We start from the raw sequence: 57,671 nt of genomic DNA on the forward strand, positions 1-57,671 counted from the left end.
ACGCCTCGTTGATCTCGATGAAGTCGAGGTCCGAGGTCGCCCATCCCTGCTTCTTCAAGGCCGCGGTGATCGAATTCGATGGCTGGGAATGCAACGAGTTGTCGGGACCGGCGACCTGGCCAGCGGCGCCGATGGTAGCCAGGATCTCCAGGTTGCGGGACCGGGCGTACTCCCGCGAGGTGACGATGACGGCAGCGGCTCCGTCGGACAGGGGAGAGGAGTTTCCGGCGGTGATAGTGCCGTCCTTGGCGAAGGCCGGGCGCAACCCGGCCAGCGTCTCGATCGTCGCGTTCGGGCGGACGCCCTCGTCGGTGTCGACCACCAAGGTACCTCCCTTGCGTTGCGGGATGCTGACCGTCACGATTTCTTCCGCAAAGACACCTGAGTTGATGGCAGCAGCGGCCCGCTGGTGCGAAGCCGCAGCCACCTCGTCCTGCTGGGTGCGGGTCAGGCCCAGGACGGAGTTCTTGGCTTCGGTGCTCATGCCCATCGAGTTGCCGTCAAAGGCGTCGGTCAGCCCGTCGTGGGCGACGGAGTCGATGGCCGAGATGTTTCCGTAGGTCCAGCCCTGGCGCGAACCCGGCAGCAGGTGCGGCGTCTGCGACATGGATTCCTGGCCTCCGGCAACCACGACGTCGGCGTCGCCCACGCGGATCAACCGGGCGGCGTCGGTGATGGCGGCAAGCCCGGAGAGGCAGACCTTGTTCAAAGTCGTCGCATTGACGTCCCAGCCGATCCCGGCGGTAATGGCGCTTTGGCGCGCAGGGTTCTGCCCGCAGCCGGCCTGGACCACGTGGCCCATGATCACCGCCTGCACCTCGGCTGCGGGGATTCCGGACCGCTCCAGTGCACCACGGATGGCGGCCGCCCCCAGTTCGACGGCACTGAGGCTGGAAAGTTGGCCGTTGAGCCGGCCAAAGGGCGTGCGGGCACCTGCGACCAGCACGGCGTCTCGTGGTGAGGACATGATCGGAATCTCGCTTTCGGGTAGTACCGGGAATAAGTACTTACCTCTAGGCTAGCGCGATGTGGTTTGCGCCACAGAACTTCCATCCAATGGTGACGGAACTCTCATCCCGTTCCCGGCCTGGGGTGCCGGGTTGCACGCGGGCCGCTGGACATGGTAAGTCCCATGGTGTAACGTGGAACTTTGCGTCTTCTCTTTTCATCTCCGGCCTTCATATAGCGGTGGGCCTGCTCAGCGGTGCTGTGATCAGTGAAACTCTTCACAGAGAGACGACGCCGGAAACCTGACGGTCTGTGGAAGGATCCATCTTGGTCGCCTCGAGCACCTCTAACAACCAAACCGCTAGTTCGGCCCGCAGCGCGGAATATGCTGGCCGACTTTCTTTTGCAAAGATTCACGAACCACTTGACGTCCCCAACCTGCTGGCACTGCAGACCGAGAGCTTTGACTGGCTCATCGGCAACGAGCGCTGGAAGAACCGTCTGGCGTACGCCCAGACCATTGGTGACACCAGTGTAGCCAGCATCTCTGGCCTGGCCGAGATCTTCGAAGAGATCTCCCCGATTGAAGACTTCCAGGAGACCATGTCCCTGAGCTTCTCGGAGCCGGAGTTCGCTGATCCGAAGTACACCATGGCCGAGTGCAAGGACCGCGACGCCACGTACGCCGCTCCGCTGTACGTCAAGGCCGAGTTCATGAACAACAACACGGGCGAAATCAAGCAGCAGACCGTGTTCATGGGCGACTTCCCGCTGATGACCGACAAGGGTACCTTCATCATCAACGGCACCGAGCGTGTCGTGGTGTCCCAGCTGGTTCGTTCCCCGGGCGCCTACTTTGAGCGCACCCCGGACAAGACCAGTGACAAGGACATCTTCACCGCGAAGATCATCCCGTCGCGTGGTGCCTGGTTCGAACTCGAAATCGACAAGCGCGACCAGGTCGGCGTCCGCCTCGACCGCAAGCGCAAGCAGTCGGTCACCGTCCTGCTCAAGGCCCTCGGCTGGACCGAAGGCCGCATCCTGGAAGAGTTCGGACAGTACGACTCGATCCGCGCGACCCTGGAGAAGGACACCACCGATACCCAGGAAGAAGCCCTCCTGGATATCTACCGCAAGCTTCGCCCGGGCGAGCCGCCGACGGTCGATGCAGCACAGGCGTTGCTCAAGAACCTCTACTTCGAGGCGAAGCGCTACGACCTGGCCAAGGTTGGTCGTTACAAGATCAACCGCAAGCTCGGTGTCGACACCCCGCTGAACAGCCCCGACGCCTCGGTCCTGAACATCGACGACATCGTCGCGATGATCAAGTTCCTGGTGGCGCTGCACGCCGGCGAGAAGACCACCCCGGGCATTCGCGACGGCAAGCCCGTCGACCTGACCGTGAGCATCGATGACATCGACCACTTCGGCAACCGTCGCATCCGCGCCGTGGGCGAATTGATCGAGAACCAGGTCCGCACGGGCCTGTCCCGCATGGAGCGCGTCGTTCGCGAACGCATGACCACGCAGGACGTCGAGGCGATCACCCCGCAGACGCTGATCAACATCCGTCCGGTTGTTGCGGCGATCAAGGAGTTCTTCGGAACCTCCCAGCTCTCGCAGTTCATGGACCAGAACAACCCGCTGGCCGGTTTGACGCACAAGCGTCGTCTCTCCGCGCTGGGCCCGGGCGGTCTGTCCCGTGACCGTGCAGGCATGGAAGTCCGAGACGTCCACCCGTCCCACTACGGACGCATGTGCCCGATTGAAACCCCTGAAGGCCCGAACATTGGCCTGATCGGTTCGTTGGCGACCTATGGCCGCATCAACGCCTTCGGCTTCATCGAAACCCCGTACCGCCAGGTCGTCGATGGCCGGGTCACCGGCCAGATCGACTACTTGACGGCCGACGACGAGCTCGATTCCTTCATCGCACAGGCCAACGCGCCGCTGGGCGAAGACGGAAGCTTCCTCGAAGAAGGCGTCCTGGTCCGTGAAAAGGGCGGTGGAGGCGAGCCTGTCATCGTCGAGCCGTCCGAGATCGAGTACATGGACGTTTCCCCGCGCCAGATGGTGTCGGTGGCAACCGCCCTGATTCCGTTCCTCGAGCACGACGATGCCAACCGCGCACTGATGGGCGCCAACATGCAGCGCCAGGCCGTGCCGCTGCTGGCCTCCGAATCCCCGCTCGTGGGTACCGGCATGGAGAAGTTCGCAGCCGTGGATGCCGGCGATTCCGTCGTTGCCACCACCGGCGGTGTCGTCTCCGAGGTCTCGGCCGACCTGGTCACCGTCATGAACGATGACGGCACCGAGGCCGCATACCCGATCATGAAGTTTGCACGCTCCAACCAGGGCAACGCATACAACCAGCGCGTGATGGTGTCCGAGGGCGACCGGGTTGACTACAACTCGATCATCGCCGACGGCCCGTCCACCGACAAGGGCGAGCTCGCCCTGGGCAAGAACCTCCTCGTGGCGTTCATGTCCTGGGAAGGCCACAACTTCGAGGATGCAATCATCCTCTCGCAGCGCATGGTCTCCGACGATGTGCTGACCTCGATCCACATCGAGGAGCACGAAGTCGACGCCCGCGACACCAAGCTTGGTGCCGAGGAGATCACCCGGGACATCCCGAACGTCTCCGAGGAAATCCTGGCGCAGCTCGACGAGCGCGGCATCATCCACATCGGTGCCGAGGTCGAAGCCGGCGACATCCTCGTCGGCCGTGTCACGCCCAAGGGCGAGACCGAGCTGACCCCGGAAGAGCGCCTGCTGCGCGCCATCTTCGGTGAGAAGTCCCGCGAAGTTCGCGACACCTCGCTGAAGGTTCCGCACGGCGAGTCCGGCGTGGTCATCGGCGTACGCATCTTCGATCGCGACAACGACGACGACCTGCCCCCGGGCGTCAACCAGCTGGTCCGCGTTTACGTGGCCCAGAAGCGCAAGATCACCAACGGTGACAAGCTCGCTGGCCGCCACGGCAACAAGGGCGTCATCTCCAAGATCCTGCCGATCGAGGACATGCCGTTCCTGGAAGACGGAACCGCCGTCGACATCGTCCTGAACCCGCTGGGTGTTCCGGGTCGAATGAACGTCGGACAGGTCCTGGAAATCCACCTGGCCTGGGCTGCGAAGCAGGGCTGGAAGATCGAGGGCGAGCCCGAGTGGGTCAAGAACCTGCCGGCCCTCCCGCGTGAAATGGGATCCACCAAGGTTGCCAGCCCCGTCTTCGACGGTGCGTCGGAGGACGAAATCCGCGGGCTGCTCGACCACACGGCAGTGACCCGCGACGGCGTCCGCCTGATCGGCAACTCCGGAAAGGCCCGTCTGTTCGACGGCCGCTCCGGCGAGCCGTTCCCGGATCCGGTGTCCGTGGGCTACATGTACATCTTGAAGCTCCACCACCTGGTGGACGACAAGATCCACGCCCGTTCCACCGGTCCGTACTCCATGATCACCCAGCAGCCGCTGGGTGGTAAGGCACAGTTCGGTGGTCAGCGCTTTGGTGAAATGGAAGTGTGGGCCCTGGAGGCCTACGGTGCCGCATACACCTTGCAGGAACTGCTCACGATCAAGTCCGATGACATCCACGGTCGCGTGAAGGTCTACGAGGCAATCGTCAAGGGCGAGAACATCCCGGAACCAGGTGTCCCGGAATCGTTCAAGGTCCTGATCAAGGAAATGCAGTCGTTGTGCTTGAACGTCGAGGTCCTCGGAACCGACGGCCAAACCATCGAAATGCGAGACTCGGACGAAGAAGTCTTCCGGGCCGCGGAAGAACTCGGCATCGACCTTTCCCGGTCGGAGCCGAACTCCGTCGAAGAGGTCTAGTTCCCACCCCGTGTTCGCGGGTCGGGGGAGTGCGGGGGGCCAAGCGCCCCCGGCACTCCCCGGCCCGGAACACGCCACGGAACTGGATTTCTTCCAGACCCAACGGTGAGCGCGGATCCGCACCGGATCCGCGAACACCTCACCACATTAGACTTCAGAGAACTTAGAAGAGAGATAAGGACCATATGTCCAGCGAATCCTCATTCGGCCTCATGCGCATCGGCCTGGCAACTGCGGAAGAGATCCGCGGGTGGAGCTACGGCGAGGTAAAGAAGCCCGAAACCATCAACTACCGCACCCTCAAGCCGGAGAAGGACGGTCTTTTCTGCGAAAAGATCTTCGGTCCGACCCGTGACTGGGAGTGCAACTGCGGCAAGTACAAGCGCGTGCGTTTCAAGGGCATCATTTGCGAGCGCTGTGGCGTCGAAGTCACCCGCGCCAAGGTCCGTCGCGAGCGCATGGGCCACATCGAGCTCGCCGCTCCGGTGACCCACATCTGGTACTTCAAGGGCGTTCCCTCGCGCTTGGGCTACCTGCTTGACCTGGCCCCGAAGGATCTTGAGAAGATCATTTACTTCGCGGCCTACATGGTCACCGCCGTTGATGAAGAGCGCCGCCACGCCGAACTGCCGAACCTCCAGGCCCAGCATGACCTGGAACGCAAGCAGCTGGTTGACACCCGCGACTCCGACATCGCCGCCATTGCCCGCGACCTCGAGGACCAGCTTGCTGCCCTCGAAGCCGACGGTGCCAAGGCAGCGGAGAAGAAGAAGGCCCGCGACCTGGCCGACAAGACCATGGCACAGGTGCGTAAGCGCGCCGATGCCGACATCGAGCGTCTTGACCAGGTCTGGGACCGCTTCAAGAACCTCAAGGTCGCCGACCTCGAGGGAGACGAAGGCCTGTTCCGCTCGCTGCGCGAGCGCTACGGACTGTACTTCGAAGGCTCCATGGGCGCCGAAGCCATCAAGAAGCGCCTCGAGGGCTTCGACATGGAAGCGGAAGCCGAGATCCTTCGCGAGATCATCGAGAACGGCAAGGGCCAGCGCAAGACGCGTGCCCTGAAGCGTCTCAAGGTCGTCAACGCGTTCCTGACCACCACCAACTCCCCGTTGGGCATGGTCCTGGACGCCGTTCCGGTGATCCCGCCGGAACTTCGCCCGATGGTGCAGCTGGACGGTGGCCGCTTTGCGACCTCCGACCTCAACGACCTGTACCGCCGCGTGATCAACCGCAACAACCGCCTCAAGCGCTTGTTGGACCTCGGCGCGCCGGAAATCATCGTGAACAACGAAAAGCGCATGCTGCAGGAAGCTGTGGACTCGCTCTTCGACAACGGTCGTCGCGGCCGTCCGGTGACCGGTCCGGGTAACCGCCCGCTGAAGTCCCTGAGCGACATGCTCAAGGGCAAGCAGGGTCGTTTCCGCCAGAACCTCCTCGGCAAGCGCGTCGACTACTCGGGTCGTTCGGTCATCGTGGTCGGCCCGCAGCTGAAGCTGCACCAGTGTGGTCTGCCCAAGCAGATGGCCCTGGAGCTCTTCAAGCCGTTCGTGATGAAGCGCCTGGTTGACCTCAACCACGCACAGAACATCAAGAGCGCCAAGCGCATGGTCGAGCGCTACCGTCCGCAGGTCTGGGACGTTCTCGAAGAGATCATCACCGAGCACCCGGTGCTGCTGAACCGTGCACCTACCCTGCACCGCTTGGGCATCCAGGCGTTCGAACCGCAGCTGGTTGAAGGCAAGGCCCTTCAGCTTCACCCGCTGGTTTGTGCCGCGTTCAACGCCGACTTCGACGGTGACCAGATGGCAGTTCACCTGCCGCTGAGCCCCGAAGCCCAGGCCGAGGCCCGGATCTTGATGCTCTCGAGCAACAACATCCTCAAGCCTTCGGATGGCCGCCCGGTTGCCCTGCCTTCGCAGGATATGATCATCGGCCTGCACCACCTGACCACCAAGCGCCTGGACGAGAAGGGCGCCGGTCGTGCGTTCTCCTCGACCTCCGAGGCGATCATGGCCATGGACCGCGGCGAACTGCACCTGAACTCGCCGGTCAAGATCCGCGTCTCGGGCTTCGTTCCGTCTGCGGAGCAGTCGGCTCCGGAAGGCTGGGTCGAGGGCACCGATGCGCTCATCGAAACCTCGCTGGGCCAGGTGCTCTTCAACGAGACGCTGCCCGTGGACTACCCATGGGTTGAGCGTGTCGCAGGCAAGGACGCTCTCTCCGAGATCGTCAATGACCTGGCCGAGCGCTACCCGAAGGTCGTCACCGCGGCAACGCTGGACAACCTCAAGGATGCAGGCTTCAAGTGGGCCACCCGCTCGGGTGTCACCGTGGCCATCTCGGACATCACCTCGAACATGGACAAGGCAGCCATCCTTGCTCCGTACGAAGTGAAGGCAACCCGCGTGCAGTCGCAGTACGACAAGGGCCTGATCGCGGACTCCGAGCGCCGCCAGGACCTGATCGACATCTGGACCAAGGCGACCGACGAAGTTGCCGAGGCCATGCGCGCCGGCATGGAAGAGCTGAACACCATTAACCGAATGGTGACCTCAAAGGCTCGTGGTAACTGGCTGCAGCTTCGCCAGATTGCCGGTATCCGTGGCCTGGTGTCCAACCCTAAGGGCGAGATCATCCCGCGTCCGATCAAGTCTTCCTACCGCGAAGGCCTGTCGGTTCTCGAGTACTTCATCGCCACCCACGGTGCCCGTAAGGGTCTGGCCGATACCGCGCTGAAGACCGCCAACTCGGGTTACCTGACCCGTCGTCTGGTGGACGTCTCGCAGGATGTCATCGTGCGCGAACTCGACTGCGGCACCAGCCGCGGCCTGAACGTGCCGATTGCATACACCGATGAGATCGGCACCGTGCGCATGCACGAAACCGTCGAGAACTCCGCCTACACCCGTACGTTGGCCACCGATGTGACCAACGCAGAGGGCAAGGTGCTCGCCGAGGGCGGCTCGGACGTGGGCGACGTGCTCATCGACGAACTGTTCGCAGCCGGTGTCACCGACATCAAGGTCCGCTCCGTGCTGACCTGTGAGTCGGCCGTCGGAACCTGTGCACTGTGCTACGGCCGTTCGCTGGCCAGCGGCAAGACCGTGGACATCGGTGAGGCAGTGGGCATTATTGCCGCACAGTCCATTGGTGAGCCCGGTACCCAGCTGACCATGCGTACCTTCCACACCGGTGGTGCTGCTTCCGCGGAAGATATCACCCAGGGTCTGCCGCGTATCCAGGAGCTCTTCGAGGCACGTACCCCCAAGGGTGTTGCCCCGATCTCCGAGGTTGCCGGCCGCGTCACGATCGAGGACAGCGAGAAGCAGCTTCGCGTTGTCATCACCCCGGACAACGGCGACGAAGAAATCGCCTACCCGGTGCTGCGTCGTGCACGTCTGTTGGTTGTCGAGGGCGAGTCCGTCGCCGTTGGCCAGCAGCTGGTTGCAGGTGCGATCGACCCGAAGCAGGTTCTGCGAGTTCTAGGCCCGCGTGAGGCACAGAAGTTCCTCGTCCGCGAAGTCCAGGAGGTCTACCAGTCCCAGGGTGTTGGCATCCACGACAAGCACGTGGAAGTCATCGTTCGCCAGATGCTTCGCCGCATCACCGTCATCGAGTCGGGCGACACCGACTTGCTGCCGGGCGAGCTTGCTGACAAGGCACGCTTCCAGTCGGAGAACCGCAAGGCCGTCTCCGAGGGCAAGCGTCCGGCATCGGGCCGTGACGAGCTGATGGGTATCACCAAGGCTTCCTTGGCTACCGATTCCTGGCTCTCGGCCGCGTCCTTCCAGGAGACCACTCGTGTCCTGACCCAGGCCGCGATGGAAGGCAAGTCCGATCCATTGCTCGGCCTGAAGGAAAACGTGATCATCGGTAAGCTGATCCCGGCCGGCACCGGCCTGGACCGCTACACCCAGGTGAACGTGGAACCGACCGAGGCAGCGAAGGCTTCGCTGTTCACCGGACAGTCCGCCTTCTCCACCGGCATGGACTACGACGGTCTGGAGCCGGGCCTCAGCCCGGAGTTCCACGCCATCGCAATGGATGACTACGATCTCGGCAACGATTTCCGCTAAGGCGTAATTCTTCTCCCGCGCAGCGCGGGGGAGAAGAACACGTAACGAGGCCGGCCCGTGCCGCGCTTCCCGTTCCTTGAAAGAGGATGGGGGAGCGCGGTGCGGGCCGGCCTTTTTGTGCTTGGAAGACCGGCTTGCGGCAACTGGCGGAGGTGTGCGCCCTGGGCGGTCACGGAACAGGGCCGGTGCAGGATGTTGGCCAGCGTTGAGGCATAGGAGCTTCGGAAGGCGCAATCTCCACTAGATGCAACTGCATCTGAATTGAGCGCCGTTCGCAGATCCAAATTGGGCAGCGCGTGGTCGCGGCAGGCTGTTCTGCCGGGGAGAAAGTGCCGAAGCGTGCGGCACCGGGCGCTGTCATTGGCAACGTCAGTCAGGGGATAAGTATCCTAGGACGGGGATGCGGACAGTTGGCCGCAGACCGGTGGTCCGCGCGGGCGACTGGACCACCAAGACTATGCCGCTGATGGAGCGGTCGCCCTATGCGAGGCTTTCGGCCTCGGGGTGAAAGACCCAGTTTCGTCGGAGTCGTTGTTCTGGATCGCGCGCGACCGATTGGAGCACATAGGGGATCGCGTCGACCACCTCGATCCGGAAGTGGCCGGCATGGAACGAAGCGTGACACACGGGACATAGCAGTCCGCCGTTGGACAGGTTGGTCTCACCGCCCAAATACCAGGGCTTGATGTGGTTCGCTTCGCAGCGGTGGGCGGCCATGGTGCAGCCGGGATTGATGCACCCCTTGTCCCGCAGAAGCATGGCCCTGCGTTGCGCCCTGCTGAAGAAGCGTTGCTTCCGTCCCAGATCGAGCGGCTCCGATTTACTGCCCAAAACCGCCGGAATGATGTTCGCTGTGCAGGCCAACCGGCGGACATATCCAGCGGAAACCAAGTTGTTGCGGGCCGTGATGCCCGGATCGTTGAGCTTTCCGACGAGTGAATCCCACGATATCGTGACGATCAAGTCGACATTGGGCTTCAGCGGCATCGCCGGTGCGTCTTTCCCGTCCCCGTCGGCACCGTATCTCATGGAGTCGAACAGGAACTGTAGCAATGCCCTGGCCTTGGCCCGTTGCCTCGCCTCCGCGGTGCTTTCGCCCGGCAACGCCACGAGCTCCGGGGCAGGCTCCGGCATGGAAAATTCCCGGCCCACGTCGGTGAACCCTGCTCGCGGGCGCTGGTCCTCCGGAACGTCGGGATCGATGGCCCATGCGGGGATGGTGGGTGCTGCGGGGGCGGGTCCGTCGTCGGGAAAACCTGGAAGCGGCGGCTGGCCGCCGTCGTTTGTCTCGGTGTCCGGTGTTGACGGGGCATTCTTGGCTTTTCCGAAGCCGGAACGGGGATTGGCCAGTTGATCGGCGAGTTTTGAAAGCCTCTCGTGGCCAGCCAGGTCAGTGCACATTTCCCAGATGTAGCCGCGGGCCTGCCGGCTCTTGAAGGAGAGCCCCAAGTGGGGCTGCATCCGGGACTCGCCGCGTTCCAGGGCCTGGGCATCGAGCCGGGCGGAGATGCTCTTGAGCAGGTTGCCGGTACCGATCGCATTCCGGGTGAGCAACGACTCGGCCACCTGGCCCTCGATGAGCTCGGCGGCTTCCTCGGGACACGTTTGCGCGTCGATGCCCGGTTGCAACGCCAGCAGACGCTGGGCGGCCTGCGCCACCTGGGCGGGATCGGCGCTGCCGTTGTTGAACACCGTCGACAGCCGGGGGAACCGGGGTGCCACGGGGACCCCGTTGAATCCGGCGCGGGGCAGCAGCAGGTCGCGGGTGGCCAAACGCTGCTTGGACTGGGAGAAGGAGAGGTGCAGCTGGTCCTTGACCATCTCGGTTGCGTCGCGGAAGAGCATCTTGGTTCCCTGGCCATTGCATTGATCGGCCGGAAGCGAAGCGGTCCCCTCGATGAACCCGGTGAGATTGGCGTGGATGCGGTGCAACTCGGCCAGGGGCGCTTCCTTCAAGGTGTGTGCATCGGAATCCTCGATCTTGCCGGCAGCGACGATCTGGGCCCGGCCGATGAGACGGGCAACGTCCTCGGTCAACAGCGCCAACAAGGTGGCGCGCACCGGGGACGTGGTGACGGAACCGGCGATGGTGTCCAGCAGCGTGCGCAATATGGGAGTCAGCACGGCAAGCAGGCGCAACTGGTCGTCCACGGGTGCCTCGGATACCGGAGTATCCGTGCCTTCCGCGGACGGTGCCAGGAGTTGCTGGAGTCCAGCCAACCCGGCTCCTGCCAGTGATGCCATTTGAGTCATGGATCCACCATGAGTCCATTCCTGCTCCGGAGGGCGGGACGGTTGCGGGGATGTGGAGAACTCCGCCCCAGCTTGTCGACGCCGAGGCATTGATCGGGTGAATGGTCGGGAATGGCACTGCCCCGGCGGCGCCTTGGACACAATGGAGCGAGCGAAGACTCGGACAACTTTGCGGGAACGGGAAGCGAGGCCGCGGCGGAGGGCGGGTAACAGCCATGGGCGCAACGGTTCTCGGGAATTCGCCGGGTCCCGCACGGGATTAAGTGATCTGCACCCCCCATCGGCCCATGGGAGAGGCCCCGTGTCATGAAGCGCATGATCTGCGTGCTAAGCTAGGGGTAATTGTTTTTCATGTGTGGCAAATGGACACGGTCCGGGTTGCGGGTAGGTTGCGCAACAGATGCCACACTTTCGCACGCCTAGGGTCAAATCCGAAGTCGCTGTGATGAAACGACTATAAACGCAGCGTCTCCAAGCAGTTTGATTGTGGGCGGCGCCGCAGAACAAGAAACCGGAGGACACGAAAGTGCCTACTATTCAGCAGCTGGTCCGCAAGGGCCGCTCGCCGAAGGTCAAAAAGACCAAGGCCCCAGCCCTCAAGGGCAACCCGATGCGTCGTGGCGTTTGCACCCGTGTGTACACCACGACCCCGAAGAAGCCGAACTCCGCACTTCGTAAGGTCGCACGTGTGCGCCTTGCCGGTGGCGTTGAAGTGACCGCTTACATTCCTGGTGTTGGTCACAACCTTCAGGAACACTCCATCGTGCTCGTTCGCGGTGGTCGTGTGAAGGACCTTCCGGGTGTGCGCTACAAGATCGTACGTGGTGCCCTCGATACCCAGGGTGTGAAGAACCGTAAGCAAGCTCGTTCTCGCTACGGTGCCAAGAAGGAAGGTAAGTAATGCCTCGTAAGGGCCCGGCGCCAGCGCGCCCCCTCGTCTCGGATCCGGTTTACGGTTCCCCCCTTGTTACCCAGCTGATCAATAAGGTTTTGGTCGACGGTAAGAAGTCCACCGCAGAGCGTATCGTTTACGGTGCACTCGAAGGTGCCTTGGCCAAGAACGGTTCCGACCCGGTTGTGACCCTCAAGAAGGCCATGGATAACATCCGCCCGGCCCTCGAGGTTCGTTCCCGCCGTGTCGGTGGCGCGACCTACCAGGTTCCTGTTGAGGTCAAGCCCGGACGCTCCACCGCGTTGGCTCTCCGCTGGCTCGTTGGCTACTCCAAGGCTCGCCGCGAGAAGACGATGATCGAACGTCTCATGAACGAGATCCTCGACGCATCGAATGGTCTTGGTGCCGCTGTCAAGCGTCGCGAAGACACTCACAAGATGGCAGAGTCCAACAAGGCATTCGCCCACTACCGCTGGTAAAAAGCGTTTAGTCCGGTTGGCGGGATTGATCGATGATCAGTTCCGCCAACATTTCGGACTTAACCTACAAAGGGAGACATCGTGGCACAGGACGTGCTTACCGACCTTAACAAGGTCCGCAATATCGGTATCATGGCTCACATTGATGCCGGTAAGACCACTACTACGGAACGCATCCTGTTCTACACGGGTGTGAACCACAAGCTCGGCGAAACGCACGATGGTGCCTCGACGACTGACTGGATGGAGCAGGAAAAGGAGCGCGGCATTACTATCACGTCTGCCGCCGTGACCTGCTTCTGGAACAAGAACCAGATCAACATCATTGACACCCCGGGTCACGTTGACTTCACCGTTGAGGTTGAGCGCTCCCTGCGCGTCCTCGATGGCGCCGTTGCCGTGTTCGATGGCAAGGAAGGCGTGGAGCCGCAGTCCGAGACTGTTTGGCGCCAGGCTGACAAGTACAACGTTCCGCGTATCTGCTTCGTCAACAAGATGGACAAGCTGGGTGCTGACTTCTACTTCACCGTAGACACCATCATCAAGCGTCTTGGTGCCAAGCCGCTGGTCATGCAGCTGCCGATCGGCTCCGAGTCGGAGTTCACCGGTGTTGTCGACCTGATGACCATGAAGGCATTCGTCTGGGAGGGCGACTCCAAGGGTGACGTCACCATGGGTGCCGCCTACGAAGTCAAGGAAATCCCGGCCGACCTTCAGGAAAAGGCCGAGGAATACCGCGCACAGCTGGTTGAGAGTGTCGCTGAGGCTTCCGACGAGCTCATGGAGAAGTTCCTCGAGGGCGAAGAGATCAGCATTGATGAACTCAAGGCCGGCATCCGCAAGATGGTTGTCAACTCGGAGATCTACCCGGTCTTCTGTGGTTCTGCCTTCAAGAACCGTGGCGTTCAGCCGATGCTCGATGCCGTTATCGACTTCCTGCCGAATCCCATGGATGTTGGCGCGACGATCGGTCACGATCCGAAGAACGAGGAAATCGAGCTCAAGCGCGAGCCGAACGAAACCGATCCTTTCTCGGCCCTCGCGTTCAAGATTGCAACCCACCCGTTCTTCGGCCAGTTGAACTTCATCCGCGTGTACTCCGGCAAGGCAACTCCGGGTACCCAGCTGCTGAACTCGACCAAGCAGAAGAAAGAACGTATTGGCAAGCTCTTCCAGATGCACGCCAATAAGGAAATGCCGGTAGACGAGGTCCACGCGGGCCACATCTACGCAGTGATTGGCCTCAAGGACACCACCACCGGTGATACCTTGTGCGATCCGGCACACCCGATCGTTCTTGAGTCGATGTCCTTCCCCGATCCCGTGATCTTCGTTGCCATTGAGCCGAAGACCAAGGGTGACCAGGAGAAGCTCTCGACTGCTATCCAGAAGCTTTCGGCCGAGGACCCGACGTTCACCGTCTCCCTCAACGAAGACACCGGCCAGACCGAAATCGGCGGCATGGGCGAGCTCCACCTGGATATCCTGGTGGACCGCATGCGCCGCGAATTCCGCGTTGAAGCCAACGTCGGCAAGCCGCAGGTTGCTTACCGCGAAACCATCAAGAAGGCTGTGGAGAAGGTTGACTTCACCCACAAGAAGCAGACCGGTGGTTCCGGCCAGTTCGCAAAGGTCCAGGTCTCGTTCGAGCCCCTGGAAGTTGTTGAAGGCGTCATTTACGAGTTCAAGAACGGCGTAACCGGCGGTCGTATTCCTCGCGAATACATCCCTTCGGTCGACGCAGGTATCCAGGACGCCATGCAGTTCGGCATCCTGGCCGGCTACCCGATGGTGGGCGTCAAGGCTACCCTCCTCGACGGTGCCTACCACGACGTTGACTCCTCGGAAATGGCATTCAAGATCGCCGGCTCCCAGGTGTTCAAGGAAGGCGCACGCCGCGCCCAGCCGATCATCCTCGAGCCGGTCATGGATGTCGAAGTCCGTACTCCCGAGGAGTACATGGGCGACGTCATCGGTGACTTGAACTCCCGCCGTGGTTCCATCGCTTCGATGGAAGACGCAGCAGGCGTAAAGGTCATCCGCGCGACGGTTCCGCTGTCTGAAATGTTCGGTTACATCGGTGACCTGCGTTCCAAGACCCAGGGCCGTGCCGTGTACTCGATGACCTTCTCCAGCTACTCCGAGGTCCCGAAGGCTGTTGCCGACGAGATCATCCAGAAGAACCGCGGCGAGTAATCGTCTAGGACCAACATTGGCCGTGAACCCGAGTCTCGGGTGAGTGGCCGCACGATGGGGCCGGATCAGAGAAATCCAATCCGGCCCCGTCAGGCCAACTAACGGATCCACAGTCGGATCCCGCAGCTAACCACAATTTAAACATTTCACTAAGCCCCCAGTAGACTTGCATAAGTTCGCCCGCGATCCGAGTGGGCGAGGTACGTCTTCTGTAAACGTTTCTAGGAGGAACCTGTGGCAAAGGCAAAGTTCGAGCGGACCAAGCCGCACGTCAACATCGGCACCATTGGTCACGTTGACCACGGTAAGACCACGTTGACGGCCGCCATTTCGAAGGTGCTTGCTGACAAGTACCCGGATTTGAACGAGCAGCGCGACTTCTCGCAGATTGACTCTGCACCGGAAGAGCGCCAGCGCGGCATCACCATCAACATCTCTCACGTCGAGTACCAGACCGAGAAGCGCCACTACGCGCACGTTGATGCCCCGGGTCACGCTGACTACATCAAGAACATGATCACCGGCGCTGCTCAGATGGACGGTGCAATCCTCGTGGTTGCCGCCACTGACGGCCCGATGGCTCAGACCCGCGAGCACGTTCTGCTTGCCCGCCAGGTTGGCGTTCCCTACCTGCTGGTCGCACTGAACAAGTCCGACATGGTTGATGACGAAGAGCTCCTTGACCTCGTGGAAATGGAAGTTCGCGAACTTCTCTCCTCGCAGGGCTTCGACGGCGACGAGGCACCTGTTGTGCGCGTTTCCGGTCTGAAGGCACTCGAAGGCGACCCGGTTTGGGTCAAGGCCGTTGAGGACCTCATGGAAGCTGTCGACAACCACGTGCCGGACCCGGTTCGTGACCGCGACAAGCCGTTCCTGATGCCGGTTGAAGACGTCTTCACCATCACCGGTCGTGGCACCGTTGTTACGGGCCGCGCCGAGCGTGGAACCCTCGCCATCAACTCCGAGGTCGAGATCGTCGGCATCCGTCCGGTCCAGAAGACCACGGTTACCGGTATCGAGATGTTCCACAAGCAGCTCGACGAGGCATGGGCCGGCGAGAACTGTGGTCTGCTGCTTCGCGGTATCAAGCGCGAAGACGTAGAGCGTGGCCAGGTCATCGTGAAGCCGGGTTCCATCACCCCGCACACCGAGTTCGAGGCCAACGTCTACATCCTGTCCAAGGATGAGGGTGGGCGTCACAACCCGTTCTACTCGAACTACCGCCCGCAGTTCTACTTCCGCACCACGGACGTCACCGGCGTTATCACCCTGCCGGAAGGCACGGAAATGGTTATGCCCGGCGACAACACCGAAATGTCTGTCGTGCTGATCCAGCCGATCGCCATGGAAGAGGGCCTCGGCTTCGCAATTCGCGAAGGCGGCCGCACCGTTGGTTCGGGACGCGTTACCAAGATCACCGCGTAAGTTTACTTCGCAGATCTTGACCTAACGGTCTAGGGAAGACCCCCGCAACACTGTTTCGACAGTGCGGCGGGGGTCTTTTCATGTGCCCGGTCACTACCCCGACAATTGCCTGACATATTTATCAAACGAATGGTCTGAATGCGATACGCTGGAGCCCGCAAGTGTCGCCGAATTTCAGGCGGCGCAACCACGTAGGTGAAAGCGGGAAACCCAGATGGAAACGTTCGTCCTGGTTGTGTTGGCCGTGCTGGTGTTCCTTGCAGGGTTTTTCCTCGGCAAGAGGCTGCCGACCAGGGACGCGATCGCCCGCAACCTGACAGCCGACGCGTCGACCGAGCGCAAGAGGCTGGCGGAGGCTTGGCAGCTCGGTTTCGAGGCAGCGACGCTGGCGGCCGAACCCGTGGTCCCCTCCTCCGTGCCGCATCGCGAGGCCGGTTCCCCGGTGGGGCCCGAGGCCGAGGCCGTGCCGGATCCCGCAGGTGCGCAGCCGCTCGCGCCGGGTGCCGCGTCGGGGCCGGACCCCGTGAACGCCACGGCACCGATGCGCACCGCCGCACCTGATTGCGTCCCCCCGGTGCCGGTGGACCCGCGGGTGAGGGCGCTGCGCAACATCAACATCACCCTCTATGTCGCGGCGCTGCTGATGGTGGCCTCGGCCTCGCTGTTCATTGCGCTGGCCCTGCCGGCGCCGGCCAAGGTCGTGGGCCTGGGCATCGTCGCCCTCGGCTTCTACGTCACGGGCCTGGTGATGCACGCGCAAAGCGAACGCCTTCGCCCGGCGGCCGCCGCCTTCACCGCGACCGGACTGGCCCTGGTCCCGATGACGGGCCTCGCCCACTACCTGCTGCTGTCCCAAACCCCCGGTGCCAGCTGGTTCGTGACCTCGGTGGTGGGGACCGCGGCGTTCGTGTACGCCGCGGCCCGGCTGCAGTCCAAGGTCATCGCCGGACTATCCACGACGTTCCTGGTTTCCATCGCCTACTCCGGCGGTGCCGTGCTCAACCGCGGGCTGGTCTACTACTTCCTGTTCAGCATGCTGCTGGCCACCGCCATCACGCTGGTTGGCTTCCTGCGGCCGCGCTGGATCACCAACATCTACGTGCAGTCGTTCACTGTTGCCCACCGCTACCTGGTGCCGGCGACTTTGCTGGCGGCGGTGCTGTCGGCCGCCGTGCTCGAGGCCGCGGACTACGCATGGCTTTTCGCGGCGGCCGCCGTGTACTACTCGGTGGCGCTTGTGGCAGCTCCGGCCGCCGAGCGCTTCCGGCACCTGGCCGCTGCCCGCGCGGCGGGAATGCTGGGCCTGGGCGCGTTCCTGCAGGTGGCCGAGATGTCGTGGACAAACATCTTCCGGGTCATGGCCGCGGTGCTGCTGGTGCAGTTCGTGCTGCTGGCGCACCGTGCCCGGATCTACTCGCGCATGCTGCGGGTGCACCCCCGCCACGTCACCGTCGAAACCTGGGTGCTGGTTGCCGCCGCGGCCATGTGCACGGTGTTGGGGGCCGAGGCATTGCTGCGCGAAACCGCCGGCCCCGGCGTCGGGCCGGGTCTGGATCTGAACTGGGCGCTGGCCCTGCTGGTGCTCGCCGGCCTGGTGGCCGGGGCGAAACCGGGCGGGCACTACCGCTGGATTCCCCTGGGTGCGGCGGTCTTCTCGTTCGCCGAACCAACGGGCGGGAACCTGGGACGCCAGGGCATCGTGATCGCCGTCGCCGTGCTGGGCACCTGGATGCTGGCACGCCGCGCGACCGGCAGCCAACGGCTCCTGTTGCGGTGGGCGGCCAGGGCGGCGTCCATCGTGGCCGCCGCTGCGCTCTTGGGCTTTGCCGCTGCGGGATGGGTGCTGGGGTCGGGAAGCGCCGGCAATGCAGGTTCCGGATCCGGCGACCCGGTGGCCCTGGCCGGGGCCATTGAGGTGGCGAGCATGGTCGGTGTCATCTTGGCGGTGCTGGTCCAGGCAGGCTGGGCCGTCGCCGACCTGCACAAGGGAACACCAGTCGTCGCGGTCGCCCGGGCCGAGGGAACCGCGCGGATCCATGCGCTGGGGGAGTCGCTGGTGTTCGCCGGGTCCGTGGCCTGCGCTTCGGCCACCCTCTGGTTGCTGGAGGTGAACACGGGTGTCGGTGGCCCGGCCGACCTGGACGCCGCCGTTGTCGGTTGGAGCACCCGGTTCTGGCTGGGCAGCCCATGGGTGCTGATCCTGATGTGGCTGCTGCTCGCCGTGGGCCTCGTGGGCGCCACCCTGGTTCTGGGCCACCGCCGCGCAGCATCGCCGGCCCCGGAAACCATCGCCGGCGGGGAGCCGGCAGCAGGGTCGGCCGGTTCACCCGCCGCCGGGGTTCCTGCCGCACTGATGCACCTGGGCGGACTGATCGCCCTGGGCACCGGCCTGGGGATCGGCTCGGACCTGAACCCGTCGTGGTTGGTGGAGTTGGTGGCCGTTTTCGGACTCTCGTACGTGGGGCTCCGCATCGTCGCCGGTGCCTCGGTGCGAACCCGCGTGGGCTACTCCGTCCTGGCACAGGTGCTCTTCTCCGGCGCGGCATGGCATGTGGCGGAGCGCTTCGCCATGGACGGGCACGGGCAGTACGCGCTGCTCGCGTTCACGATTGCCCTGGGGCAATCGGTGCGCGCACTTCTGTCCCGCAGCTCCCAGGCCGTGAAGCCGGGGGATCCGCGCTCGCTGTTGGGCGTGGCGGCACTCGTGCTGCTGCTGGCGATCCCCGCGATCTACCTGGCCGGAGCCACCCGCGGGCTCGACCAGGCCAGCCTGCTGGTCCAATGCCTGTGCCTGGCGGTCTTCGCCGGTGTGCTGGTGAAGACCCAGGCGGGCAAGGTTCCGGGGTTTCGCTATGCGTTCCTCCCGGCAGCGCTCGGATTCCTCGGCCTGGTCCTGACACCTGCGCTGGGAGCTGACCTGCGAAACGGCGGTTGGTTGCCGAGCGCGTTGTGGGGCGAAAACACCGCCAGCACCGTGCTGGTCCTCCTGGTTGTCGGCATCCTGGCGGGCGAGCTGCGCGCACTGGGAGGATCCGAATACCGCTGGGTGAGGGCAGGGGTGGCGCTGATGTACTGGGTGGCATTGGCCGGCCTGCAGGATCGCACCGAACCGGGGTGGCAGGTCGTCGCGGGCCTTCTCGGGGCGGCCGGCGCGACGGTCTTCGCCGCAACCTGGGGAGTTCCGTTGCTGTTGCTCGGCACCGCCGCACTGGTGCTTCTTGCCTCGTTGCGCGGGGTCGAATTCATGCATGCCCTGGCCGGAGCGTCGGGGAGCGAACCGCTGGACACCATGATCGGGCTGGGCGCGACCTTCGTCGTCCTGCTGGTCATGGCACTTTTCGGCGGCCGCTTTGGCGGCGAACCGGTGGAATTCTCGGCGGTGGCCAGGCGGGGTGCCGGCTGGGGCCCGGCCCACGCAGGGGTGCTGTTGACCGCTGGGTTGGCGGCACTGGGATGTGGCGGGCTGCTGGGGCAGGCCGACAATCTGGACCGGTACGTCTACGCCGGGGGAGCGATGCTGCTGGTGGCGGTCTTCGCCGCGGCGGCACTCGAGGTGCCGGCGCGCCTGCGGGAAACCGGATTCGAGGTGGCGGCCCTGGTGGCCGCCGCGGTCATCCACCGTTGGTGGTGGGTGGCGGTCGACGGGACGAGCGCCTTTGCCGCCACCTTCTATTGGGTCATCACCCTGGGACTGCTGGCCGTCTACGAGTTCTCGCGCAAGCGGGAGAGGGAAGCGACGGTGGTGCTGGGCGCCTCGGCCGCCCTGCTGTCGGTCGCGGGGCTGGGGACGATCCTTTCCTCCAATTTGGGCCAGCAGTTGTTGGTCTTGCTGGGCTTCACCATTCTGCTGGTGAGCGGCTTGCTCTCCAACCGCAAGATCTTCACGGTGTGGGGAGCCGTTGGGGTGGCCGTGGCGGTGCTCTGGTTCCTGCGCGGATTCACGTTCCTGTTGCTGCTGCTGGTTGCCGCGGGCCTCATTGCACTGGCCCTGTGGAAGCTGGGCAAGATGAACCGGGGCTCGCAATCCCCGCAAGCCCCGGCACCAGGGCAGCCGCCGATAGGTCCCGCCGGACCGATGGGGGAGTACCCGCAGGACCCCACAGCGCCATCGGGCGTCGCGGGGTGGTGGACGGAGCCGGGGAGGGTGGCCCCTGCGCCGACCCAATCCCCGGAACCCGGAACCCCGGCAGCCGATCAACAGCGGCAGGTGAACCGCCAGGGTCAGGGCCGGCTTGCCCCGCAATCGGGTAGCGGCATGCCGTGGATGAAGCGGGGCAACCAGGACACCACCGATGAACCAGGTTGACCGCCGGCCGGTGGTGACCGGCGCGTGGTCGGCGGTTAGGCTGGCAGCATGAAGTTCTTGATCGTCATGCTCATCGTCGTCGTAGTCATCGTGGTCGTCATTCGACTGCGCAAGCAGTTCTCCCGGGAGATCGATCGTGTGAAGGACATCCGGCGGGCCCACCGCGACGACCAGTAGACCGGTCGTCGCGGACCGGGCGACGTCGTGAGCTTGCCCACGCGCCGTTGCCGGGTCCCGATGCCCGTGCGCGAAGTGCGCGCCGGAATTCCGGCAATTTTCGTTCCGCCGCAACAGCTATCGGAACCTGCACGTCCTCCCGCACTCCCGGCAACGGCCGGTAGGCGGAAGGAAGAGTTGGTGTTTGGGGCGGAAACCTGACACACTAGACAAGTTGTTCGTGAGCATTTCCATGCTTCGTGTCTGCTGGTCGGGAAACCGACACCGGGGCACAGGGGTTTCAACCGAGATTGTGTCTCACCCGGGATAATGCCCGGGGCTGGGGAGCAATACAACCGAATTTTTTGGAAACATTGACAATGTCCCCTGCGTATCCATCGGATTCGTATCGCTTTCAAACGCGACACGCCCGAGCGCGGGGGTCGGGCTTCGGCGGATTGAGGAACCCGGATTTATCCGGATTCAGTTCGATGCGAGGCGTGCCGGTCCACTATTGGACCCGTAGGGCACAGTAACTGTACAGAGAGTGCTAATTAGAAAGAGGCATCACGCCATGGCGGGACAAAAAATCCGCATCCGGCTGAAGTCGTATGACCACGAGGTCATTGACGTTTCTGCCCGGAAGATCGTTGAGACGGTGACGCGCGCTGGCGCGACCGTAGTCGGCCCTGTGCCGCTGCCAACGGAAAAGAACGTGTACTGCGTTATCCGTTCGCCCCACAAGTACAAAGACAGCCGTGAGCACTTTGAAATGCGCACGCACAAGCGTCTGATCGACATCATCGATCCGACCCCGAAGGCCGTAGATTCGCTGATGCGTCTTGACCTGCCGGCGGATGTCAACATCGAAATCAAGCTCTAGGGGAGGTGGCGAGAAAACTATGACCGCAACCCGTAATGTCAAGGGACTGTTGGGCACGAAGCTCGGCATGACCCAGGTTTGGGACGAGAACAACAACCTCATCCCGGTAACCGTCGTACAGGCCGACAGCAATGTCGTCACTCAGCTGCGCAACGCCGAGCGTGATGGCTATGTAGCGGTTCAGATCGGCTACGGCCAGATCGACCCGCGCAAGGTCACCAAGCCGCTGGCCGGCCACTTCGAAGCAGCCGGGGTCACCCCGCGCCGCCACGTCGTTGAGCTGCGCACTGCCGACGCCGATTCCTACGCCGCAGGCCAGGAACTCACCGTCGAAATCTTCGCCGCCGGCCAGAAGGTCGACGTCGTTGGAACTTCCAAGGGTAAGGGCTTCGCCGGCGTTATGAAGCGCCACGGCTTCCACGGTGCTCCGGCATCGCACGGTGCTCACAAGAACCACCGTAAGCCGGGCTCCATCGGCGGCGCATCGACCCCGGGCCGTGTGTTCCAGGGCCAGAAGATGGCCGGTCGCATGGGCGCCGAGCGCGTCACCACGCAGAACCTCACCGTTCACGCAGTGGATGCCGAGAAGAACCTCCTGCTGATCAAGGGTGCCGTTCCCGGCGCCCGCGGCCGCGTCGTTCTCGTGCGCACCGCTGTGAAGGGAGCATAACTAAATGTCTAACGCACTCACCGTCGAGTTCCCTTCGGAGATCTTCGACGTTCAGACCAACGTTCCGCTGCTGCACCAGGTCGTCGTGGCCCAGCTGGCAGCTGCTCGCCAGGGTACGCACAAGACCAAGAACCGCGCCGAGGTTTCCGGTGCCGGTCGCAAGCCGTTCAAGCAGAAGGGCACCGGCCGCGCCCGTCAGGGTTCAATCCGTGCTCCTCACATGACCGGCGGTGGCGTTGTCCACGGTCCGACTCCTCGCGATTACAGCCAGCGCACCCCCAAGAAGATGAAGGCTGCTGCACTGCGCGGCGCCCTGTCTGACCGCGCTCGCAACAACCGCATTCACGTCATTGAAGCCCTGGTCGAAGGCACCACGCCGAACACCAAGGCCGCACTGGCCACCCTGCGCGCTCTGTCCGAGCGCAAGAACCTGCTCGTAGTCATCGAGCGCGCCAACGATGTTGCGGCCCTTTCGGTCCGTAACCTCCCCGAGGTCCACGTCCTGTACGTAGACCAGCTCAACACTTACGATGTGCTGGTTTCCGACGACGTTGTCTTCACCAAGGCCGCTTTTGATGCCCTGGTCCAGAAGGAGGAAGCCAAATGAGCACCTTCTCTAAGGCTCCGCACGATGTGGTCATCGCACCCGTCGTTTCGGAAAAGAGCTACGGTCTGATCGACGAAGGCAAGTACACCTTCCTGGTTGACCCGCGTTCGAACAAGTCGGAAATCAAGAACGCCGTGGAAGCCATCTTCTCGGTCAAGGTTGACTCCGTAAACACCCTCAATCGTGCCGGCAAGCGCAAGCGCACCAAGTTCGGATGGGGGACGCGCAAGGCTACCAAGCGTGCGATCGTCTCCCTGAAGGAAGGCTCGATTGACATCTTCGGCGGTCCGCTTTCCTAAGCGGAGACCACTTTAACGAGGAATTAAACTATGGGAATCCGTAAATACAAGCCGACTACCCCGGGCCTTCGCGGCTCGAGCGTAGCCGACTTCGCAGAAATCACGCGATCGACTCCGGAAAAGTCGTTGCTCCGCCCGCTCCACAAGACTGGCGGCCGTAACAACACCGGTAAGATCACCACTCGTCACAAGGGTGGCGGACACAAGCGCCAGTACCGTCTGATCGACTTCCGTCGCCACGACAAGGACGGCGTGCCGGCAAAGGTCGCTCACATCGAGTACGACCCGAACCGCACCGCCCGCATTGCGCTTCTTCACTACATTGATGGCACCAAGCGTTACATCATTGCACCGAACAAGCTCGCCCAGGGTGACTCCATTGAGGCCGGCGCAAACGCCGACATCAAGCCCGGCAACAACCTGCCGTTGCGCAACATTCCGGTGGGTACTGTTATCCACGCCGTGGAATTGCGTCCCGGTGGCGGTGCCAAGATGGCTCGTTCCGCAGGTGCCTCGGTTCAGCTGGTGGCCCGTGAGGGTCGCTTCGCTCAGCTGCGTTTGCCTTCCGGCGAAATCCGCAACGTTGACGTGCGCTGCCGCGCAACCGTCGGCGAGGTCGGAAACGCCGAGCAGTCGAACATCAACTGGGGCAAGGCCGGCCGCATGCGCTGGAAGGGCGTTCGCCCGACCGTCCGTGGTGTAGCCATGAACCCTGTTGATCACCCGCACGGTGGTGGCGAGGGTAAGACGTCCGGTGGACGTCACCCTGTCAACCCGAACGGCAAGCGCGAAGGACGCACTCGTCGTCCGAACAAGGACAGCGACAAGATGATTGTCCGCCGTCGCCGTACCGGCAAGAACAAGCGATAGGAGCCTGGAAACATGCCACGCAGCCTGAAGAAAGGCCCCTTCGTCGATCAGCACCTGTTTGTCAAGGTAGCTGCTGAGAACGAAAAGGGCACCAAGAACGTCATTAAGACGTGGTCCCGCCGTTCGATGATCATCCCCGACATGCTCGGGCACACGATCGCCGTACATGACGGACGTAAGCACATCCCCGTGTTTGTCACCGAGTCGATGGTCGGGCACAAGCTCGGCGAGTTCAGCCCGACCCGGACGTTCCGCAGCCACGTGAAGGACGACAAGAAGGGCAAGCGCCGCTAACCCGCAAGGGTTTAGCGAGTGCTTAGCACTTCTTCGAGAGACGAGAGAAGGAAAGCAATGGAAGCCAAGGCAATTGCGCGCCATATCCGCGTGACGCCTATGAAGGCCCGGCGCGTCGTCAACCTTGTTCGTGGCAAGCAGACGAACGAAGCACTGGCGATCCTGAAGTTTGCCCCGCAGGCAGCTTCAGAGCCAGTGTTCAAGGTTGTAGCATCGGCAGTGGCTAACGCCCGTGCCGCCGCAGACCGCGAGGGTGTCGCGTTCAACGAAGACGAGCTGTTCATCAGCGAAGCGTTTGTTGACGAGGGTCCGACCATGAAGCGGTTCCAGCCGCGTGCTCAGGGTCGGGCATACCAGATCAAGAAGCGCACGAGCCACATCACTGTGGTCGTCGCAACCCCTAAGAAGGGTGGGGAAGAGTAAATGGGACAGAAGGTTAACCCGCATGGGTTCCGACTCGGTATCACTACCGACCATGTTTCGCACTGGTTCGCCGACAGCACCAAGGTCGGACAGCGTTACAAGGACTTCGTAAAAGAAGACATCCGTATCCGCGAACTGATGACCGTTGGCATGGAGCGCGCCGGCATCGCCCGCGTGGAGATCGAGCGTACTCGTGACCGTGTTCGTGTGGATATCCACACCGCACGTCCGGGCATCGTTATCGGTCGCCGCGGCGCCGAAGCCGATCGCATCCGCGGCGAGCTCGAAAAGCTCACCGCAAAGCAGGTTCAGCTGAACATCCTCGAGGTCAAGAACCCCGAGATCGAAGCCCAGCTTGTTGCCCAGGGCATTGCCGAGCAGCTTGCTTCGCGTGTGGCTTTCCGCCGCGCGATGAAGAAGGCCATGCAGTCGGCAATGCGCGCAGGTGCCAAGGGCATCCGCGTGCAGTGCTCCGGTCGTCTTGGCGGTGCAGAAATGTCCCGCAAGGAGTTCTACCGCGAAGGCCGTGTGCCGCTGCACACCCTGCGTGCGAACATCGACTACGGCAAGTTCGAAGCCAAGACCACCTTCGGCCGCATTGGCGTGAAGGTCTGGATCTACAAGGGCGACGTAACGTCGAAGGAACTGGCAGCCCAGGCTGCTGCAGCTCCGGCCCGCGGCCGTGGCGATCGTCCGGGTGGACGTCCGGGTGGACGTCCCGAAGGTGGCGAGCGTCGTCGTCGCCCCGAGCGCAACGCCGCTCCAGGTGCAGAAGCAGCTCCGGCTGTTGAGGCTCCTGCAGCAGCAGTTGCAGAAGGAGGACAGGCTTAAATGCTTATCCCACGCCGAGTAAAGTACCGCAAGCAGCACCACCCCAATCGGAGTGGCGCAGCTTCGGGCGGTACCACGGTAGCCTTCGGTGAGTACGGTATCCAGGCCCTTACACCGGCCTACGTTACCAACCGCCAGATCGAGGCAGCTCGTATCGCAATGACCCGCCACATCAAGCGTGGCGGTAAGGTCTGGATCAACATTTATCCGGACCGTCCGCTGACCAAGAAGCCTGCCGAAACCCGCATGGGTTCCGGTAAGGGTTCGCCGGAATGGTGGGTCGCAAACGTAAAGCCGGGACGGGTTCTCTTCGAACTCTCCGGCGTCAGTGATGAGGTAGCACGCGAGGCATTGCGCCTGGCAATCCACAAGCTGCCGTTGAAGGCACGCATTGTGCGTCGCGAAGGTGGTGAATAAGGAATGGCAATCGGATCCAAGGATCTAGCAACCGAAGCACTGGACGGCTTTGATAACGCCCGTCTGGTCGAGGAGCTCAAGAAGGCCAAGGAGGAGTTGTTCAACCTCCGTTTCCAGTCGGCCACCGGTCAGCTCGAATCGCACGGCAACCTGAAGTCTGTCAAGCGCGACATCGCACGTATCTACACGGTACTTCGCGAACGCGAGCTGGGCATTCGTGCAGATGTTGTTGTCCCGGTAGAAGAAGCCAAGAAGACCAAGAAGTCTTCCAAGAAGGCCGAAGCTACCGAAGAAGCAACTGAGGAAGCCAAGTAATGAGCGAGAAGGAGAACGTCGTGGATGCAGCTTCAGAGCGCAACGACCGCAAGACCCTCCGCGGGTACGTGGTTTCCGACAAGATGCAGAAGACCATCGTCGTTGACGTCGAGGACCGTGTAAAGCACGCCCTCTACGGCAAGGTCATGCGTCGCAACAAGAACGTCAAGGCTCACGACGAAGAGAACAGCGCCGGTATCGGCGACCTCGTTCTCATCGCCGAGACCCGCCCGCTGTCTGCTGACAAGCGTTGGCGCCTCGTGGAAATCCTCGAAAAGGCCAAGTAAGCCCTTTCGCTGGTTTTCACTCTGACGTGAACCAAGCAAGACACCCCGGTACCGCTGGATCTATCCAGCCGGTGCCGGGGTGTTTTGCGTTTCCCCGCAACTACCGCCGGTAGCATGGGTGCCTTGGCGCGAACCGAACCGGTTCCGCGGGACAGGCAACGGGGGCGGGGCACCGGTGGGAAGCACTCGAAGGGCAAACCCGGCAAGGATGCGGAGACCGCTGGCCCTGCGCCTGGTTCCGGTGCTGGTTCCCGGAGTTTTCCTGGCCGCGCTGCCGCACCTCTCCTTGGGTCCTTTCAGGATCCTGGCGGTGTTGCAGGCACTGCTGCCGCTGTGGTGCGTGGCCGCCCTGCTCGTCTTCCTCTTCCTGGCGTTGCGCCGCGCCTTCGTTCCCGCCGCGGTGTTGCTGGTCCTTGCCGCTGCCTCGCTGGCACCGGTCATGGCGCCCGTCGTGGGGTCGGTGACCGGGACGAGGTGCACGCCGGGGGAGCAGGTGCGCGTGCTTTCGCTGAACGCCGAGCACGGACGCGCCGACACGTCCTCGCTGGCCGAGGTGATCCGCGGTTCGGCCCCGGATGTGCTGGTGCTTGTCGAGTCCAGCGAACCGATGCTCACGGCGCTTGCAGCAGGGTTCCCCACATGGGAATACACGCACCGGACGGGAAAAGTGGTCACGGGCGGAAGCGTGGACACCGTGATCCTCTCCAGGCACCCGCTGCAGGAAGAGGCAGCGGCGGCGCTCCAATCGAACGGTGCGCTCTTCGACGTTCCCGTGGCCGTCATCGCACATCCGCTGGCAGGTCCCATCCGGGTCGCCGGTGTCCATCCGGCGCCGCCGACCTACTCGCCGTCCTCCTGGGCAGGCACCCTGCAAGAGCTCGGGTCCTGGAAGCATGAACAGAACGGAATGCCGCTGGTGATGGCGGGGGACTTCAACGCCACGGCCGCGCACCCGCAATTCCGGGCACTTGCAGCCGGCCTCGTGGAAGCCTCCCCGAGGTTCGGACCATGGGCGGGGGCCACCTGGCCCGCCGACATGGGCCTGCCCGCGTTCGCGGGGATCGACCATGTCCTGGTTCGCGGTCTGGCGGTGCTCGACTCCGAGCGTTTCTCGGTGCCCGGCACCGACCACCACGGGATCGTGGTGCACCTGGCTTCCTGCCGATGACCGACGGCCCCAAACGGCGCGGAATTCCGGGGGGCGTGTGTGACCAAGGACCACCCGCGGGCACATAGCATACGGTTTCGGGATCGTGCATCCGTGCGGTAGACTTTATTTTCTGTGCGCGTTGTGTATGGGGACTATCCACCTCCTTCATGACGCATAGTGCGGCCGGAGGGTTTTTTACGGGCCCGAAAGTCGTGCGGCATAGCTCTGAGCCTAAGCCTCGGCCCTGCTTCCCCAGCTTCACATGTTTTCGCCCTTGGGCGTTGTGCATCGTGGTGTTTGGAGGTGGGGGTAAGCAGAAGCTGAGATGGACCATATCCGTTCCGCAAGGCTCCCTAGGAGAACCAGCGAGACGACAGGAGTAAAAAGTGATTCAGCAGGAATCGCGACTGAAGATTGCCGACAACACCGGTGCTAAGGAAATCCTTACCATTCGTGTTCTCGGTGGATCTGGCCGTCGCTATGCAGGCATCGGCGACGTAATCGTCGCCACCGTCAAGGATGCAATCCCGGGCGGAAACGTAAAGAAGGGTGACGTCGTCAAGGCTGTCATCGTTCGCACCAAGAAGGAACGTCGACGCGTCGACGGTTCCTACATCAAGTTCGACGAGAACGCAGCTGTCATCCTCAAGGCTGACGGTGAGCCCCGCGGTACCCGTATTTTCGGTCCGGTGGGTCGTGAACTTCGCGATAAGAAGTTCATGAAGATCGTTTCCCTGGCTCCGGAGGTACTGTAACCATGGGTGCAAAGATTAAGAAGGGTGACCTCGTTCAGGTCATCGCCGGTTCCGACCGCAACAAGCAGGGCAAGGTGCTGAAGGTATTCCCCGCAGCACAGCGCGTGCTTGTTGAGGGTGTCAACCGCGTCACCAAGCACACCAAGGCCGGCCAGACCGAGCGTGGCACGCAGACCGGTGGCATTGAGGTCGTTGAGGCCCCGATGCACATCTCGAATGTCGCAATCGTTGACCCGGAAACCAAGAAGCCGACCCGCGTTGGCTTCCGCGAGGAAACCGTGGAGAAGAACGGCGTGTCCAAGACCGTCCGTGTTCGCTTCGCCAAGTCTTCCGGAAAGGCACTGTAATGACTGAAGCAGCTGTGAACATCCAGCCTCGCCTTAAGGCCAAGTACAACGCCGAAATCCGCGAAACCCTGACGAACGAGTTCAGCTACGCCAACCCGATGCAGGTCCCGGGCCTGGTCAAGGTTGTTGTGAACATGGGTGTTGGCGAAGCCGCCAAGGACTCCAAGCTCATCGAAGGCGCAGTTCGCGACCTCACCGCCATCACCGGCCAGAAGCCGTTGGTAACCAAGGCACGCAAGTCGATCGCACAGTTCAAGCTGCGCGAAGGCATGCCGATTGGTACCCACGCCACCCTGCGCGGAGATCGCATGTGGGAATTCGTGGACCGCTTGGTTTCGCTGGCACTGCCGCGTATCCGTGACTTCCGTGGCCTGAGCCCGAAGCAGTTCGACGGCAACGGAAACTACACCTTCGGTCTCACGGAACAGTCCATGTTCCACGAAATCGATGTTGATTCCATTGACCGCGTTCGCGGCATGGACATCACCGTAGTGACCACCGCGAAGACCGACGACGAAGGTCGTGCCTTGCTCAAGGCACTGGGCTTCCCGTTCAAGACCGCCAACTAGATCAACTACGTTGCAGGTCCGCGCTTGCGCGGAAACCGTAGCGAGGAAGGGCAGAAGCCCAAATGACAATGACAGATCCTGTCGCAGATATGCTGACTCGTCTGCGTAACGCCAACTCGGCTTACCACGACACGGTTTCCATGCCGTCGTCGAAGCTGAAGGTGCGCGTTGCACAGATCCTCAAGGAACAGGGCTACATCGCCTCGTTCGTTGAAGAAGCAGCAGAGGTTGGCAAGAAGCTGACCATCACCCTGAAGTTCGGCCCGAGCCGCGAGCGTTCAATCGCTGGCGTTCGCCGTATTTCCAAGCCGGGCCTGCGTGTATACGCAAAGTCCACCAACTTGCCGCACGTCCTTGGTGGCCTCGGCATTGCAATCCTGTCCACGTCCTCCGGTCTGCTCACCGACCGCCAGGCAGCCAAGAAGGGTGTAGGTGGGGAAGTCCTCGCCTACGTCTGGTAACGGGAAAGGGAGAAAGAAACCATGTCACGTATTGGACGTCTTCCGATCACTGTTCCTGCCGGCGTAGAGCTCAAGATTGATGGCGACATTGTCTCCGTCAAGGGCTCCAAGGGCGAACTGACGCACACCGTACCCAGCCCGATTGCGGTTGTTCTCGAAGAGAACACCGTAACCGTGTCGCGCCCGAACGACGAGCGCGATTCGCGTTCGCTGCACGGACTGACCCGCACCCTGATCGAGAACATGATCATCGGTGTCACCGCTGGCTACGAAAAGAAGCTCGAAATCCACGGTACCGGTTACCGCGTAGTGGCAAAGGGTTCGAACCTCGAGTTCGCTCTGGGCTACTCGCACCCGGTGGTTGTCGAAGCTCCCGAGGGCATTGCCTTCGCGCTCGACGGCAACACCAAGATCACCGTCTCGGGTATCAACAAGCAGCAGGTTGGCGAAGTTTCCGCCAACATCCGCAAGCTCCGCAAGCCTGACCCGTACAAGGGCAAGGGCGTTCGGTACGCTGGCGAAATCATCCGCCGCAAGGTCGGAAAGGCTGGTAAGTAACCATGGCTCTGGGAATCAAGGGTAAGAGCAAGGCAGCCGCACGCGGCCGCCGCCACTTGCGTGTCCGTAAGCGCATCACCGGCACCGAGGTGCGTCCGCGCCTGGTCGTCAACCGCTCGGCACGCCACATCTTCGTCCAGATCGTAGACGACAGCAAGGGCATCACCGTTGCCTACGCGTCGACGATGGAAGCCGACTTGCGCACGTTCGATGGTGACAAGACCGCCAAGGCCAAGCGCATTGGCGAGCTCGTTGCAGAGCGCGCCAAGGCCGCAGGCATCGAGTCCGTGGTCTTCGACCGCGGCGGCAACAAGTACCACGGTCGCGTGGCAGCTGTTGCTGAGGGTGCACGTGAAGGTGGGCTGGCACTGTGAGCGAAGCAACTAACAAGAAGGAAACTCAGGTGTCTGAAGCTACTGAGGCAGCTGCTGCTGCTCCTGCCGCCGACAAGGCCGGCGCCGCTCGCGGCGAAGGCCGTGGACGTGGCGGCGAAGGCCGTGGCCGTGGCGAGGGTCGTGGCCGTGGCCGCGATTCGAAGGACAGCCGCAACGACGACAAGGACAAGTTCCTTGAGCGCGTTGTAGCCATCAACCGCGTATCCAAGGTCGTCAAGGGTGGTCGTCGCTTCAGCTTCACCGCACTTGTCGTCGTGGGTGACGGCAACGGTCTCGTTGGCGTCGGCTACGGCAAGGCCAAGGAAGTTCCGGCAGCAATCGCCAAGGGCGTTGAAGAAGCCAAGAAGTCCTTCTTCCGCGTTCCCCGCGTCGGCACCACCATCCCGCACCTGGTGCAGGGTGAAGCCGCTGCCGGCGTTGTCCTCCTGCGTCCGGCTTCGCCGGGTACCGGCGTTATCGCCGGTGGTCCGGTTCGCGCCGTACTGGAATGCGCAGGCATCCACGATGTTCTGTCGAAGTCCATGGGCTCGACCAACCAGATCAACATCGTCCACGGCACCGTTGCCGCCCTGAAGGCCCTTGAAGAGCCTCAGGCAGTAGCAGCACGTCGTGGCCTGCCGTTGGAAGAAGTTGTTTCGGCACAGATGCTGTGGAACATCCAGAACCAGAAGGCAGGTGCGTAAGTAGTGGCGAAGAATTTTGTCCCTAGCGACGCAAATCTGGCAATCACCCAGATCAGGTCCATCATTGGTGTAAAGCAGAACCAGCGCGATACCCTTCGCTCGCTTGGCTTGAAGCGCATCGGACACACCGTGTTCCGTACCGCTGATGCAGTGACCGTTGGCATGATCAACACGGTTCCGCACCTCGTAAAGGTTGAGGAGGCGAAGTAATCATGGCTGAAAAAGAAAACGCACTGAAGGTACACCACCTGCGTCCGGCCGAAGGCTCCAAGAAGGCCAAGACCCGTGTGGGTCGTGGTGAAGGATCCAAGGGTAAGACCGCGGGTCGCGGTATGAAGGGCACCAAGGCGCGCTACCAGGTCAAGGCCGGCTTCGCCGGTGGCCAGTTGCCGCTGCACATGCGCCTTCCGAAGCTTCGCGGCTTCAAGAACCCGTTCCGCGTCGAGTACCAGGTTGTTAACCTGGACAAGATCTCGGAGCTGTTCCCCGAAGGTGGCGAAGTCACCGTTGAGGCACTGATCGCGAAGGGCGCCGTTCGCAAGAACGAGCCCGTCAAGGTCCTTGGCTCGGGCGAACTGACCGTCAAGGTCGACGTGAAGGTCAACGCCTTCTCGTCCTCCGCAGCGGAAAAGATCGCCGCAGCCGGCGGCTCTGCAGTAGAGCTCTAAGCTACGTGGTCAATTGATCACACAGTGAGAGGGGGGTGGACCCGGAATTCGCATGGCGGATTTCCGGGACCACCCCCCTTTTTCTTACCGTTTCACCACACCCCCTGCTCCCACCGGCATCCGCAGGACGCCGGAACCCGGTCACCGGCGCTGTTTTCCCGCCTAATATCCCCATCGGACCGGGAATGATTTCGGTTTTGCCGCGGTGCATTTGGCGAGTCACGCTCGCCACCCGCTAGAATCAGTAGGTCAACACCCGGGTTTGCCGGGCCACCATCCTTCAGGAGGACGCTTGTTCGCCGCCATTGCCCGGGTATTCCGGACGCCTGACCTGCGACGCAAGTTGTTGTTCACGCTCGCCATTATCGCGATTTACCGCATGGGTGTCTATATCCCTGCTCCCGGCGTGGACTACTCGAACGTCCAGCAGTGCCTTGCCGCGGGTAACACCACCGGCGGGCTGTACCAGTTTGTGAACCTGTTCAGCGGCGGCGCCCTGCTCCAGGTCTCCATCTTCGCCATGGGCATCATGCCGTACATCACGGCCTCGATCATCGTCCAGCTGTTGCGCGTGGTGATTCCGCGCTTCGAGGAGCTGCACAAGGAAGGCCAGTCCGGACAGGCCGTCCTGACCCAGTACACCCGTTACCTGACGATCGCGTTGGGCCTGTTGCAGGCCACCACGCTGGTCTCGCTGGCCCGCAGCGGCATGCTCTTCCCCTCCTGCCAATTGCCGATCGTCCCGGATGACAGCTTGTGGATCATCGTGCTGATGATCTTCACGCTGACCGCCGGCACCGGCCTGATCATGTGGATGGGCGAGCTGGCCACCGAGCGCGGCGTCGGCAACGGCATGTCCCTGCTGATCTTCGTCTCCATCGCCTCGGGCTTCCCCTCGGCCATGGGCGCCATCGCCACCTCGCAGGGCTGGGGCGTCTTCATTGGCGTCATCCTCATCGGCGTCGCCGTGATCGGCCTGGTTGTCTTCGTGGAGCAATCCCAGCGCCGCATCCCGGTCCAGTACGCCAAGCGCATGATCGGGCGCCGCACCGTGGGTGGCACCTCCACCTACATCCCGATCAAGGTCAACATGGCCGGCGTCATCCCGGTGATCTTCGCATCCTCGATGCTGGCGCTGCCGACCATGCTGGTCTCGTTCAACACACGGGCCGACGGCACGCTGCCGGACTGGGCGCTGTGGGTGCAGACGAACTTCTCCGGCTCGTCCCCGCTCTACATGGTCGCCTATACGTTGCTGACCATCGGCTTCACGTACTTCTACGTTGCGATCACGTTCAACCCGACCGAGGTTGCCGACAACATGAAGCAGTACGGCGGATTCATCCCGGGCATCCGCGCAGGACGCCCCACGGCCGAGTACCTCGAGTACGTGCTCAGCCGCATCACCTTCCCCGGTGCCATTTACCTGGCATTCGTGGCCCTGATTCCGTTGATCGCCTTCGTGCTCATCAACGCCGATCAGAACTTCCCATTTGGCGGCACCTCGATCCTCATCATGGTTGGTGTGGGTCTCGAGACCGTCAAGCAAATCAACGCACAAATGCAGCAGCGACACTACGAAGGACTTCTGCGATGACAAGACTGTTGATCATTGGACCACCCGGTGCCGGCAAGGGCACCCAGGCGGACCGCATTTCCGAGCGCCTCAACGTTGTGGCCATCTCCACCGGTGACATCTTCCGCGCCAACGTCAAGGGCGGCACCCCGCTGGGCGTCGAGGCCAAGAAGTACATCGATGCCGGGAACTTCGTTCCCGACTCGGTCACCAACTCGATGGTGCGCGATCGCCTGTCCCAGGACGATGTCAAGGACGGCTTCCTGCTGGACGGCTACCCGCGCACCAGCGCCCAGGTCGACGAGCTGGATTCGATCCTGGCAGACGCAGGCGTGGAGCTTGACGCGGTGCTGCAGCTGACCGCCGATGACGACGAGCTCGTCGCCCGCCTGCTCAAGCGCGCCGAGATCGAGGGCCGCGCGGATGACAACGAAGAGGTCATCCGCCACCGCCTGGGCCTCTACCACGAGGAAACCGCCGTCGTGGTCAACCGCTACCAGGAGCGCGGCATCGTGCGCCTGGTCGACGGCATCGGCGAGATCGACGAAGTCACCGACCGCGTCATGGGCGCGCTGGGACAGAACGTCTAAATAGCTTGCACACGCGCAAACCGCGGGGACCGGCACCACAGGTGCCGACATCCCCGCGGTTTTTGCGCTAACGCCGCCCAGAAGATTCCTTGGAAGGGGACACACACCATGGCTTTCCGCCAACCAAAAATCGAGTACAAGACCAACACGCAGATCCTGAAGATGCGGGAAGCCGGATTGGTGCTGGCCGAGGCACTGGACGAAGCGGTTGCCGCCGCACAGATCGGGGTCACCACCGCGCACCTTGACGAGGTGTTTGCCGCGGTGCTCGAACGCCGCGGCGCGACGTCCAACTTCAAGGGCTACCACGACTTCCCCGCGAACATCTGCGCCTCGGTCAACGACGAGGTCGTCCACGGCTTCCCGAGCGAGTACGTGCTCAAGGACGGGGACGTGCTGAAGATCGACGGCGGCGCCATCATTGATGGCTGGCATGCCGACTCGGCACGCACCGTGATCGTGGGCACCGCGGACCCGGAGGACCAGCGACTGTCCGACATCACGCAGGAGGCCATGTGGCGCGGCATCGCGGCGCTTGCCGAAGCCCGCTTCGTCGGCCAGATCGGCGATGCCATCGACGACTTCGTCTCGGCCGTGCCGGGCAAGCCGTTGGGCATCCTGGAAGACTACGTCGGCCACGGCATCGGTTCGGAAATGCACCAGGCCCCGGACGTGCTCAACTACCGCACCGGCCACCGCGGTCCCCGCGTCAAGCCGGGCATGTGCCTGGCCATCGAGCCCATGCTGGTGCGCGGGGGCCTGGAGACCAAGGTGCTCGAGGACGACTGGACGGTTGTCACCGTCGACGGCGCGCGCGCCTCGCAGTGGGAGCATTCAGTTGCCGTGCACATGGGCGGCATCTGGGTGCTGACTGCCCACGACGGGGGAGTGGCAGGCCTTGCCCCCTTCGGCGTGACGCCGTCCCCCATCGCTTCATAGCTTTCTTCCGCACCGGCCCACCTGCGGGCCGGTGCGGCAGCTGCCCGCAAAAAGTGTGGGCGATCTAACAAATCGGTTGGCCACAATGATTTCCCTTTAAGCCATATACCACGTAGGCTTGACTGTTGGTTGTCTGTTCCTTGGTGCCCAAAAGCTCACGCTTCGGGTGCCTCTGTTCTTGATGGCCAAGACCATAAACCTGTCGGGGGCAAAAGCCGCCGGCAACAAAAGTTAGCGGAGGATATGGCCAAGAAAGAGGGTGTCATCGAGGTAGAAGGCACCGTGTCAGAGGCACTGCCCAATGCGATGTTCCGTGTTGAGCTGCCCAACGGGCACGTTGTACTTGCAACTATCTCGGGAAAGATGCGTCAGCACTACATTCGAATCCTCCCAGAGGATCGCGTAGTGGTGGAACTCAGTCCGTATGACCTCAACCGCGGACGTATCGTTTACCGCTACAAGTAAAGATTTTTGTTCTTCCATCCCCTGGGGACGGGCGACAAAGGTAGTTACGCTCCACTTGAAACCGCAACCGCAAAAGGACAAAGCCTTGAAGGTTAACCCTAGCGTGAAGCCGATCTGCGATAAGTGCAAGGTGATCCGTCGTAATGGCGTGGTCATGGTGATCTGCGAAAACCCACGCCACAAGCAGCGTCAGGGCTAATTTCCCTCACGGGAAATCCTGCGCGTAGTAAAAGTAATTGGCAGCACAGCATCCACCGCGCGATGCATACCCACGGCACGGAGGCCGTGGACCGGGAACACCCGGGATTGTGCTGTTTTAGACCTCCGCACATCGAAAGGTAGACAGCATATGGCTCGTCTAGCTGGCGTAGACATCCCGCGCGAAAAGCGCGTGATTATTGCGCTCACATACATCTACGGCGTGGGCAAGACCCGTGCAGAACAGACCATCGCCGAGACCGGGATCAACCCGGACACTCGCGTGAAGGATCTGTCCGACGCTGAGCTGGTTCAGCTGCGTGACTTCATTGAAGGCAGCTTCAAGGTCGAGGGTGACCTCCGCCGCGAGGTGGCAGCTGATATCCGCCGCAAGGTTGAGATCGGCTCCTACGAAGGCATTCGCCACCGCAAGGGCCTGCCGGTCCGCGGTCAGCGCACCAAGACCAACGCTCGCACCCGCAAGGGCCCGAAGCGCACCGTCGCCGGTAAGAAGAAGACCCGCTAAATCTAGCGGTCGTCACTAAGCCAAATTTCTCGTAGGAGTAAGCATGCCCCCCAAGACTCGTGGAGCGGTCCGCAAGCCGCGTCGCAAGGACAAAAAGAATATCCCGCTCGGACAGGCGCACATCAAGAGCACCTTCAACAACACCATTGTTTCCATCACGGATCCCAACGGTGCTGTAATCTCGTGGGCCTCGGCCGGCGAGGTTGGATTCAAGGGTTCGCGTAAGTCCACTCCGTATGCTGCACAGATGGCCGCCGAGGCTGCTGCAAAGCGTGCACAGGAGCACGGACTTCGCAAGGTTGACGTTTTCGTCAAGGGCCCGGGCTCGGGACGCGAAACCGCGATCCGTTCGCTCCAGGCCGCTGGCCTGGAGGTTGGGTCCATCCAGGACGTTTCCCCCAGCGCACACAACGGCTGCCGCCCCTCAAAGCGTCGCCGCGTCTAATTGACTGTCTGGCTTTGATGCCGCCGCGTCTTTCTTCCGCAAGGGAGTAGGGCGCGGCGGCATGATCGCCACGGCAAGCCAGACCGAACCAGACGAACGCCGACGAGGCTTACGTCGTTTCCACCCCCTGTGTTGCGTCATATAGCGGACGCTCGCTGAAAGGAAATGTAAGTGCTTATTGCACAGCGCCCCACCCTGACCGAAGAAGTCGTAGCGGAGAACCGCTCCCGTTTCGTAATTGAACCGTTGGAGCCTGGCTTCGGCTACACCCTGGGCAACTCGCTTCGCCGTACCCTTCTCTCCTCCATTCCTGGTGCAGCTGTCACCAGTGTGCGGATCGACGGAGTACTGCACGAGTTCACCACCGTAGCCGGTGTTAAGGAAGATGTCACCGAGCTGATTCTGAACATCAAGAATCTCTCGGTCTCCTCCGAACACGATGAGCCGGTCGTCGCCTACCTGCGCAAGCAGGGCCCGGGCGTCGTCACCGCAGCCGACATCACCCCGCCAGCCGGCGTGGAATTCCACAACCCGGACCTGCACATCGCGACATTGAACGCGAAGGGCAAGTTCGACATGGAACTGACCATCGAGCGTGGCCGCGGCTATGTTTCTGCAGCGCAGAACAAGAACGTGGACGCCGAGATCGGTCGCATCCCTGTGGATTCGATTTACTCGCCGGTACTCAAGGTGACCTTCCGCGTGGAGGCCACCCGTGTCGAGCAGCGCACCGACTTTGACAAGCTCATCGTCGATGTCGAGACCAAGGATTCGATGGCCCCGCGCGATGCAGTTGCATCCGCCGGCACCACCTTGGTTGAACTGTTCGGACTGGCTCGCGAGCTGAACACCGCCGCTGAAGGCATCGAGATCGGCCCGTCCCCGACGGACGCCGCCCTCGCAGCCGACATGGCGTTGCCGATCGAGGACCTCGAATTGACCGTTCGTTCGTACAACTGCCTCAAGCGTGAGGGCATCCACTCCGTGGGTGAACTCGTTGCACGCTCCGAGGCCGACCTGATGGACATCCGCAACTTTGGTGCGAAGTCCATCGACGAGGTCAAGGCGAAGCTGATCGATTTGGGTCTGGCCCTGAAGGATTCCCCTCCGGGCTTCGATCTTGCAGCACGTGCCGCCGCCATTGGCGACGATGACGTTTACGGTGACGAAGAAGTCTAAGACTTCTTGGCCCACCAGCTATAGAACTTAAACCTTTGTGCCCGGGTTCCCCCCGGGGTTCCGGGCACAAAGGCCACCATAATAGGAGAACACTATGCCTACCCCTCCCAAGGGTCCGCGTCTCGGCGGCAGCGCAGCTCACGAGCGTTTGATGCTCGCGAACCTGTCCGCGCAACTGTTCGAGAACAAATCCATCACCACCACGCTGACCAAGGCCAAGCGCCTTCGTCCGCACGCAGAGCGCTTGATCACCTTCGCAAAGCGCGGAGACCTGGCCTCGCGTCGCCGCGTTCAGGCAGTCATTGCCTCGCGCAGCCGCACCAACAAGTCGATCGTTCACGAGCTGTTCGAGAACATCGCACCGCTCATGGCCGAGCGCCCGGGTGGCTACACCCGCATCACCAAGATCGGCAACCGCAAGGGCGACAACGCTCCGATGGCTGTCATCGAATTGGTGATGGAGCCGGTTTCCCCGAAGCAGGCCGTTGTGAAGGAAGCCGAAAAGGCTACCGCAGTGGCTGCTCCGGCTGAAGAGGTCGTTGAGACCGAATCAACCGAAGCCGCAGAGGTCGCAGAGACCGAAGCTGCAGAGGAGAACAAGGCCTAGTCCTTTTCTACTCGGCAATAGCTGAATCGTTGGCCCGGTGCACTTATGCACCGGGCCAAAGTTTTAAGCACTGAAGCCCCCGCCGTGCCATGGACGCCCCAGTCGACAGGCGTTGACGGGGGAGGAGCCGCTCCGCGTCGGTGGAGAAGGCCACAGAACCAGGATCGTGAGATGAACACTTCCCCCATTGACCTCCGGCACTCCGGCCTCGCGCCGGACGGAGGCGCGACCGAGCCCGCCACCGTGCGCCTGGCCATTCGGATCGGCTATGACGGAACCGCCTACAACGGCTGGGCGCTGCAGCCGGCCCTGCCCACCGTGCAGGGCGTGCTCGAGGCCGGCCTCTCAATGCTCATCCGCCGCAACATCCGCACCGTGGTGGCAGGGCGCACCGACGCCGGCGTGCACGCCCGGAACCAGATCGCGCACTTCGACCTGACGCCCACCGAGGTCGCGGGCCTGGCCCGCGGGTCGGGCCTTGAACCGGGCTTTGCCCTACTGCGTCGACTGCGCGGGGTGCTGGGACGCGAGAACGGTGCGGTCCTGGTCCACGATGTCTGGATCGCACCGGATGGATTCGACGCACGCTTTTCCGCGCTCTGGCGCCGCTACTCGTACCGCATCGCCGACGGTCCGGCACGCTTCGATCCGCTCACCCGCGCCTACACGATGTGGCACAAGACAGAAATCGACGTCGGTTTGCTGAACTCCGAGGCCGTCAGCCTGCTCGGGCGCCACGATTTCCTGTCCTTCTGCAAGCCGCGGGAGCATGCCACCACGATCCGCACGCTCACGGAATTTTCGTTTGTCCGCGATTCCGAGGGGATCATCGTGGCCCACCTGAAGGCCGACGCCTTTTGCCACAACATGGTCAGGGCCATGATCGGTGCCTGCATCAAGGTCGGCGACGGACGCGAGACCCCGGGGTGGGTGGCCAGGCGGTTGGCGGAGGCAGTGCGTGATTCGCGGATTATGTTGGCCGACCCCCGCGCGCTGGTGCTGGAGGAAGTTGCCTATCCGCTGGATGACCATGAGATCGCCAGACGAGCCGAATTGACGCGTACCCGGCGCAAGCCGGACGATATCACCACCGACTTGCCGGAGTTGCGTGGATTCACCGAGTAGGAACCCCCGTGGCGGCAAGGCCGGAGGCGAGAGCGTCGATCGTCCCGTGGTGGATTCCCGCGCCTGCAAGGGGCGGGACAAACGCCGGTTCACAGCGGTGAGGTAGGCCTGCGAAGCGAAGCGGCTGAAGCTAGCTGCGGACCATGCCCACGCCGTGAAACTTCCGGATCTTGGTGATGACATGCCATGCGACCCCGTATGCGGCCAATGCCAGCATCGCCCCGGCGCCGCTTTGTCGGATGACGATCTGCAGGAACACTTCGGCACTTGCCGGATCTTCGACCACCGGAACCACATCCTGGCCCAGGCCCACAAAAACAGCCGTCTCGGCAGGGACCAATAAGAACATGGCCAGCATCAGGGTGCGCACATAGCGGGCCCTGAGTTCGCCGGCACTTTCGAGCGTGTCGGAGGCCTTTCGCCGCTTGAGGTACCAGATTGCCAGGAACCCCAGGCCGACGATGCTGCTGCCATGTTGCAGGATGCGGAAGAGGGGAATGCTGCCAACGGGTGAAATGCCCAGGAAGGGCAATTGCTGAACCACCCACCCGGAAGAATGCGTAAACGAGTCCCACACGAGGTGGGTGAGAAGCCCGAGCATCAGGGAGTAGAACGTCCACAACACGATGCGCGCGCTGGTGGGCCGACGTCCCGTGCGTGCCGGATTGACCGGTACCCAGGACTTGGGAAGTGCCCATCGAACTGGTTCCCCCACCAGCCACAGGAATCCGGCCAGCACCAAGGCCAGCGGCAATCCGACGGACAAGATCTGGGTGAAATCGTGCGAATTGACGCCATTGAGGATGGGGGCGAACCGGCCGTGCCTGCTTGGTGGCACCATCAGGAAGTATGGAAGGTCAGGGGCCATCGCGCCCGCGACAAGTGCGAGCGGAACGAGCGGCTGGCGCGCGAACGGAAGGACAGCGGCCGCATGGGCCAAGGTAAAGGGCAATGGGATCCTTGAATCGTTGCGTCGTACTCCGGGAGGCAACATTTTTTTTGATGCGCAGGAGGTAACTTCAAGCCTAATTGGCTCGTTGCGGGATGTCCCTGCCGTGCACTGTTGCGACCGACACGTTGGCCTTGGTTGTGGGAGCAATGCCCTGCGTCATGGGAACGGACGTTTGGTGCCGCGGGTACGGGCATGCGTGGCTTTCGTTGACTTGAAGAAGGCCTGTCGGCAGGCTCACTGCGGGCGCTTTGGCGGTGTCGGGGTTAATCCGATAGACTATGGGCTGTTGTGCGTGTCCTTTGTTCGACACAACCTTCTCCGCGTGACGGCTCAGTTGCAGAGCCACTGGTCTGCTGGGATTGCGAACATTCATGGACGGCCGGTCTTTTCAGTCCTCACCTGGCGAACTGGTTACAGCGCATCGAACACAGCACATCTACAACAGTGGATCTCACAGCCGCTGCTTGGAACTGTGCTTGACCAGTAACCAATAAAACAAAGGCAATTACAGTGCGTACGTTCACTCCAAAGCCGGCTGACCAGACCCGCCAGTGGCACATCATTGATGCCACCGACGTTGTACTTGGTCGCCTCGCCGTCCAGGCCGCAACCCTGCTGCGCGGCAAGCACAAGGCTACCTTCGCCCCCCACATGGACATGGGCGATCACGTCATCATCATCAACGCCGAGAAGGTTGCCCTCACCGGCGCCAAGCTCGAAAACAAGCGCGCCTACCGTCACTCGGGTTTCCCGGGCGGCCTGAAGTCCGTGACCTACGCCGAGCTTCTTGAAAAGAACCCGGTCCAGGCAGTGGAGAAGGCCATCAAGGGCATGCTCCCGAAGAACTCGCTGGCTGCGGATCAGCTGTCCAAGTTGAAGGTCTACCGCGGTGCCGAGCACCCGCACGCTGCACAGCAGCCGCAGACCTTCGAAATCACCCAGGTCGCGCAGTAGCGCTGGGCCCCGAGAACAAGACTTTAGGAGATTATCGTGGCTCAGAACACTGAAGAGATCACTGAATTCGAGGGTGAAGCTCCGACTTCGTACACCTCGGAGACCGTTGCCGTTGAAGCAGAAGCCGTCAAGGAACGTCCGGCACTGACCGTTGCAGGCGCAGCAGTCGGCCGTCGCAAGCAGGCAATTGCCCGCGTGCGCGTCGTTCCGGGTACCGGCAAGTGGACCCTCAACGGTCGCACGCTGGAAAACTACTTCCCGAACAAGCTGCACCAGCAGGATGTCAACGAACCGTTCAAGCTCCTCGAGCTCGACGGTGCCTACGACGTTCTTGCACGCATCCACGGTGGCGGCCCCTCGGGCCAGGCCGGTGCGTTGCGCCTGGGCATTGCCCGTTCGCTGAACGAAATCGACCGCGACAACAACCGTGCAGCCCTCAAGAAGGCCGGCTACTTGACTCGTGACGCCCGCGTCATCGAGCGCAAGAAGGCTGGTCTCAAGAAGGCCCGCAAGGCTTCGCAGTTCTCCAAGCGCTAAACCGCTTGTTCCGGCCCTTGGGCCGGATGTACGAAGGTCCCGCAACCCCAAGGGTTGCGGGACCTTCGTTTCTTAATGTGTTTTTGGCTTCAAGTGGCCCGCCGGGGATAAGCCGATCGTTGCACTAGCCCTGCTCTTCCCGTGCTGGAAGGGCCGCGGTGCCGGAGGACTTCGGCGCGGCATCGCCCCCGGTGGGGAGGCATGGCTGTTCCGCCGCTGCCGACGTTGCAGTTGCGTCCAATCCAAGTTCCGGATCGCAGGCTTCCGGGATAGCAGATGGAACCGGGACCGATGGTGCAGGCTCCGGGGTAGCCTTTGCGCTCGCTTCGGGCGACGGTGCAGGCTTGTCAATTGCCGGCGGTTCCACCGTTTCGGCTTCCGGAACGGGCTTGGGCACCGGCTTCGGTGCAGGCTGAGGCGCCGGTTCGGGGGCAGGTTTCGGTGCCGGCCTTGGCTTGGCTTCCGGTGTCGGCACCGGGGCAACAACTGCGGGCGTTTCTGACGCGTTGCTTTCCGGCGCAGGCACAGGCTTGGGCTCGGGCGATGTTTCGGGAGCCTGCTCCGGCGCGGGCTTTGGCGTGGTTTCGGGCGTCGGCTCTGGTTGTGGCTTTGGCTCGGGTTGGGGCTTCGGCGTGGTCTCAGGCTTTGGCTCGGGTTTGGGCTTTGGCGTGGTCTCAGGCGTCGGCTCGGGTTGGGGCTTCGGCGTGGTTTCGGGCGTCGGCTCTGGTTTGGGCTTTGGCATGGTCTCAGGCTTCGGCGCGGGAGCCGGCTTCGGGGTCGGCTTGGCGGTTGGATCCGGTGCGGATTTCGGCTTCGGAGGCGCCTTGACGGCCGGTATGGTGTCTCGTCCTAGATCGGACTTTTTCTTGCCGGATTTTTTGGATTCCGTCTTGTTCGGCAGCTCGAGCTCCAGGTCGTGACCGAGCAGGGCCCTTGGGCCTGGGGTATTGGTCTTACTCACCAGGTTGCCGGCATTAAGGGACTGACCCGGTTGCCCATTCGACCCGGGAAGATACGGCCTCGGGTCCACCCAACGGCCATTGATGATGACCTCGAAATGCACATGGCATCCTGTGGAGTTTCCCGTGGTACCGCTCAAGGCAATGACCTGGCCCTGTTTCACAAAATCCCCAACTCGGGCCAGCAGCTTGGAGTTGTGGCTGTATCCGGTCCGAACGGAGCTTCCGTGCTCAATGGTCACGCGCATTCCGGAGTGGCCGGCCCATGCCGATACGACGACAGTTCCATCGGCGGTCGCATATACGGGCGATCCACATGCGATTCCATAATCTTGCCCGACATGTGTCTGGTGTCCAGCCCCTGTGGGGTTCTTCCGCCAGCCGAAGCGACTCGTGATGAATCGTGTTGTCACCGGATGAATGAGGTGGATCTTGCCGGGCAGAAGTCTTTGCGCGGACACCCGCTGATTTGCAACCATGTCCGCTGTGTTTCCACCGGTGACGCGGTTCCACAGAGTGTTTCCGTCGCTCGAATCAGGCCTGCTCGAACCAGGGCTGCTCGAATCGGGGGTGGCAGTTACGGGAAAACCTGGTGCAGCGCTTCTGAAATCCAGCCACTGCCGCGACATGGTGGTGCCCCCGCCTTGAAGGCCTAACCACACGGAATCCAGTCCGGTCTCCGCATACGCGGAAGTTCCCATCGGGGACTGCGAAACCAATCGGAATTGGCCTGTTTGAAAGGCGGGTGCAGCCGTAGGCGCCAACCCGAAGGCAATGGCCATGCCCAACGCAGCCACACGTGTTGCCTTGCTCGATGTATTCTTCCGGTGTCTGGCACGGATAGAACCGTGCGAATGCAATTTTTTCACCGAGTAACGCCCCCCAAGAATAGCCACATGCAGCGCATAGCCTAGCGATGGCTCAAGAAGGATGCCTACCCCGACAAAAATCGAGTGGTGGTTGCGGTCACCCCAATAACCGAACGCTTAGGCATCACGGTAACGCACGAGCGGCATTGTGAGAAGAGCAAGGGCTGGCGTATTTTCTTCCCCTTGCCGGCGGACGCGGGAGCATCTCCTGCCCAGGGGTGAAGGCCGGGCGCAGTAACCGCAGACCAAGTGCCAATACCCTTCCTTTGCCCTGGATGGGCGGGAGCGATTCCAGGACGCCATTCCAGAGAACCGCGGGTGGACGGGACGCCATCCGGAACTGGACTGAGTGGCACGGGTTGATTAAACAAGTCTGATCGATCTATTTACTTCTCCGGATTCGTGATCCATAGTGGGTTCATCTTGGGGGGCATGGTCTTAGCTTGGGAAGCATTGGGGCCGTCTTCTGGGTACACCTTGGCCCAATGACGATCAGCGCCGGGCCAGTTTTTTTGGGGAGAATACGGTGCACAGGAAAAGCAGCGTGTCCGGATCACCGGGCAAAAAACCAACGTCCGGCTCGCCGGGCCGGAAATTGGGGTCAATGGCCGCGGCTGCGGCAATGGTCATAACGGGAGCGTTTGTGAACGTTCCGGCGGGATTGGCGGCACCGCCGCCTGGTCAGGACTTCAACGTTTCACAGGGCGACCTTGAATTCATCATCAAGCAAATTGAAATCTCCGAGGCGCATGCCGAAGATAGCTTGACCAACGCGAATTCGTCGCCTTTGTGCAAGTCAACGGCTAAATTCGACATTCCAACACAAACACATATCGACCTTGATGGAGATCCCTGCGTGGGGTCTCCTCTGTTGCCGTTCGGACTGCGAACAGTTGACGGTCGGTGGAACAACTTGATGCCCAACCAGGACGGATATGGAACGGCGCAGGAGGTCTTCCCGCGTCTGCTTGAAGCCGAATACAAAGACGCCCAGGTCAGGCCCGATGGTGCGCCAGGAGCTCCCGGCCCCACGACCTACGCACAAACCGACGGCTTCGTTTATGACTCGGAACCACGCACCATCAGCAACCTGATTGTTGACCAAACGGCCGATAATCCCGCCGCCGGCGAAGTGGCGGCCCGCGTTGAGGGCGCCGGCTTGGAAATGGGCGAGGCAACGACGCGCGTCTTCGGACAGACTGCGGTGGCAACTTCGGCCGCAGTTAGCAGATCCTTCTTCCCAGCAAATACGGAAACCGTATTCATCTCCCGGGTGAGCGCCTATACAGATGCATTGACATCCAGTTCTGCAGCTCGGGCACTTAACGCACCCGTATTGCTGGTTAATACGAACAGCATTCCCGCTGCCATTGCAACGGAGCTGACTCGGTTGAACCCGGTCAACATCGTGGTGACCGGTGGTCCCGGTGCGGTCTCCGATGCGGTGTTTGCAGAACTCGGAAACTACGCATCGGGAAATGTTTCGCGCGTGGCAGGTGTAACGAGGTACGACACGGCCGTGGAAATTAGCAAGTTTGCGAACCCCACTGCAAACTCGACGAATCCGGTGGCGCGAGTGTACGTGGCCACCGGTACCAACTTTTCTGACGCTTTGGCGGCTGCCGCTCCTGCTGCACGCGACGGGCACCAGGTCCTGCTGGTCGGGCAGAACTCAATACCGGCAGCGGTACTAGCCGAATTACAGCGGCTTGCGCCACGGGAAATTGTCATCCTGGGCGGAACCAGTGCCGTTTCCCCAGAGGTTGAAAATACCCTCCGCGCATCATGGCCCGTAACCAGGATCGGTGGAGCGTCGCGGTACGACACTGCGGCAATGATTTCCGCTGCCAATTACACGCCTCCGGTGGACACCCTCTACGTGACGACGGGTTCCAACTTCCCGGATGCGCTGAGCGTTGCACCAGTGGCGGGAGCCAAGGGCGCACCGATTCTGTTGGTTCCGGCAAACGGCACCATCCCACCTGCGATTCTTGCTGAAATCCAACGACTTCAGCCCAGAAACGTCGTGGTCGTCGGCGGGACGGCCGCACTGGCACCGGTCCTGGACGAAACACTGGCGCCGATGATCACCAGTGACAATTACCAGATCCCGGACATCGCCACCGATGAGGGGCTGTCGGCCTCGGCCACTGGACTGTTCACTATCTTCGGACAGTTCTTCGACCACGGACTGGACTTGGTATCCAAGGGCGGCAACGGAACGGTTGTCATCCCACTACAGCCAGACGATCCGCTGTTCGTTCCGGGTTCACGCACCAATTTCCTGATGCTCACCCGTGCAACCATCGACTCCACCGATGGCCAGCGCGAGCACGTCAACAGGACCACTCCGTTTGTAGACCAGAACCAGACCTATGGTTCACATGCCTCACACCAGGCGTTCATGCGCGAGTACGTGTTGGTTGACGGCCGGCCGACGCCGACCGGAAAGATCCTTAACGGTGCCGGCGGCGAAGGCCTCCCAACCTGGAAAAACGTCAAGGACCAGGCCCGCACCATCCTGGGCATCGAAATGGACGACTTCGACGTCCTGGACGTGCCGATGATCGTCACCGACCCGTACGGCGGTCTTGTTCTTGACGCCAACGGCCAGGCACAGGTCGCCTTCGAAGGCAATGAACTCAGGTCGGGCAACCGCGCTGCTCCGCTGTCAACCGATGGAGCACTGACCGCGAACGCCTCTTTCCTGGACGACATTGCCCACGGGGCCACCCCGTTGCCTGACACCCAGAGCCCTGACGGTACCGTCATTCCGGGCTATGACAATGCATCCCTGGAGTCGCACTACATCACCGGTGACGGTCGCGGCAACGAGAACATCGGCCTGACCTCGGTCCACCACGTGTTCCACGCCGAACACAACCGGGCCATGGCACAGGTGAAGGACGAACTGGAAACCAACATGCCGGCGGCATTGCTCGAGCGCTACCAGGCAGACGGTTTCTGGAACTACGGCGAGCGGCTCTTCCAGGCGGCACGGTTCTTCACCGAGATGCAGTACCAGCACCTGGTCTTTGAGGAGTTTGCACGCCGCGTGCAGCCCTCCATCGATCCGACGGTGCTGAACGAGAACTCGTACCAGCCCAATGTGAACTCCTCCATCAGGGCGGAATTCGCACACGCTGTCTACCGCTTCGGTCACTCCCTGCTGCGTGAGACTGTCCCACGGACGCACGGTGACGTCACCACGGAAGTTCCCTTGCTGGACGCCTTCCTGAACCCGAAGGCATTCGCCACCGGACCAGACGGACAACCAATGTCTGCCGACGATTCCGCCGGCGGCATCCTGAAGGGGCTGGCCAACCAGACCGCAAACGGCATCGACGAGTTTGTCACCGATACGCTGCGGAACAAGTTGCTGGGACTCCCGTTGGACCTGCCGGCCATCAACCTGGCCCGTGCACGGGACACCGGCGTTCCCTCGATGCAAACGGCGCGGGAAACGTTCTACAACGATTCCGGCGACTCGCAGCTCGAGCCGTACAGCAACTGGGAGGATTTCCGGCTCTCGATGAAGAACCCGGAGTCCATTTCCAACTTCCTGGCTGCCTACGCCAACCATGCCTCCGTGAACGATGCGACCACGCTTGAAGCCAAGCGTGCCGCGGGCACGGCGCTTGCTGCCGATGCCGCATTCATGAATGCACCTGCCGCAGAGACCGGTCTCAACGACGTTGACCTCTGGATGGGCGGCATGGCCGAAAAGCCGTACATCTTCGGCGGCATGTTGGGCTCGACATTCAACTACGTCTTCGAGCACCAGCTTGAGGACCTGCAGAACGGCGACAGGTTCTACTACCTGTCCCGCAACCTGGGCAACACGCTCTTCCACTCGCTGGAAGGCAACTCGCTGTCCCAGATCGTGCTGCGCAACACCACCGCGGACCGTGTTCCGCATGACGTGTTCGCATCTCCGCAGGCAACGTTCAACCTGGATTCCACCCAGGCGGAACTGAACGCCGCGGGCCTGACCGGCAGCCAAGCTGACGGCTGGCGCTTCAACGGACCCGAACACATTGTCATCCAGGACACCGACGCCGCCAGCAAGATCCGCGGCGGTATTGGCGACGACTCCATCTGGGGCAAGGGAGGCAACGACAGGATCGAAGGCGACGACGGCGTCGACGCACTGATGGGCGGCGACGGCGACGACATCATCACCGACCTCTTCGGCGACGACAGGTTGCAGGGTGAAGCCGGCAACGACGTGCTGAACCCGGGTCCGGGCATCGGGGACCTGACCTTCGGCGGATCGGGCAAGGACTTCATGCTCGGTGGTCAGGACAAGGTCACCGCACACGGCGGCCTCGGCGATGACTTCCTGCTGGGAACCCCGGGCCCCGACGTCCTGTACGCAGACGAGGGCAACGACTGGCTCGAAGGCGGAGGAGGCGCCGACCTGATTCAGGGCGACATGGGCAACACCATGTTCAATGATCCGAACCTGTACCACGGCGGTCACGATGTGCTCATCGGCAATGGCGGCAACAACGACTACGATGCCGAGGGCGGGGACGACATCATGGTTGCCGGTCCGGGTACCGACAGGTACTCCGGGGTGCTGGGCTTCGACTGGGTGACCCACAAGGACCACACCACACCGGTCAACGCCGACATGGGATTCATCGTGGGCATGCCGCAAACCCTGGAGAGCATCCGGGACAGGTTCCTGCAGACCGAGGCACTGAGCGGATGGAACGGCGACGACATCCTGCGCGGCAGCCAAGGCGGCATCGACCTGACCTTCGATCCAGCTGGCGGCATGATCGGCTACGGCCACGACCTGACCCAGGGACACCTGGATCGCGTGGACAACCTGCGCACACTGCTCGGCGGGGGAGAAATTCCGCCCTACGCCCGTCCGTTCCTCGAGAACGATCCGATCGAGTTCGAAAACGACGTCAACAACAACATGTTGCTCGGCGGCATCGGTTCGGACCTGCTTGAACCACGCGACGGACGCAACTTCGTCGACGGCGATGCCTGGCTGAATGTGCGCATCGAGTACCGGCCTGCGGGCGGCGCGGTGGAATCCCAGGATTCCATGGCGAAGTTCAGCACCCGGATGCTCAACGGCACCATCAACCCGAGCGAACTGCACGTGGTTCGCGAGGTCCTGCAGCTGGAGAACGAAGCAGACAACATTGATACGACGGTCTTCGAGGGAGTCGCGGCGGATTACACCGTGACCGAACTCGAGCCCAACGTTTTCAAGGTCATGAACACGCTTGAGGGCGAGGGAACGGCCAACGTCCTGCGCAACATCGAGCGCATCCAGTTCAACGACCAGGTTGTCTGCCTGCCGCTTGGAACCACCGCAAATTGCGGCCAGGCAGCCGGCGAGGTCCTGCTGGGCACCGTCGATCCGATCACCGAAAACGGCGAGCTCACCACGAATGCCAGCGGCGTCACCGACGTCGACGGCATCGAATCCGGGCTGACCTACTCGCTGCAGTCCTTCGTGGCAGTGGATGCCGATGCGGGCACCGGCTCCTGGGTCACCACCCAGGCGAATGAAACGGGCACCTTCACCCTCGCCGACGCCGAAGTCGGCGCCCCGGTCCGGGTGCAGGTCACGTACATTGACGGTGCGGGAACGCACGAACAGATTGCCTCGGCAGCCACCGAAGCGGTCGCCAACGTCAATGACGCACCGGTTGGTCCCGTCATCGCCCCGCAGGCAGCCCAGGTGGCTGACATCCTGCGAATCGAGACCCAAATGAGTGACGAGGACGGCGCAGAAGCCGTAACCGATGGGTCGGGCGGGGTCTACACCTGGCAACAGAGCACCAACGGCACTGACTGGACGGATATCGCCGGAGCCACCGGCGATGCAACGACGATGGGAAGTTTCATCGTCACACCCGCACAGCAGAACAACTTCGTTCGCCTGGCCATCGCCTACACCGATGACCACGGCACAGATGAAGTTGCAGTCTCCAACGCAACGGACCTGGTCCCGAGCGCTGTGAACCCGCTCCCGCTTCCTTAGTAGGCGGCCCCCCACCTACAACTAGCTGGAGCGCATAAACGATGGGTGTCGTTTCCTTACCCGAGGAAACGGCACCCATCGTCTTGTCACCGGCCGTTTGGGCCGGTTGGCCTTGCCGGCTACTTGAGGCTCAGGTTTCCATAGGCCGTGAGATAGGGGAGGAGAGCGGGCTTGCTCCTTGGCCCCAGACGTATCGTCATGGCCGCGGAGCCCGAGCGAAGACCAAGGCTGAGATCAAGGATTGCTGCGGGGTTGGCAGCGGATCTGGTGCCCGCGGGAATCAGAAACCTCGCCCCGTCCCCGGTGATCTCACTGGGTTCAATCGTTTGTGCCTGGCCGGGATCCTGCGAGCCCCGCGCGGAGATGACCAAATGCAGTGAATCGACAACCAGTTGTTTTTCCTCCCAGTCGATGTCGACTTCGAGCTGGCCATCCGGTCGGAAACGGATGCAGCCCAGATAGGGCTTGACGAGGCCCAGCACGGAAAGTGCCCGCTGGTTGCCACGGGCCAAATCCAGGGTTTCCTGCCAGCGTCTGGAGATCGCGGGGCTGGTGAAATCCTGGGCTTGCTCGAATCCCCGCACAGACATACTCGAAGAAAGGCCTATGACAAGGTTTTCGTTGCAGGTCCGGCTGCCATTGCGCGGCACAAGGCGCGGTTGATCGACTTTGATTTTGAAAAGCTCGTGGTGACCGGCAGGCCGCAACTTGATGTGGATTTTGAGCCGACCCTATCGGAGAGCGAGCAGCGGACGGTCATGTATGCGCCGACCTGGGAGGGAGAGAACTACGACAACAACTACACTTCAGTGGACGTGTACGGTCTGTCCATCGCGCGTGCCCTCATGTCCATGAAGGACACCAGGTTGATCTACAAACCGCACCCTCGCGTTGCCGATTCCAGGAATGTGGATGTCCGCCAGGCCCACGAAAGAATTTGTGGCCTGATCGAGAGAAACCGGGAACGCGGGGCGAATCACGAGTATGTTCCGGCCGGCAATATCCTGTCGATGTTCGATCCGATTGATGCCTTGGTGACTGACATTTCGAGCGTTGGACTGGACTTCCTCTATCTGTGCGTTGACAAGCCCTTGATCCTGACCGACCGCCGCGGAGACATCCGACAATTGCATGAAGATGCCCCGGTCTCCTCGGCCTGCCAGGTGGTCAACCAGGCGGGCCACGGTTCACTCGACACCCTGCTCGAAGCTTGGATCGAGGATGACGAGATGGCCGATGAACGCCTCAGGGCGCGGGAACTTTACTTCGGGGGCCTCGCGCGCGGAGACTCGACCGAGCGCTTCTATGAGCAGGTGTCGGGACTCATGGCGGAAAGGCAGTCCAAGCTTCCCAAGCCCCGGGCCGGGGTTTCACGCTAGGTCGTTTCCCAAGGAGGTCTGAATGCCCCTACGAGGGGTTCCGCTAGAGTTCCTGGCTGGGTTCGAGGCGAACGTTCGCGACGTGGTCCCTGCGGATGGAAACCGAATGCTCCACTGCCTGCCAGGTGGATTCACCGGCGGTGCACAGGACGAGAACGTCGTAAACCCCGGGCAGCAGGTCGAAGTCGGTGGAGCCGGCCGGGGACACCGGTCCCAGCGCCGCCGCTGCGCCGCCCAGTCCGCCTCCGCCTGAGGTGACCTCGGAAGTGTTCTGCGCGCTGGCCTGGCAATCGGCGCCCACGGGGAGCCCCGTGTCCGCCAACTCCAGCACCATTGATCCCTTCACGGAGCCGGCGCTGGAAGATGGTAGCTCGCCGGTGCTCGGGGAAGCCGAGGCGTTCGACGTGGAGCTCGGCGTGGGGCTTTCGACGGCCGCGGAAGATGAAGGCACCGGTTCCGTGGAGCCCTGTGCGGACGGGTCACTGGTCGGACCGGGTGGTCCCGGCTCGAAGAAGGCGCATGCCGAAAGCAGGCAGATGATGCTTGTGCCACCCAAAAAGATTGCACCTATCCTGGATTTCCCCCGAGTCCCCATGGGCCCAGTATGTCAGGCCACGCCTCGCCTGTCAGGAGTCGAGCGCAGGAAATGTCGTGGTTCCTTTTCAGTGGCTTTCCCCTGGTGCGGCCTGCCAATTCCAGACCGGCCATGAGGATGCGAAACGTGGGTTTCCCCTTCGGTATTTTCGAGTCATCCCCCCAGGGGGACCGGCAGCGATGTGGGCGATCGAACCGCTGCCGAATAGTGCATGAACATCCAAGGATCCTCATTGTCATCAGGGGAAGGTTCGCGCCGATACCTGCGTCATTCCCGTCCGGGCTTGTGGTTTTGCGGGCACCGCGCGGGAGCTCCGGAAAAGAGTCAACGCACGCTATTTACATTGGAGAGCTCTCCCGCCATAGTTATCCGTACTTGGGGGGTTCAGGTCACTCGTAAAGCTTTTTGGGGGAGTGCCCGTTCCTCGGTTTTTTCACGGTTGGCGGTCAATCCGTCGCGCCGTCATCACCTTGGGAGTGCATTAAAGTGAATAAAAAAGGGGACAGGTCCGCGCAATCGGGCAAAAAATGGGGGGCTCTCGCAGCTGGGGCTGCGTTGGTGGCCGGAGGTGCCTTCGCACCGATTCCGGCGGCATTCGCCGCACCTCCGCCGGGTCAGGACTTCAACGTCACGCAAGGCGACCTGGAATACATCATCAAGCAAGTCGAGATTTCCGAGGCGCACGCCGAGCGGACGCTCACAAATCCCGATTCATCACCGCTGTGCGGAAACGACAAGCGGTTCGACGTCGCGTCGCAGACCTTCTTCGACGCCAAGGACCAACCCTGCGTGGGAAACCCGCTGCTGCCGCACGGCCTGCGGACCGTTGACGGGCGGTGGAACAACCTCATGCCGGGCCAAGACGGATTCGGCACGGCACAGGAAACGTTCCCGCGCCTGGTTCCGGCCGAGTACAAGGACGCCGAGGTCACGCCGCCGCGCGCCCCGGGCAACGACACCGACGCACCCGGAGCAGCCACGAGTTACAAGCAGACCGAGGGATTCGTCTACGATTCGGAACCACGCACCATCAGCAACCTGATCGTCGACCAGACGACCGGCAATCCGGCCGCCGGCGAAGTCGTCCAGCGGGTCGAGGGTGCAGGCCCGGAGGGCGCAAACAACACCTTCATCCCCGATATCGCCACCGACGAGGGGCTTTCGGCCTCCGCCACCAGCCTGTTCACGATCTTCGGCCAGTTCTTCGACCACGGCCTGGACCTGGTATCCAAGGGCGGGAACGGCACCGTTGTGGTGCCCCTGAAGGAGGACGACCCGCTCTATGTCCCGGGCGGACGCACCAACTTCCTGACCCTGACCCGCGCCACCATCGACACCGGTGATGACGGCACGGCGCGCGAACACGTCAACCGCACCACGCCGTTCGTGGACCAGAACCAGACCTATGGCTCGCACGCGTCCCATCAGGCGTTCATGCGCGAATACGAGCTCGTCGAGGGCAAGCCCGTTCCCACGGGGAAGATCCTCGACGGGGCAGCCGGAGGTCTTCCCACATGGGACGATGTCCAGGCCCAGGCAGCCGATAAGCTCGGAATCATCCTGGACGACTTCGACGTCCTGGACGTGCCGCTGCTCGCCACGGACCCCTACGGACACCTGATCCCAGGAGCCTCGGGCATGCCCCAGCTGGCCACCAGCGAAGGGTTCAAGGAAGGCAACATCGGCTCGCCGATCGTCACGGACGGGCTCACGGCAAATGCATCGTTCCTGGACGACATCGCCCATGGTGCGACGCCTGCCGAGCCAAAGCCGTCGGTTCCCAATGATCCGAACTCCCCGCTGATCCCCGGCTACAGCAATGTGGCGCTGGGCAAGCACTTCATCACGGGCGATGGCCGCGGCAACGAGAACATCGGCCTGACCGCCGTGCACCACGTCTTCCACTCCGAGCACAACCGCCTGCAGGCACAGATCCAGGAAGAACTCGCTTCGATGCCGGCTGACCTACAGAACCGCTTCAACGCAAACGGATTTTGGGACAAGGGCGAGCGACTGTTCCAGGCCGCCCGCTTCCTGACCGAGATGCAGTACCAGCACCTGGTCTTTGAGGAATTCGCCCGCCGGATCCAGCCGGAGATCGACACCACCGTGCTGAATGAGAACTCGTACCAGCCGGACGTGAACTCCTCGATCCGCGCCGAGTACGCCCACTCCGTCTACCGGTTCGGGCACTCCATGCTGCGGGAGTCCATCCCGGTGGAGCAGGCCGACGGCACGTTCGCCGACAAGCAACTCCTGGAGGCCTTCCTCAATCCCGCTTTGTTTGCGGCTTCGGGAACCGATTCCGCGGATGCCGCGGGCAACATCCTCAAGGGCCTGGCCAACCAGACCGCCAACGGCGTCGACGAGTTCGTCACCGATACCCTGCGCAACAAGCTTCTTGGCCTCCCTCTCGATCTCGCCACCATCAACATGGCGCGTGCGAGGGAAACCGGTACTCCGGGCCTCCAGGCGGCGCGCAAGGTGTTCTTTGCCGAGACGCGCGATCCGCAGCTGCAGCCCTACTCCAGCTGGCAGAACTTCAAGCTCTCGATGAAGAACCCGGAATCAATCGTCAACTTCATCGCCGCCTACGGCAACCACCCCTCCCTGACCGACGCCACCACCCTGGCAGCCAAGCGTGCAGCCGGTACGACGCTCGCGGGCGACACGGCATTCATGAACCTGCCCGCGTCCGAAGCCGGACTGGACGACATTGACCTGTGGATGGGTGGACTGGCCGAGAAGCCGTTCGTCTTCGGCGGCATGCTCGGGGCCACGTTCAACCACGTCTTTGAGAAGCAACTTGAGGACCTGCAGAACGGTGACAGGTTCTACTACCTCTCCCGCAACCTGGGCAACTCGCTCTTCCACTCGCTGGAGGCGAACTCGCTGTCCCAGATCGTGCAGCGCAACACTACCGCGGACCGCGTCCCGCACGATGTCTTTGCGGCACCGCAGCTGACGTTCAACCTGGACGACGGCGCCAATCGCCAAGCAGATCTCAACACCGCGGGTCTCACCGGTTCGCAGGCCGAGGGCTGGCGGTTCACCGGAGACGAACACATCGTCGTCCAGGACGCCAAGGATGCCGAGGGTGCCGACCAAAGCAGCACCATCCGAACCGGCATCGGCGACGATTCGGTCTGGGGAAAGGGCGGCAACGACACCATCGAAGGCGACGACGGCGCAGACTCGCTCATGGGCGGTGACGGCGACGATGTCCTGACCGACATCTTCGGCGACGACCGCCTCCAGGGCGAAGCCGGCAACGACGCACTCAACGGCGGACCGGGCCTCGGCGACCTGCTCTTCGGCGGTTCCGGGCAGGACTTCATCGTCGGCGGCCAGGACTTCTCCACCAGCTTCGGCGGGCTCGGGAACGATTTCATCCTTGGCTCCACCGGCCGCGACAACGTCCGCGGCGATGAGGGAGATGACTGGATCGACGGCGGAACCAACGCCGACCTCCTGGTCGGCGACTTGAGCGGCACCGCGCAAAACGACCCCGGGATGTATCACGGCGGACATGACGTCCTGGTGGGCCGGACCGGCAACAACGACCACGACGCCGAAGGCGGCGACGACGTCATGGTCGGCGGCCCCGGCACCGACCGCTTCCACGGCATGCTCGGATTCGACTGGGTGACCTATGACAAGACCACCCACCCGGTTCACGCCGACCTTGACCCCGTCCAGATCGTGCCGGGCGTCGAAAGCTCCATCGTCGATCGCTACGACGAGGTCGAGGCGTTCTCCGGATTCGACGGGGATGACGTCGTGCGCGGAGTGCGCAACCGCGATGCATTCGAAGACCCCCAGAGGGACAAGATCGGGTACGGCCACCGGCTGACCCAGGCGCAGCTGGACCGCGTCACCGGCCTTCGCGACCTGCTCGGCGGCGGCGAGCAGCCTGTCTACGCCCTGCCCTTCCTTGACGGACAGGCCTTCGAGGCCGAGGACATGAACAACAACCTCATCCTCGGTGGCGGCGGCAGCGACCTGATCGAGCCCCGTCGGGGCGAGAACTTCGTCGACGGCGATGCCTGGCTGGACGTGAACATCGCCTTGGGCGATGAACGTTCCGATACGCTCGAGCCCTTCATCGAGCGCATCTTCGATCGCGCCATCAACCCGTCGGAGCTGACGATCGAACGGAAGATCCAGATCGCCACGGGCGGCAGCGACACCGTCGTGTACGGCATCAATGCCGCCGAGGCGCAGCTCGAAGCCCTGCCCGGGAACATGGTCAGGGTGACCACCACCGGAAACGACGCCAGCGTGGATGTGCTGCGCAACATTGAGCAGCTGCAGTTCGCCGACGGCATCATTGACATCAGCAACGGCCTCGGCGATCCCGATCCCGAGCCGGGCGTCGCGCTTTCGGTGGCACTGTCCTCCAACGCGGTTCCGGCAGTCGGCGGCCAGCTCACGGCCAATGTGCAGGGACCGGTCATCGGCGGCAGCGAGGTGGCCTTCGAACTCCAGGTCCTGCGCTTGGCACCGGACAACACCCAGTTCGCCACCACCACGCAGTCGAACACCACGGGCAAGTTCACCTTCACCGAGGCCGAGGCCGGATTCCCGGTCCAGGTCGTGGCGACCGTGACAGGGGTTGACGGTGCACCTTCACAGTTCATCTCCACCCCCACCGAAGGCACCCTGAGCACCCTGAAGGAAACCGTTACGGCGCAGACTCCGGACCACAACCTGTCCAACAAGACCGTGACCATCCCGAAGGTCACCGGAGTTGCCTACTCCATCGACGGAGCCCTCAAGGAAGCCGGAACCTACCCGGCAACCACACAGGTGACTGTCACGGCGGAGGCGGCCTCGGAGAACTACATCGTCGAGTCCCGCAGCTGGAAGTTCGATTTGCGGACCGAAGTGACCCCGGCTGCTCCGACCTTCAGTGCCACGGCCAACCAGGTCAAGATTCCGGCTTCAACCGGAGTCGGCTACTTCATCGACGGTGAAGCGAAGGCTGCGGGTACGTACGTCAACGCCGGGTCGGGAACCGTGACGGCCAAGGCCGTTGACAGTTCGCACAAGGTGGCCGAAGGGGCGACGAGTTCTTGGAAGTTCGACAACAAGAACTCCGTGACGCCAACGGCACCCACCTTCAACGCCAGCAAGAACACCGTGGTGATTCCCGCCAAGGCGGGCGTTGCCTACTTCATCAACGGCGCGGCGAAGAAGGCAGGGACCTACTCCCACGGCGGCACCGGCACGGTCAGTGCCAAGGTTGCCAGCGGGGCCGAGGCCCTGGCCGGAACCACCTCGTGGAAGTTCGACAACCGCAACGCGGTGGTGCCCACCAAGCCCGCCTTCAGCGCACCGGGAAACACGGTGAAGATCCCGTCCAAGACGGGCGTCCTCTACTACGTGAACGGTGTGAGGAAGGCTGCAGGTACCCACAAGTACAGCGGTTCGGGAACCGTCACCACCAAGGCGTCCTCCAGCTGGTACAAGCTGGCCGGAACGACGTCGTGGAAGTTCAACAACCGGAACACGGTGACCCCGACGAAGCCGTCCTTCAACGCAGGCAGGAACACTGTCACGATTCCCGCGAAGGCGGGCGTGGCATACTCCATCAACGGCGCGGTGAAGAAGGCCGGGACGTACTCCTTCGGCGGCACCGGCACGGTCACTGCCAAGGTTGCCAACGGGGCCGAGGCCCTGACCGGAACCACCTCGTGGAAGTTCGACAACC

General features: G+C 62.5%; 51 protein-coding genes (2 of these 51 cut by a window edge). 44 read left to right on the forward strand and 7 right to left on the reverse strand.

The genetic code is table 11. The features are described from left to right. On the reverse strand, window positions 1-967 hold the 5' portion of the coding sequence (locus Q2T94_RS14330; protein ID WP_302265163.1) for an acetyl-CoA C-acetyltransferase. 227 nt of this gene lie to the left of the window's left edge; the window shows 967 of its 1,194 coding nt (coding positions 1-967); its start codon is at window positions 965-967; its stop codon lies off the left edge, out of view. A 308-nt stretch (window positions 968-1,275) separates the two neighbouring features. Here Q2T94_RS14330 and rpoB point away from each other — a divergent pair, with 308 nt between their 5' ends. Together rpoB and Q2T94_RS14340 are read left to right on the forward strand one after the other, a co-directional pair. Beyond that, window positions 1,276-4,782, forward strand: a complete 3,507-nt coding sequence (gene rpoB, locus Q2T94_RS14335; protein ID WP_264270826.1) for a DNA-directed RNA polymerase subunit beta — start codon at window positions 1,276-1,278, stop codon at window positions 4,780-4,782. Between the two features lie 185 nt (window positions 4,783-4,967). Further along, a complete protein-coding gene (locus Q2T94_RS14340) occupies window positions 4,968-8,861 on the forward strand; it encodes a DNA-directed RNA polymerase subunit beta' (protein WP_264270827.1) in 3,894 nt (1,297 codons plus the stop codon). Between the two features lie 480 nt (window positions 8,862-9,341). Here the strand turns inward: Q2T94_RS14340 and Q2T94_RS14345 are convergent, their stop codons facing one another. Then, entirely contained in the window at window positions 9,342-11,114 is a 1,773-nt protein-coding gene (locus Q2T94_RS14345) for an HNH endonuclease signature motif containing protein (protein WP_302265166.1), read from the reverse strand. 526 nt (window positions 11,115-11,640) lie between these two features. On the opposite strand from Q2T94_RS14345, the gene rpsL reads away from it, so the two are divergent. The 37 genes from rpsL to Q2T94_RS14530 all read left to right on the forward strand — a co-directional run bounded on the left by rpsL (window position 11,641) and on the right by Q2T94_RS14530 (window position 39,700). Next, entirely contained in the window at window positions 11,641-12,015 is a 375-nt protein-coding gene (gene rpsL, locus Q2T94_RS14350) for a 30S ribosomal protein S12 (protein ID WP_068731493.1), read from the forward strand. Next, window positions 12,015-12,485, forward strand: a complete 471-nt coding sequence (rpsG, locus tag Q2T94_RS14355; protein WP_264270829.1) for a 30S ribosomal protein S7 — start codon at window positions 12,015-12,017, stop codon at window positions 12,483-12,485. Before rpsL ends, rpsG begins: the two co-directional genes overlap by 1 nt. An 81-nt stretch (window positions 12,486-12,566) precedes the next feature. Further along, complete coding sequence (gene fusA, locus Q2T94_RS14360; protein ID WP_264270830.1) at window positions 12,567-14,681, forward strand: elongation factor G; 2,115 nt, start codon at window positions 12,567-12,569, stop codon at window positions 14,679-14,681. 234 nt (window positions 14,682-14,915) lie between these two features. Further along, a complete protein-coding gene (gene tuf, locus Q2T94_RS14365; protein ID WP_217389418.1) occupies window positions 14,916-16,106 on the forward strand; it encodes an elongation factor Tu in 1,191 nt (396 codons plus the stop codon). Window positions 16,107-16,320: 214 nt separating this feature from the next. Then, window positions 16,321-20,412 (forward strand): hypothetical protein, encoded by a 4,092-nt coding sequence (locus Q2T94_RS14370; RefSeq protein WP_302265174.1) that lies wholly within the window; start codon window positions 16,321-16,323, stop codon window positions 20,410-20,412. A gap of 48 nt (window positions 20,413-20,460) precedes the next feature. Continuing rightward, complete coding sequence (locus Q2T94_RS14375) at window positions 20,461-20,589, forward strand: hypothetical protein (protein ID WP_302265177.1); 129 nt, start codon at window positions 20,461-20,463, stop codon at window positions 20,587-20,589. Between the two features lie 553 nt (window positions 20,590-21,142). Then, on the forward strand, window positions 21,143-21,451 hold the full coding sequence (gene rpsJ, locus Q2T94_RS14380) for a 30S ribosomal protein S10 (RefSeq protein WP_003803825.1): 309 nt from the start codon (window positions 21,143-21,145) through the stop codon (window positions 21,449-21,451). 19 nt (window positions 21,452-21,470) lie between these two features. After that, window positions 21,471-22,121, forward strand: coding sequence for a 50S ribosomal protein L3 (rplC, locus tag Q2T94_RS14385; protein WP_217389420.1), 651 nt, complete (start codon window positions 21,471-21,473; stop codon window positions 22,119-22,121). Window positions 22,122-22,125: 4 nt separating this feature from the next. Beyond that, on the forward strand, window positions 22,126-22,728 hold the full coding sequence (gene rplD, locus Q2T94_RS14390; RefSeq protein ID WP_217389421.1) for a 50S ribosomal protein L4: 603 nt from the start codon (window positions 22,126-22,128) through the stop codon (window positions 22,726-22,728). Continuing rightward, the gene (rplW, locus tag Q2T94_RS14395) at window positions 22,725-23,027 is read left to right on the forward strand and encodes a 50S ribosomal protein L23 (protein WP_217389422.1); all 303 of its coding nucleotides are present in this window, start codon (window positions 22,725-22,727) and stop codon (window positions 23,025-23,027) included. The genes rplD and rplW overlap by 4 nt, the downstream gene beginning before the upstream one ends. 30 nt (window positions 23,028-23,057) lie before the next feature. Further along, entirely contained in the window at window positions 23,058-23,897 is an 840-nt protein-coding gene (gene rplB, locus Q2T94_RS14400; RefSeq protein ID WP_264270833.1) for a 50S ribosomal protein L2, read from the forward strand. Between the two features lie 12 nt (window positions 23,898-23,909). Continuing rightward, a complete protein-coding gene (rpsS, locus tag Q2T94_RS14405; protein ID WP_068731512.1) occupies window positions 23,910-24,191 on the forward strand; it encodes a 30S ribosomal protein S19 in 282 nt (93 codons plus the stop codon). Window positions 24,192-24,248: 57 nt separating this feature from the next. Beyond that, window positions 24,249-24,614 (forward strand): 50S ribosomal protein L22, encoded by a 366-nt coding sequence (rplV, locus tag Q2T94_RS14410; RefSeq protein WP_071212937.1) that lies wholly within the window; start codon window positions 24,249-24,251, stop codon window positions 24,612-24,614. Next, a complete protein-coding gene (rpsC, locus tag Q2T94_RS14415) occupies window positions 24,615-25,445 on the forward strand; it encodes a 30S ribosomal protein S3 (protein WP_217389424.1) in 831 nt (276 codons plus the stop codon). Beyond that, the gene (gene rplP, locus Q2T94_RS14420) at window positions 25,446-25,862 is read left to right on the forward strand and encodes a 50S ribosomal protein L16 (protein WP_217389425.1); all 417 of its coding nucleotides are present in this window, start codon (window positions 25,446-25,448) and stop codon (window positions 25,860-25,862) included. 3 nt (window positions 25,863-25,865) lie between these two features. Next, entirely contained in the window at window positions 25,866-26,177 is a 312-nt protein-coding gene (gene rpmC / locus Q2T94_RS14425) for a 50S ribosomal protein L29 (protein WP_264270834.1), read from the forward strand. After that, window positions 26,177-26,464, forward strand: coding sequence for a 30S ribosomal protein S17 (rpsQ, locus tag Q2T94_RS14430; protein WP_264270835.1), 288 nt, complete (start codon window positions 26,177-26,179; stop codon window positions 26,462-26,464). The genes rpmC and rpsQ overlap by 1 nt, the downstream gene beginning before the upstream one ends. A gap of 208 nt (window positions 26,465-26,672) precedes the next feature. Beyond that, window positions 26,673-27,632, forward strand: coding sequence for an endonuclease/exonuclease/phosphatase family protein (locus Q2T94_RS14435; RefSeq protein ID WP_302265187.1), 960 nt, complete (start codon window positions 26,673-26,675; stop codon window positions 27,630-27,632). Between the two features lie 368 nt (window positions 27,633-28,000). Further along, window positions 28,001-28,369, forward strand: coding sequence for a 50S ribosomal protein L14 (gene rplN / locus Q2T94_RS14440; RefSeq protein WP_264270837.1), 369 nt, complete (start codon window positions 28,001-28,003; stop codon window positions 28,367-28,369). Window positions 28,370-28,371: 2 nt separating this feature from the next. After that, a complete protein-coding gene (gene rplX / locus Q2T94_RS14445; protein WP_071212944.1) occupies window positions 28,372-28,716 on the forward strand; it encodes a 50S ribosomal protein L24 in 345 nt (114 codons plus the stop codon). Further along, the gene (gene rplE, locus Q2T94_RS14450) at window positions 28,716-29,285 is read left to right on the forward strand and encodes a 50S ribosomal protein L5 (RefSeq protein WP_264270838.1); all 570 of its coding nucleotides are present in this window, start codon (window positions 28,716-28,718) and stop codon (window positions 29,283-29,285) included. Before rplX ends, rplE begins: the two co-directional genes overlap by 1 nt. A gap of 62 nt (window positions 29,286-29,347) precedes the next feature. Continuing rightward, window positions 29,348-29,746 carry a 30S ribosomal protein S8 gene (gene rpsH, locus Q2T94_RS14455; protein ID WP_007271041.1) on the forward strand — a complete coding sequence of 133 codons (399 nt, stop codon included), beginning with the start codon at window positions 29,348-29,350 and terminating at the stop codon, window positions 29,744-29,746. Window positions 29,747-29,767: 21 nt separating this feature from the next. Next, a complete protein-coding gene (gene rplF / locus Q2T94_RS14460) occupies window positions 29,768-30,304 on the forward strand; it encodes a 50S ribosomal protein L6 (protein WP_264270839.1) in 537 nt (178 codons plus the stop codon). 2 nt (window positions 30,305-30,306) lie between these two features. Beyond that, a complete protein-coding gene (gene rplR, locus Q2T94_RS14465) occupies window positions 30,307-30,678 on the forward strand; it encodes a 50S ribosomal protein L18 (RefSeq protein ID WP_264270840.1) in 372 nt (123 codons plus the stop codon). Continuing rightward, entirely contained in the window at window positions 30,675-31,382 is a 708-nt protein-coding gene (gene rpsE, locus Q2T94_RS14470) for a 30S ribosomal protein S5 (RefSeq protein WP_264270841.1), read from the forward strand. Before rplR ends, rpsE begins: the two co-directional genes overlap by 4 nt. Before the next feature lie 3 nt (window positions 31,383-31,385). Next, entirely contained in the window at window positions 31,386-31,592 is a 207-nt protein-coding gene (gene rpmD / locus Q2T94_RS14475; RefSeq protein ID WP_217389431.1) for a 50S ribosomal protein L30, read from the forward strand. A gap of 2 nt (window positions 31,593-31,594) precedes the next feature. Beyond that, complete coding sequence (gene rplO, locus Q2T94_RS14480; RefSeq protein ID WP_264270842.1) at window positions 31,595-32,050, forward strand: 50S ribosomal protein L15; 456 nt, start codon at window positions 31,595-31,597, stop codon at window positions 32,048-32,050. A gap of 292 nt (window positions 32,051-32,342) precedes the next feature. After that, window positions 32,343-33,647 carry a preprotein translocase subunit SecY gene (gene secY, locus Q2T94_RS14485; RefSeq protein ID WP_264270843.1) on the forward strand — a complete coding sequence of 435 codons (1,305 nt, stop codon included), beginning with the start codon at window positions 32,343-32,345 and terminating at the stop codon, window positions 33,645-33,647. Beyond that, window positions 33,644-34,216 (forward strand): adenylate kinase, encoded by a 573-nt coding sequence (locus Q2T94_RS14490; protein WP_264270844.1) that lies wholly within the window; start codon window positions 33,644-33,646, stop codon window positions 34,214-34,216. Before secY ends, Q2T94_RS14490 begins: the two co-directional genes overlap by 4 nt. Window positions 34,217-34,324: 108 nt before the next feature. After that, window positions 34,325-35,155: a type I methionyl aminopeptidase gene (gene map, locus Q2T94_RS14495; RefSeq protein ID WP_302265193.1), complete on the forward strand. Its 831-nt coding sequence runs from the start codon at window positions 34,325-34,327 to the stop codon at window positions 35,153-35,155. Between the two features lie 243 nt (window positions 35,156-35,398). Beyond that, the gene (gene infA, locus Q2T94_RS14500) at window positions 35,399-35,620 is read left to right on the forward strand and encodes a translation initiation factor IF-1 (protein ID WP_068731548.1); all 222 of its coding nucleotides are present in this window, start codon (window positions 35,399-35,401) and stop codon (window positions 35,618-35,620) included. Between the two features lie 85 nt (window positions 35,621-35,705). Continuing rightward, on the forward strand, window positions 35,706-35,819 hold the full coding sequence (rpmJ, locus tag Q2T94_RS14505) for a 50S ribosomal protein L36 (RefSeq protein WP_013349661.1): 114 nt from the start codon (window positions 35,706-35,708) through the stop codon (window positions 35,817-35,819). A gap of 150 nt (window positions 35,820-35,969) precedes the next feature. Further along, on the forward strand, window positions 35,970-36,344 hold the full coding sequence (rpsM, locus tag Q2T94_RS14510; protein ID WP_113762222.1) for a 30S ribosomal protein S13: 375 nt from the start codon (window positions 35,970-35,972) through the stop codon (window positions 36,342-36,344). Between the two features lie 43 nt (window positions 36,345-36,387). Continuing rightward, window positions 36,388-36,789 carry a 30S ribosomal protein S11 gene (rpsK, locus tag Q2T94_RS14515; protein WP_264270846.1) on the forward strand — a complete coding sequence of 134 codons (402 nt, stop codon included), beginning with the start codon at window positions 36,388-36,390 and terminating at the stop codon, window positions 36,787-36,789. Between the two features lie 171 nt (window positions 36,790-36,960). Next, window positions 36,961-37,968, forward strand: a complete 1,008-nt coding sequence (locus tag Q2T94_RS14520) for a DNA-directed RNA polymerase subunit alpha (RefSeq protein WP_217389437.1) — start codon at window positions 36,961-36,963, stop codon at window positions 37,966-37,968. A 94-nt stretch (window positions 37,969-38,062) separates the two neighbouring features. Next, window positions 38,063-38,575 carry a 50S ribosomal protein L17 gene (gene rplQ / locus Q2T94_RS14525; RefSeq protein WP_264270847.1) on the forward strand — a complete coding sequence of 171 codons (513 nt, stop codon included), beginning with the start codon at window positions 38,063-38,065 and terminating at the stop codon, window positions 38,573-38,575. A 171-nt stretch (window positions 38,576-38,746) separates the two neighbouring features. Then, window positions 38,747-39,700: a tRNA pseudouridine synthase A gene (locus Q2T94_RS14530; protein ID WP_302265201.1), complete on the forward strand. Its 954-nt coding sequence runs from the start codon at window positions 38,747-38,749 to the stop codon at window positions 39,698-39,700. Between the two features lie 130 nt (window positions 39,701-39,830). Here Q2T94_RS14530 and Q2T94_RS14535 read toward each other — a convergent pair whose 3' ends face one another. Next, window positions 39,831-40,652, reverse strand: coding sequence for a DUF4184 family protein (locus tag Q2T94_RS14535; protein ID WP_302265203.1), 822 nt, complete (start codon window positions 40,650-40,652; stop codon window positions 39,831-39,833). 510 nt (window positions 40,653-41,162) lie between these two features. Between Q2T94_RS14535 and rplM the strand changes: the two genes are divergently transcribed. After that, window positions 41,163-41,606, forward strand: a complete 444-nt coding sequence (rplM, locus tag Q2T94_RS14540) for a 50S ribosomal protein L13 (RefSeq protein WP_071212959.1) — start codon at window positions 41,163-41,165, stop codon at window positions 41,604-41,606. 36 nt (window positions 41,607-41,642) lie between these two features. Then, complete coding sequence (gene rpsI, locus Q2T94_RS14545; RefSeq protein ID WP_217389440.1) at window positions 41,643-42,143, forward strand: 30S ribosomal protein S9; 501 nt, start codon at window positions 41,643-41,645, stop codon at window positions 42,141-42,143. A 124-nt stretch (window positions 42,144-42,267) separates the two neighbouring features. Here the strand turns inward: rpsI and Q2T94_RS14550 are convergent, their stop codons facing one another. Together Q2T94_RS14550 and Q2T94_RS14555 are read right to left on the reverse strand one after the other, a co-directional pair. Continuing rightward, on the reverse strand, window positions 42,268-43,581 hold the full coding sequence (locus Q2T94_RS14550; RefSeq protein ID WP_302265207.1) for a M23 family metallopeptidase: 1,314 nt from the start codon (window positions 43,579-43,581) through the stop codon (window positions 42,268-42,270). 882 nt (window positions 43,582-44,463) lie between these two features. Continuing rightward, a complete protein-coding gene (locus Q2T94_RS14555) occupies window positions 44,464-44,601 on the reverse strand; it encodes a hypothetical protein (protein ID WP_302265209.1) in 138 nt (45 codons plus the stop codon). A gap of 286 nt (window positions 44,602-44,887) precedes the next feature. Between Q2T94_RS14555 and Q2T94_RS14560 the strand changes: the two genes are divergently transcribed. Continuing rightward, window positions 44,888-49,984 (forward strand): peroxidase family protein, encoded by a 5,097-nt coding sequence (locus Q2T94_RS14560; protein WP_302265210.1) that lies wholly within the window; start codon window positions 44,888-44,890, stop codon window positions 49,982-49,984. Between the two features lie 119 nt (window positions 49,985-50,103). Here Q2T94_RS14560 and Q2T94_RS14565 read toward each other — a convergent pair whose 3' ends face one another. Beyond that, entirely contained in the window at window positions 50,104-50,574 is a 471-nt protein-coding gene (locus Q2T94_RS14565; protein ID WP_302265212.1) for a hypothetical protein, read from the reverse strand. Between Q2T94_RS14565 and Q2T94_RS14570 the strand changes: the two genes are divergently transcribed. Next, entirely contained in the window at window positions 50,551-51,363 is an 813-nt protein-coding gene (locus Q2T94_RS14570; protein WP_302265215.1) for a CDP-glycerol glycerophosphotransferase family protein, read from the forward strand. The genes Q2T94_RS14565 and Q2T94_RS14570 overlap by 24 nt on opposite strands. 43 nt (window positions 51,364-51,406) lie before the next feature. Here the strand turns inward: Q2T94_RS14570 and Q2T94_RS14575 are convergent, their stop codons facing one another. Continuing rightward, the gene (locus tag Q2T94_RS14575; RefSeq protein WP_302265218.1) at window positions 51,407-51,697 is read right to left on the reverse strand and encodes a hypothetical protein; all 291 of its coding nucleotides are present in this window, start codon (window positions 51,695-51,697) and stop codon (window positions 51,407-51,409) included. 819 nt (window positions 51,698-52,516) lie between these two features. On the opposite strand from Q2T94_RS14575, the gene Q2T94_RS14580 reads away from it, so the two are divergent. Beyond that, window positions 52,517-57,671 carry the 5' portion of a peroxidase family protein gene (locus tag Q2T94_RS14580; protein WP_302265220.1) on the forward strand. It continues 416 nt past the right edge of the window, so 5,155 of the gene's 5,571 nt are visible here — the first part of the coding sequence; its start codon is at window positions 52,517-52,519; its stop codon lies beyond the right edge, outside the window.

Source organism: Paeniglutamicibacter sulfureus, from assembly GCF_030512175.1.
Lineage (GTDB): Bacteria > Actinomycetota > Actinomycetes > Actinomycetales > Micrococcaceae > Paeniglutamicibacter > Paeniglutamicibacter sulfureus.

What these genes read in the sequence shown, in the direction of transcription:
- Q2T94_RS14340 (WP_264270827.1), top strand. Translation starts at nt 4,968, where the DNA reads ATGTCCAGCGAATCCTCATTCGGCCTCATGCGCATCGGCCTGGCAACT.
- Q2T94_RS14345 (WP_302265166.1), bottom strand. Translation starts at nt 11,114, where the DNA reads ATGACTCAAATGGCATCACTGGCAGGAGCCGGGTTGGCTGGACTCCAG.
- rpsG (WP_264270829.1), top strand. Translation starts at nt 12,015, where the DNA reads ATGCCTCGTAAGGGCCCGGCGCCAGCGCGCCCCCTCGTCTCGGATCCG.
- Q2T94_RS14370 (WP_302265174.1), top strand. Translation starts at nt 16,321, where the DNA reads ATGGAAACGTTCGTCCTGGTTGTGTTGGCCGTGCTGGTGTTCCTTGCA.
- Q2T94_RS14375 (WP_302265177.1), top strand. Translation starts at nt 20,461, where the DNA reads ATGAAGTTCTTGATCGTCATGCTCATCGTCGTCGTAGTCATCGTGGTC.
- rpsJ (WP_003803825.1), top strand. Translation starts at nt 21,143, where the DNA reads ATGGCGGGACAAAAAATCCGCATCCGGCTGAAGTCGTATGACCACGAG.
- rplC (WP_217389420.1), top strand. Translation starts at nt 21,471, where the DNA reads ATGACCGCAACCCGTAATGTCAAGGGACTGTTGGGCACGAAGCTCGGC.
- rplD (WP_217389421.1), top strand. Translation starts at nt 22,126, where the DNA reads ATGTCTAACGCACTCACCGTCGAGTTCCCTTCGGAGATCTTCGACGTT.
- rplW (WP_217389422.1), top strand. Translation starts at nt 22,725, where the DNA reads ATGAGCACCTTCTCTAAGGCTCCGCACGATGTGGTCATCGCACCCGTC.
- rplB (WP_264270833.1), top strand. Translation starts at nt 23,058, where the DNA reads ATGGGAATCCGTAAATACAAGCCGACTACCCCGGGCCTTCGCGGCTCG.
- rpsS (WP_068731512.1), top strand. Translation starts at nt 23,910, where the DNA reads ATGCCACGCAGCCTGAAGAAAGGCCCCTTCGTCGATCAGCACCTGTTT.
- rplV (WP_071212937.1), top strand. Translation starts at nt 24,249, where the DNA reads ATGGAAGCCAAGGCAATTGCGCGCCATATCCGCGTGACGCCTATGAAG.
- rpsC (WP_217389424.1), top strand. Translation starts at nt 24,615, where the DNA reads ATGGGACAGAAGGTTAACCCGCATGGGTTCCGACTCGGTATCACTACC.
- rplP (WP_217389425.1), top strand. Translation starts at nt 25,446, where the DNA reads ATGCTTATCCCACGCCGAGTAAAGTACCGCAAGCAGCACCACCCCAAT.
- rpmC (WP_264270834.1), top strand. Translation starts at nt 25,866, where the DNA reads ATGGCAATCGGATCCAAGGATCTAGCAACCGAAGCACTGGACGGCTTT.
- rpsQ (WP_264270835.1), top strand. Translation starts at nt 26,177, where the DNA reads ATGAGCGAGAAGGAGAACGTCGTGGATGCAGCTTCAGAGCGCAACGAC.
- Q2T94_RS14435 (WP_302265187.1), top strand. Translation starts at nt 26,673, where the DNA reads ATGCGGAGACCGCTGGCCCTGCGCCTGGTTCCGGTGCTGGTTCCCGGA.
- rplX (WP_071212944.1), top strand. Translation starts at nt 28,372, where the DNA reads ATGGGTGCAAAGATTAAGAAGGGTGACCTCGTTCAGGTCATCGCCGGT.
- rplE (WP_264270838.1), top strand. Translation starts at nt 28,716, where the DNA reads ATGACTGAAGCAGCTGTGAACATCCAGCCTCGCCTTAAGGCCAAGTAC.
- rpsH (WP_007271041.1), top strand. Translation starts at nt 29,348, where the DNA reads ATGACAATGACAGATCCTGTCGCAGATATGCTGACTCGTCTGCGTAAC.
- rplF (WP_264270839.1), top strand. Translation starts at nt 29,768, where the DNA reads ATGTCACGTATTGGACGTCTTCCGATCACTGTTCCTGCCGGCGTAGAG.
- rplR (WP_264270840.1), top strand. Translation starts at nt 30,307, where the DNA reads ATGGCTCTGGGAATCAAGGGTAAGAGCAAGGCAGCCGCACGCGGCCGC.
- rplO (WP_264270842.1), top strand. Translation starts at nt 31,595, where the DNA reads ATGGCTGAAAAAGAAAACGCACTGAAGGTACACCACCTGCGTCCGGCC.
- Q2T94_RS14490 (WP_264270844.1), top strand. Translation starts at nt 33,644, where the DNA reads ATGACAAGACTGTTGATCATTGGACCACCCGGTGCCGGCAAGGGCACC.
- map (WP_302265193.1), top strand. Translation starts at nt 34,325, where the DNA reads ATGGCTTTCCGCCAACCAAAAATCGAGTACAAGACCAACACGCAGATC.
- infA (WP_068731548.1), top strand. Translation starts at nt 35,399, where the DNA reads ATGGCCAAGAAAGAGGGTGTCATCGAGGTAGAAGGCACCGTGTCAGAG.
- rpsM (WP_113762222.1), top strand. Translation starts at nt 35,970, where the DNA reads ATGGCTCGTCTAGCTGGCGTAGACATCCCGCGCGAAAAGCGCGTGATT.
- rpsK (WP_264270846.1), top strand. Translation starts at nt 36,388, where the DNA reads ATGCCCCCCAAGACTCGTGGAGCGGTCCGCAAGCCGCGTCGCAAGGAC.
- rplQ (WP_264270847.1), top strand. Translation starts at nt 38,063, where the DNA reads ATGCCTACCCCTCCCAAGGGTCCGCGTCTCGGCGGCAGCGCAGCTCAC.
- Q2T94_RS14530 (WP_302265201.1), top strand. Translation starts at nt 38,747, where the DNA reads ATGAACACTTCCCCCATTGACCTCCGGCACTCCGGCCTCGCGCCGGAC.
- Q2T94_RS14550 (WP_302265207.1), bottom strand. Translation starts at nt 43,581, where the DNA reads ATGGTTGCAAATCAGCGGGTGTCCGCGCAAAGACTTCTGCCCGGCAAG.
- Q2T94_RS14555 (WP_302265209.1), bottom strand. Translation starts at nt 44,601, where the DNA reads ATGACCATTGCCGCAGCCGCGGCCATTGACCCCAATTTCCGGCCCGGC.
- Q2T94_RS14560 (WP_302265210.1), top strand. Translation starts at nt 44,888, where the DNA reads ATGCCCAACCAGGACGGATATGGAACGGCGCAGGAGGTCTTCCCGCGT.
- Q2T94_RS14565 (WP_302265212.1), bottom strand. Translation starts at nt 50,574, where the DNA reads ATGTCTGTGCGGGGATTCGAGCAAGCCCAGGATTTCACCAGCCCCGCG.
- Q2T94_RS14575 (WP_302265218.1), bottom strand. Translation starts at nt 51,697, where the DNA reads ATGGTGCTGGAGTTGGCGGACACGGGGCTCCCCGTGGGCGCCGATTGC.